Genomic DNA, 54,687 nt, shown 5'->3' with positions numbered 1-54,687 from the left:
AGGGATTTCTGGCGCAAGACCACCAACATCATCAAGCCCGATGGCAACCGGGCGGTCGGAACCCCGCTGGGTCAGAAGGGCGCGGTCTACCCGGTCCTGACCAAGGGCGAGACCTTCCGCGGCGAGGCAGTGATCCTGGGAACGCCGTACTACACCATCTATGAGCCGATCTACTCGCCGGCAGGCGACACGATCGGCATCCTTTACGCCGGTGTACGCTCGGCGGAAATCGATGCCATGGCCAGCGAAATGGCCTGGACCATCAGCATCGTTGCAATCCTGGTTCTCTTGGCTGCAGTCGCCATAGCAGCGTTTGTCACAAAGCAGGTTCTTGGTGGCATCCCGCGGCTGACCAACGTCGCCAACGCGCTCGCCGAAGGCAATCTCGATATCGACGTGCCTGGCCAGGACCAGCGCAACGAGATCGGCTCTCTCGCCCGCTCGTTGACGATCCTGCGCGACGGGGCGGTTGAAAAGATCGCGCTTGAGTCGGACTCGGTCCGCAGCCGTGAAGAGACCGAAGCCGAGCGCCAGCGCCGCGAGGCCGAGAAATCCGCTCGTGACCAGGAAACCGAAGCAGCTGTTCGCGAACTGGGCGCAGCCCTGAGCGAACTCAGCAATGGCAACCTGAAGGTCAGGCTGGATCATGCCTTCACCGGAGAGTTCGAAAAGCTGCGGACAGATTTCAACCATGCCGCCGATCGTCTCAGCCAAACCATGGCCGAGCTCAGCGGAGAAACCCACGAGATCAATGCCGGCGCATCCGAAATGCAGGCGGCAACGGACGACCTGTCGCGGCGCACCGAACAGCAGGCAGCCTCGCTCGAGGAAACCTCTGCCGCGCTTGACGAGATCACCGCAACGGTGCGCAGTGCAGCGACCCGCGCCGAGGAAGCCAGGGACATGGCCGAGAAGGCACAGAGCAGCACGGTCAATTCCCGAAGCGTCGTCTCCAACGCCGTCAACGCCATGTCGCGCATTGAATCGGCATCGGACGAAATCTCCAAGATCATCTCCGTGATCGACGAGATTGCCTTCCAGACCAACCTGCTGGCACTCAATGCCGGCGTCGAGGCCGCCCGCGCCGGCGAAGCCGGAAAGGGCTTTGCCGTCGTCGCCCAGGAAGTTCGCGAACTCGCACAGCGCTCGGCAAGCGCGGCCAAGGACATCAAGGGCCTGATCACCAAGTCCGGCGAGGAAGTGGCAAGCGGTGTGCAACTGGTCAACGAGACCGGCGATGCGCTCGGAACCATTTCCGAACAGGTTGCCGCGATCAACGATCATATCGCCTCGATCGCGACAGCCGCCCGCGAGCAGACCACAGGCCTTGGCGAGATCAACAGCGCCGTCAACCAGATGGACCAGGTCACGCAGCAGAACGCCGCCATGGTCGAGGAAGCCACCGCGGTCATGCACAAGCTGGCCGCAAGCGCCCAGAAGCTCAGCGGCATGGTCGATCAGTTCGAGGTTTCCTCAAACCGGGCCCATGCGCCACGGGCACAACGCGCCGCCTGATTGACCCCAGTCCTGGCAGGCCTAACAAGAATGAGCGGCCCGTGCTTTATAAGCACGGGCCGTTTTCTTCATGTCCGATGGCCCACAGGTTGGCTTACCCGGCGCACCGGCTGCCCGGCCTCTGAATTCTACAGCAGGCCGTCAGGCAATTTCTGCTCTCCGGCGTTGTTGATCCGGCGGAACCAGAAGGTCAGCATCGTCGATGTCATAACGATAAACAGCGAATAGAGTGCCGGTACCGCCATCACCGACTGGGCCTCGGTGCCGGAGAAGGTGAAGGCGATGATGGCAATCGCCAGCGGTCCGTTCTGAATGCCGGTTTCCAGTGCGATTGTGCGGGCATTGCGCGGATGCAGTTTGAGCAGCGTTGCAAAGCCGTAGCCGATGGCGAACCCGAACACGCCAAGCCCAATGGCGCCAAAATAGGTGGCCCAGGTCGTCGTTGTCAGAAAGTCCCAGTTCCTCGGAATCCAGGACACGATCAGAAACAGGATGAAAATGACGGCCAGCAGCGAGCCGAGGAACTCGGTCACCGCTCCGGCATTGGCATTGAGCTTGCGCAAGCCCATTCCGATGGCAACCGGCACCAGGAGCAGCACCAGCGTCACGATGATGTTCTCGCGCGGGATCTGCAGATCGAGCGCCCCCGCATAGAGCACCAGCACCAGCGGGATCAACACCACGCCGAAGACGGTCGAGTTGACCGTCATGAGCACCGACAGCGCCAGATTTCCCTTGGAGAAATAGGTAAAGATATTGGACGTGGTGCCGCCGGGCATGCAGCCCATGATCAGGATCCCGATCTTGATCGGGTCCGGTACCGGCAGGCTGATTGCCAGCAGGAAGGCAATGAACGGCATGAAACCATACTGCGAGGCCACACCGATAAACAGACCGTAGGGCCGCTTCAGCGCCAGCGCGAAATCGCGCGGGGTAAGGGACGCGCCCATGCCAAGCATGATCACGAAGATCATCAAAGCCAGAATTGCTTGTTCCAAAGGTCCGACCATGGTTCCTCCCTGAAAGCCGGTCGTTTCTACTCGATTCCCGGACCGCCACAGCGCTCCGGTCGGCCATGCTTGTCCTAGGCGCTTGCGGCTTCGGAAGTCCTGGTCTCTTGCTCCGCACGCAGATCCTTGCGCAGGATCTTGCCGACATTGGACTTGGGCAAGTCATCGCGGAACTCGACCAGCCTGGGCACCTTGTAGCCGGTCAGGTGCAGCTTGCAGTAGGCGCGGACGTCCTCGACGGTCAGCGCCGGGTCACGGCGGACGACATAGGCCTTCACCGCTTCACCCGATGCTCCGTCCGGAACACCGATCACGGCGGATTCGACAATGCCTGGATGCGCTGCAAGGCAATCCTCGATCTCGTTGGGATAGACGTTGAAGCCCGAGACCAGGACCATGTCCTTCTTGCGGTCGACGATCCGGAAATAGCCGTCCGCATCCATGGTGGCGATGTCGCCGGTCAGCAACCAGCCATCCCTGATGGCTTTTTCCGTTTCCTCAGGCCGGTTCCAGTAGCCCAGCATCACCTGCGGCCCGCGCGCAGCCAGTTCGCCCGCCTCGCCTTGCGCCACCGGCTTGCCGCCGGCATCGAGGCAGGCCACATCGGTTGAGGGCACCGGCACGCCGATCGAATTGCTGCGGGTCCGGCCAAGCGGGTTGAAGGTGATCACCGGCGAGGATTCAGTCAGCCCGTACCCCTCGAGAACCGGCTTTCCGGTGATCTCTTCCCAGCGCTCGGCCACCGCCTTTTGCAGCGCCATGCCGCCCGCGGAAGCAAATTTGAGATGCTTGGGAGGCGTGTCGAGAAACCAGACCTCGCTTGAGAGACCATTGAACAGCGTGTTGACCCCGCTCATCCAGGTGATCTTGTAGTTCTCGAATGCGCGCTTGAGATTGGACAGCGGCCGCGGATTGGGGATCAGGATGTTGCGCGCGCCAAGCCAGTAGAACCCGATCAGGTTCACGGTAAAGGCAAAGATGTGGTACATCGGCAGCGCTGTCAGCGCCACTTCCTCGCCCTTCTTCACACCGCTGATCATTTCCATGGTCTGCGCCATGTTCATGATGATGTTGCGGTGCGACAGCATGGCGCCCTTGGACACACCGGTGGTGCCGCCGGTGTATTGCAGACAGGCGATGTCATCGGGATCAACTGACGTCGTATAGGACCCGGCCCCGATCTTGCCTTCATCCCGCCGCGCCGCGCCTGCCGCAATCGCGTCTGGCAGCCGGATATGGGCGACATCCACCGGATGAATGGTCTTGTCCCAGTATTTCTGAACCGCACCGACAATCATTTTCGGCAAGGAAGGCATGAACTCGGCCACCCGGGTCACGATCACCGTTGGGATATGATGGCCCTTGAGCGCCTCGGGCAGCTTGTCGGCAAACATGTCGACGATCACCAGCGCCGAAGGTTTGGAATCGGCAAACTGCTTGGCCATCTCCTCGGCGGTGTAAAGCGGATTGACGTTGACGAGCACGCAGCCCGCCTTGAACACCCCAAAGGCGACCACCGGAAACGGCAGCCCATTGGGCGCCTGCAGGGCCACCCGGTCGCCCTGTTGAAGGCCGGCGACCTCGCGCAGATAGGCGGCGAGTGCCGTCGACATCTCGTCGACCTGACGGAAACTCAGCGTTCCATTCATGCCATTGGGAAGGCAGACCGTGAAAGCCGGAGCCTCGCCATAGACCGAGGCAGTATGGCTGACCAGATCACCGAGATTGCGAAACGGCAACTCATCGATCTCGGCGCGGACGGACGGCCCGTAAAAAGAAGTCCAAGGTCGTTCCATATCGTGATGCTCCTCCCAGAACAATTTCAGATTAGATGGGTGTATTGGCTGGCTTTGCAAGCTTTTTGCAAAGACTGTCCGAAAGAAGTTTCATAGGGTTTCAGAAGCCGTCCTGTACCACTGTGATCGAGGACGTCAGCAGAAGTTGGTCAGGTCCATCCCGGCGCTCCGTGCGAAGCCCGGCTGCACCATGACATGGAGGCGCGCTGCCGCTTGTCGCTACCCATTCCGCCTCAGCTTGTTTATAACCACCAACAATCAGCAATGACCGCGCAGGGCGGGAGGTTTGGGAGCCATGGCCAGCATCGACTCCATTCGACGGGAATATGAGCGTTATCCGCCAAGCGGCTTCCGTCGTTTCACGCGCTGGTTCACCAAACGCATTCCGACGCGGCTCTATGCGCGAGCCCTGCTGATCATCATCATCCCCATGGTGCTGCTGCAGTCGGTCATCGCCTTTGTCTTCATGGAGCGGCACTGGCAGACCGTCACCCAGCGGCTGTCCATGGCCGTCACACGCGACATCGCCGCCATCATCGACGTGCTGTCGACCTATCCGCAGGATTCAGACTACGACGAGATCATCCGTATCGCCCGCGAACGGCTTGAGCTCAACATCGCCATCGAGCCGCCAGGCGACCTGCCCGCCCCGCGCCCGAAGCCGTTCTTCTCGATTCTCGACCAGATCCTCTCCGAGGAAATAACCAGGCAGGTGCGGCTGCCGTTCTGGATCGACACCGTCGGCAATTCCAACATCGTCGAGGTCCGAATCAAGCTCGAGGACAAGATCCTCAGGGTCTTTGCCAAGCGCAGTCAGGCCTATGCCTCCAACACCCACATCTTCCTGTTGTGGATGGTCGGCACCTCGCTGGTTCTGCTGGTCATCGCCATCCTGTTCCTGCGCGGCCAGATCCGGCCGATCCTCAAGCTCACCCAGGCCGCCGAAAGCTTCGGCAAGGGCCAGCGCATGCCCGACGACTTCCGCCCCCGCGGCGCCGACGAGGTCCGCCGCGCCGGCATCGCCTTCATCAAGATGCGCGAACGCATCGAGCGCCAGCTCGAGCAGCGCACCGCCATGCTTTCCGGCGTCAGCCACGATCTGCGCACCATCCTCACCCGGTTCCGATTGCAACTGGCGCTGGTCGGCGATGGACCGGAGCTCGACGGCCTGAACAAGGATATCGACGACATGCAGTCGATGCTCGACAGCTACCTCTCCTTCGCCCGCGGCGAAGCCGAGGAGGATGTCGGCACGGTAAGCCTGAACAACGTTGTCGAGAAGGTTGCGGCAGACGGACGGCTGCGCGGCGCCACCGTGAGCGTGTCGGTGCAGGGCGACGACGAGATCAATGTCCGGCCCAACGCATTTGACCGCCTGCTGACCAATCTGGTCTCCAACGCCTGCCGGCACGCCGACGAGGTTTCCATCGAGGCCGTCAACCGCGGCAGGTGGCTCACCATCAACATCGACGATGACGGTCCGGGCATCCCCGCCGACGCGCGGGAGGATGTGTTCCGGCCGTTCTACCGTCTTGATGCGGCGCGCAACCAGGATGAAACCGGAACCGGTCTCGGACTTGCCATCGTGCGCGACATCGCCCGCAGCCATGGCGGCGACGTCACCCTGTCAGACAGCGCCATGGGCGGCCTGCGCGCAACGGTGCGTCTGCCCGCCTGAAACGGCCAGCACAAATGACTAAACAGGGACTTTTCAGAAACCCCGAGGCGCCGCGGTCACATCAGCCGGGCGCCGTTCGGAACCGTCTTGTCGACCGCCGCCAGAACGATATCGCCATTGCCGTCGGCAAATCCCAGTGTCAGCACTTCCGACATGAAAGGCCCGATCTGGCGCGGGGGGAAATTCACCACCGCCATCACCTGCCGTCCAACGAGGGCTTCGGGCGTGTAATGCACGGTGATCTGTGCCGATGATTTCTTCTCGCCGATCTCCGGCCCGAAATCGATCCGGAGCTTGAAGGCAGGCTTGCGAGCCTCCGGGAACGGTTCGGCGGCAACAATGGTGCCGGTGCGAATATCGACCTTCTCGAAATCATCCCAGGCAATCGTCGCGCTCATCATCGGCCTCGCATGTCGTGAAAAGGTGGATCTCAGGAAGCCAGTTCGCGGGACCGGTCGGCGGCAGCCTTCAGCGCCTTTTCGAACACCGGCTGAATGCCGTCCTCCGCCATCAGCACCGACAGCGCCGCCGCTGTCGTGCCGTTCGGCGAGGTCACGTTCTGCCTCAGTGTCGCAGCCTCGCTCGGGGACCGGTGCATCAACTCTCCGGCGCCGGTGACGGTTTCCCGTGCGAGCCGCATGGCGAGGTCCGCCGGCAGGCCGCATTTGCGCCCCGCCTCCGCCATGCACTCGACGAGATAGAAGACATAGGCCGGGCCGCTGCCCGACACTGCGGTGATCGCATCGATCATCGCTTCGTCTTCAACCCATTCAACCGGCCCGCAAACCGACAACAAGCGGTCGATCTCGGCTTTCGCTTCTGCACTCACGGCCGCATTTGCGACCGCGCCGGTAATGCCGCGTCCGACCATCGCCGGTGTGTTCGGAATGGTCCGGACCACCGCGCCGCCAAGCCGCTCTTCAAAATAGGAAAGCGTCTTGCCGGCAGCGACCGACAGGCTGACCGTGTCCGGACCGACGAGGCCTTTCAGGCCGGGCAGCACAGCATCCATGATCTGCGGCTTGACCGCCAGCATCAGGATGCCTGCGGTCACGCCCTCGGGCGCCGAGGCTTCGCATCTCACACCGGCATCCGCCAGCCGCTCCACCATCGCTTCCGGCGGCTTCGGGTCGATCACGACAATCGCGGCCGGATCAGTCCCTGCATCCAGCCAGCCGCTGAGCATGGCGCCGCCCATATTGCCGGCGCCGACCAGAACCAGGGGAGTGCCGGGAGAAATCATCTCATGCCTCGCCGCGCGTTTCGAACATCACGGCCGTGATCGCCGATTTGGCATCCATGCCCGACCAGACGACAAACTGGAAGGCCTGGAAATAGGCCTCGCAGGAATCAAGCGCGTTGGACAGCAGCACTTCGACCTGGCGGTTGGTCGGCTCGGCACCGCCGGCCAGAAGCAGAGACTGGCGGAAGATGATCACGTGCTCCTGCTGCCACAGGTCAAAATGCCCCATGAGCACCTGGCCGTTGACATGGGAGAGAAGCTTCATCACCTCGGTGACCCGCATGTCCGGAACCTTGATGTCGAATGCGCTGGCGATATGCAGCGCCTCGCAGTCCTCCATCCAGGAAAACGACACGTGATAATCGGTCCAGTGCCCCTCGACCGTCATCGCGATCTCGTGTTCACCGGAGCGTTCGAACGTCCAGTCGTTGGACGCCGCCACGAATTCGATCATGTCTACCGGATTGGAGTGCCGTTCGAATTCGAAATTACTGAGATTCATGCCCCACCTAGCTTCATTTCAAGCGTCCGGCGAACCGCTCCTGCGGCATCCGGACAACCAATTCTCTCACGCATGATTCACCCGCATCCCGGGGCGCACGCATTTGCGACTCCTGCCGGGGCTGTTTGCTGCCCGTTCCGAATCATCATTTAGAATCAGTGTATAAATGCAGAGTCCGAGCGCCAGTCCCCCGGCAGCATTTTGTCAGCCGAAGCCTGTGGACCGACCTGCGAAAGTGATTCCGCCGGGAGTCATAACTGACTCACGCAAAAGGCTTTTTGAGCCTCGCGGTCCGGTGGATAACCTGTGCAAAAAAAATTGGGTACAATCGACCCTCAGGCGTCCTTCGGAGGAGCCTTCTTGGATGCAGGCCGTTTGGCGGCTTGCGAAGCCGTCGCAGCCGGCTTCTTTTCAAGGGCATCAAGCCGTGCCGACAGCGCGTCATTCTCTTCACGCGCCTTGATCGCCATGTCACGAACCGCCTCGAACTCTTCGCGCTTGACCAGATCCATCGAATTGAGAAGCCGTTCGAGCTGACTGCGCATGGCGGTTTCCATTTCCCGCCGCACACCCTGGGCCGCACCCGCCGCATCGGTCATCACCTTGGCAAGTTCGTCGAGAAGTCTGTTCGATCCGCTGTTCATCATCGTCATCCCTGTTTCGGGTTCATTCGGGCGGCTTCGCCTTTGCAGTCATGATCTGAGGTAAGCATTCCGGCGCCGAGTTGCAAGCCAAACCATGCGGCGCAAGGCTTGCGCAAAGCCCGCATGCCATGCCAGAGGATCAATTCTGTACGGAACACGGGTAGAGTGGCTGCCCTGTAACAATGACGATGCTGTCCGGGAACCACATCCTCCCGCTCAGACAGGAAGGAAACCGCGTTGGAGCACACCGCAACACTGTTGTCGCTGATGGCCTTTCCGGACATTGATCCGGTGATCTTTGCCATCGGCCCGGTGCAGGTGCGCTGGTACGGGCTTGCCTATGTGGTCGGCATCCTGCTCGGCTGGCAATATGCCCGCAGGCTTGTCGCAAACGACAGCCTCTGGCCCCAGTCCGGTCCGCGCATGACACAGCTCGACATTGATGACTTCCTGATCTGGGCGACGGTCGGCATCGTCGCCGGCGGGCGCATCGGATACATTCTGTTCTATGACTTTGCGGCCATTGCAGCCAATCCGATGCGCGCGCTGGAAATCTGGAATGGCGGAATGTCCTTTCATGGCGGCCTTCTGGGTACCCTGGTCGCTATGATCCTGTTTGCCCGCAGCCGCGGCATCCCGGTCTTCAACCTGTTCGACATCGTCTGCGCCGTTGTCCCGGTGGGCCTGTTCTTCGGCCGCCTGGCGAATTTCATCAATTCCGAGCTCTGGGGCAAACTCACCGATGTGCCCTGGGCTTTCGTCTTCCCGACTGGCGGCCCATTCCCCCGCCACCCCACGCAACTCTATGAAGCCGCCCTCGAGGGCCTGCTTCTGCTCGCTGTCCTGGCCTGGCTGATCTACCGCCGCAAGGCTCTCAGCCAACCCGGGCTGGTCGCGGGCTGCTTCGTTATCGGCTATGCGCTGTCGCGGATTTTCATCGAGTTCTTTCGGGAGCCGGACGTCCAGATCGGATACCTCGCGGGCGGCTGGCTGACCATGGGCATGGTGCTGTCACTGCCGATGCTGGCGGTCGGCATCTGGGCGGTCGCGACCGCCAGATCACGCGCTTGAGCAAGTCCGGAAAGGTCCCAGGGATGACACCGCTTGCCGAGAAGATCAGGAACCTTATCCAGCAAACCGGACCGCTGAAAATCTCGGACTACTTCTCGCTTTGCCTGGCCGATCCCGACCATGGCTACTATCAGAGCCGCGAGCCCTTCGGCCAGGCCGGAGACTTCATCACCGCTCCGGAAATCTCGCAGCTTTTCGGCGAGATGATCGGTGTGTTCCTGGTCCAGGCATGGCATGTCCAGGGCGCGCCTGAAAACACCCGGATCGTCGAAATCGGACCGGGACGCGGAACGCTGATGTCGGACGCGTTGCGGGTAATCTCCCGCCTGGCGCCGGCCCTTTACGAACAAGCCACGATCCACATGGTCGAAACCAGCGAGCGGCTGCGCAATGTGCAGCGCCAGACACTGGTCCGGGTCAAGCAGAGGATCAGCTGGCACGACGCCTTCGAGGAGATCCCGGCGGGCTTTACCCTGATGGTCGCCAACGAATTGTTCGACGCCATACCAATTCGCCAGTTCATCAAGACGCGGCAGGGCTTTTCCGAGCGCATGGTCGGGCTCGATGACACAGGCGCCCTGGCTTTCGGCCTCGGCCCGGCTGGTCTCGACACTTCGCTGTTGCCCATCCCCGAAGCGGCTGTCCGCGAAGGCGAGATTTTCGAGATCTCGCCGGCACGGGCGGCTGTGATGCAGGCCGTGGCCGCGAAACTCGTGCGTGACGGGGGCACCGCCCTGATCATCGATTATGGCCATCTGGTCACTGGTTTCGGCGACACATTGCAAGCCGTCCACCAGCATGAATTCGACCCGCCGCTGGCCCGCCCGGGCGAGGCTGACCTGACCAGCCATGTCGACTTCCAGGTCCTGGCCGAGGCCGCGGGGGCCGCCGGCGCCCATGTCCACCGCCCCCTCACCCAGGGCGATTTTCTACTGGGCCTAGGCATCCTCGAGCGTGCGGGAGCTTTGGGCGCCGGACGTGACAGTTTGACTCAGGCGACCATTGGCGACGCGGTCAACCGGCTCGCCGGCGAAGGGGAAGGCCGCATGGGAGCGCTGTTCAAGGTCCTGGCGGTCAGCGGCCGGAAGGTCCGCATTGCGCCCTTTGATCCCCAACAGGCTTGAACCGGTCAATTGACAGGAGCAGCCCGGATGGCCACCATCTGCGCGCTGAGAGGCACGATCGGCGGATTCGACTCGCCCCACAGGCCCTACGGGAGGAGCAGTTCATGACGGTTGAGGGCAACGCACCAGCCCCGGTGCGAAGCGCACTGCTGGATGGCTTGTCCCCGGACAACCGCATCGCCCATGGTTTCTTCAACCGGGCCGGCGGCGTCTCCAAGGGACTTTACAACGGCCTCAACGTTGGCCTTGGCTCGAAGGACGACCGCGCAGACATCATCGAAAATCGCACCCGGGTCAGCCGCTGGTTCGGACTGGATCTCGACCGGCTGGTCACCGTGCATCAGGTGCATTCGCCGCGGGTGCATATCGCAACGTCCGGGAACCGCGCCGAGCGGCCGGAAGCCGACGCGCTGGTTACCGGCACCCCCGGACTGGTGATCGGCGTGCTGACCGCTGATTGCGGTCCGGTGCTGTTTGCCGATGCGGAAGCGGGCGTCATCGGCGCAGCCCACGCCGGCTGGCGCGGCGCCTTTGACGGTGTGCTCGAAAGCACCATTGAGGCAATGCAGCAACTGGGCGCGAAGCCCGCGCGTATCGTCGCGACCCTTGGCCCGTCGATCAGTCAGGAGAACTACGAGGTCGGGCCGGAATTCGTAGACCGCTTCCTCGCCCGCGATGCGGCTCATGACACCTATTTCAAGGCCTCGTCGAGACCGGGACACGCCCTGTTCGATCTCCGGCAGTACACGGTCGACCGGTTGCTCAAGGCCGGGCTGAGATCCGAAATGCTTCCCGATTGCACCTATGCCGATGAGCAGGCCTGGTATTCCTACCGCCGCTCCACCCACCGCAACGAACCCGATTACGGACGACAGATCTCCGCCATCGCCATCAAGGAGGACGCCCATGGCCCTGCATTTTGAACGCGAGGAATACGCCGCCCGTCTGGACAAGCTTACCGCCAGCATGCGCGAGGAAAAGCTCGACGCCATTCTGCTGTTCGCCCAGGAAAGCATGTACTGGCTGACCGGCTACGACACCTTCGGTTTCTGTTTCTTCCAGTGCCTGGTGGTCAAGGCCGATGGCAACATGACCCTGCTGACGCGTTCGGCCGACTTGCGCCAGGCCCGGCAGACATCCAACATCGAGCGGATCATGGTCTGGACCGACAGGACCAACGCCGATCCCGCGCTGGACCTGAAGAACCTGCTCTCCGACCTCGATCTGCTCGGCGCCCGCATTGGCGTCGAGTACGATACCCACGGACTGACCGGCGCAAACTGCCACAAGCTCGACAATCAGCTTCAGAGCTTTGCCGAACTGGTTGACGCCTCCCACGTCGTCAGTCGCTTGCGGTTGATCAAGAGCCCGGCGGAAATCGTCTATGCCAGGCGTGCGGCGGAATTGTCCGACGCGGCGCTCGATGCGGCCATGCCCTTGATCAAGCCCGGCGGCAGCGAGGCCGACATTCTGGCGGCGATGCAGGGCGCTGTGTTCTCCGGCGGCGGGGACTATCCTGCCAACGAGTTCATCATCGGCTCCGGCGAGGACGCGCTTTTGTGCCGCTACAAGGCCGGGCGCCGCCAACTCGAGGCCAACGACCAGCTCACGCTCGAATGGGCCGGTGTCTTCGCCCATTACCATGCCCCGATGATGCGCACCGTGATCCTGGGCGAGCCGACACCCCGCCACGTCGAACTCTACGAGGCCTGCAGGCTATCGCTGGACGCCATCACCGCCATCCTCAAGCCCGGCACCACCTTTGGAGATGTGTTCGACGCCCATTCCGAGGTCATGGACGAGCGCGGCCTGACGCGTCATCGCCTCAACGCCTGCGGCTACTCGGTCGGCGCGCGGTTTACCCCGAGCTGGATGGAGCACCAGATGTTCCACACCGGCAACCCGCTGGAGATCGCCCCGGACATGACGCTGTTCGTGCACATGATCATCATGGATTCGGAAACCGGGACCGCGATGACCCTCGGCCAGACCTATCTGACGACCCAGGATGAGCCTGAATCCCTGTCTGCCAAACCACTTGATCTGATCATCGCCGCCTGAACGATCCGGCCGGCATCCGCCTTTTTGAAGTCTTGCAGCCTGCCGCATCGACAAGGTGTAGGGCTTCACCATCCTGCCCACCCGTCTCGTCAAAGATTGACAGGCCTGCCTCCGGGATTTCATAACAGCATGGGAAACGGGCGGGAAGCATGATGCAAGGCATCAGATTTATCGGCATGATCGCCATACTGGCGACGGGACTGGCGGGCTGCAATGTCACAGAGCAGTCTCTCCAGCCGATTCCCGGTGAGCAGCAACAGGTTGCGGATACGCCATCGCCAGGCGGCTTTGATCCGTTTGCCGGCGCACCTGGAACCGCGGCTGCGCCTCCGACACAGGCAACAGTCCCGCAAGGACAGGCCCCCACACAGGCAGCCCTCCCCGCCGGCCAGGTTCGCGGGCAGATCCGTTTCATGCCGGTCATCGGCGCGCCGGTGAATGCGGTCACCCCGCTGTCACGGCAACTGGCCGTCGAGGCCCGCAATCGCGGCCTTGCGATCCTCAGCGCCTCCGATCCGGGCGGTGAGCATGTGCTCAAAGGATATTTTTCAGCCGACAGCTTCGACGGCCAGACCACCGTCTACTATGTCTGGGACATTCTCGATCCCTCAGGCACCCGTCTGACGCGCATCCAGGGGCAGGAGAGCTTCCCGGGCGGCTCCGGTGATCCGTGGGCCTCGGTGCCCGCCAGTGTGATGGAGCAGATCGCCACCCGCACCCTCTCTGACTACATTGCGTGGCGCGGCCTGTAGCAACCCTGGGGATGTGTCGTGCTGTGGCCTCACCGCGTCACGGCTCGAGAAGTTTAACAGAAAAATTACACCGCTTGGCGATGTGTGCTTGCAATCATCAAAACCCCCGCTAAAAGGCGGGCAAACGGGTTGGCGCCCCGTCCCCTTGCGTGATCCTGCGCACGGAGCGACGCGGCCGAAAAAACAGGCGGTCCCAAATGAAGGTTTTCGCAGGAAACTCGAACCGGCGTTTGGCAGAGTCCATTTGCAATTATCTCAACGTGCCTTTGGGCAAGGCCAGCGTCAGGCGTTTTGCCGATCAGGAGATCTTTGTCGAGATCCAGGAAAACGTCCGCGGCGAGGATGTCTTCATCCTTCAGTCGACGTCCTACCCGACCAATGACCACCTGATGGAACTGTTGATCATGATCGACGCCTTCCGCCGCTCGTCGGCCAGGCGGATTACTGCGGTTCTTCCCTATTTCGGCTATGCCCGGCAGGATCGCCGCGCATCCGGCCGCACACCGATCTCGGCCAAGCTGGTGGCCAACCTGATCACCGAGGCAGGCGCCGACCGCGTTCTCACGCTTGACCTTCACGCCGGCCAGATCCAGGGCTTTTTCGACATTCCCACCGACAACCTGTTCGCGATTCCCGTGATCGCGCGCGACATCAAGGCCAAGTATGAGCTGGAAAATGTCATGGTCGTCTCCCCCGATGTCGGCGGCGTGGTGCGCGCCCGTGCGCTGGGCAAGCGGCTTGGCTCGCTGCTCGCGATCGTCGACAAGCGCCGCGACCGGCCGGGTGAATCCGAAGTCATGAACATCATCGGCGAGGTAGATGGCAAGGATTGCATCCTGATCGACGATATCGTCGATTCCGGCGGCACTCTGTGCAACGCCGCTGAAGCGCTTCTCAACAATGGCGCCAAATCGGTAACCGCCTACATCACCCATGGTGTGCTTTCCGGCGGCGCAGTCGCCAGGGTTTCATCCTCGAAGCTCAAGGAACTTGTCATCACCGACTCGATTCAGCCGACCCAGGAAATCCACTCGGCGCCGAATATCCGGGTGATTTCAACGGACGCGCTGATCGGAGAGGCGATCAACCGCACCGCTGCCGAGCAATCGGTGTCGAGCCTCTTCGACTGAGATCTGTCAGGCCAGCAAGCTTACGCCAATACCGGCAAGTGTCGCTCCACCGAGCACGACAAACAGGTTGAGATGATACTGCAGCAGCGCCACGCCCGCGGTGAACGCGATGACGAGCGCAGCGGCGTTGAGGCTCGCCAGATCGGGCGTCGGCAGGGTGAATGGCCCGCGCACCACCTCCCCGACGCTTTCGAACAGGACGTGAAGCGCAAACCAGACTGCCAGGTTCAGGATCACCCCCACCACGGCGGCGGTGATCGCCGAAAGCCCCGCGCTCAGCCATTTCACTGAGCGCAGCCGCTCGATATGCGGCGCGCCGGCGAAGATCCACAGGAAACACGGCGCGAAGGTGAAGAACAGCGCCAGCGATCCGCCGATGAGACCGCCTGAGAGCGGATCCAGCCCGGCCTCGCGCGCGCCGCCGAGAAAGCCGACAAACACCAGCACCAGGATCAGCGGCCCCGGTGTCGTCTCCGCCAGTCCCAGTCCTGCAAGCATATCGCCGGGCCTGAGCCAGCCATGCACCTCGACCGCCTGCTGCCCGACATAGGCCAGCACCGCATAGGCGCCGCCGAAAGTGACGATCGCAGCCTTGGAAAAGAACGCGGCCATGGCGGAGAAGGCTTCCGGCATACCCGGCAGGACCACCAGAGCCGCCAGCGGCGCCAGCCAGATGGCACCCCAGACCAGCACCGTCCGCAGCGTCGGCCCGGCCAGTCCCGGCAATGCCACAGCCGTCGTGTTATCCGAAGAAGCGGCATCGCCCGGCTCTTCGGCCCGCATGGCAATGGAAGTCACAATGCCGATTGCTCCCGCCCCCAGCACGATCAACGGAAACGGCAGTTTGAGAAAGGCGATGGCGATGAATGCCAAAATGGCCAGTGCCCAGGCCAACCGCGACTTCAGCGCCCGCTTCGACACCTTGATCAGCGCCTCGATCACGATTGCCAGCACGGCCGCCTTCAACCCGAACAGGATGCCCGCCACCACCGGCAGATCACCGTGAAAGAAATAGAGAGCAGACAGTCCCATGATGACGGCGAAACCGGGCAGGATGAACAAGAGACCTGCCAGCAACCCGCCGGCAACGCCGCGCAGCAACCAGCCCGAATAGGTGGCCAGCTGCATGGCTTCGGGTCCGGGCAGCAGCATGCAGAAATTCAACGCATGCAGGAAGCGCGGTTCATCCAGCCATGGCCGTTCCTCGACAAGCTCCCGGTGCATCAGCGCGATCTGTCCGGCCGGCCCGCCAAATGACAGAAGACCGATATGGCCGAAGACGCGGAACAGCTCCGGCCATGAGGGAGGCGCGCCATGATGTTCAGACATCGGCGCTCTCCACCGGCGCGACAGGCAAATCAGCCGCTCTCCAGGCCTCAAACCCGCCTTCGACAATCATGGCTTCAATGCCCATATCCGCCAGAAATCCCCGCACCGCCTGGCTGACCTCATGCCCGTGCACACAATAGACCACGACCCGCCCGCCCCTGAATTCGTCAGCCCAGTTCACTGCATCGAAGGGATGCCGCCAGACCGAACCGGGGATCGCCGATCCCGACGCCAGCCGCGCCGCTGGTTTGCGGACATCGATGATTTCCCATGCTTCCGGCGAATTGACCAGAGCGACAGGCGATAGGGAAATATGATTGTGGTTTTGTGACATTGGCAAGCTCCGCAAGATTTTGCGTTGTTCGCGGAGCTTGGAGCCATTCCAGCTTGTGGCAGGCTCTCGACGGGAGGTCCGGATTTCCCCGTGCCCGGCATTTAAGCTATGTGGAACTGCAGGGTCAACACGCAGGATCATCCCGCCTCGAACTTACCTTCCTTCTAACACCGTGGCTTGAGCATCCGCTGGTCTGAAACAGTGTTCACACCATCGCCCGCTCAAGTATCTCCTTGAGCAAGGCGTCCCGATCTTCCGGCGGCTTGCAGTCCAAGGGACCCAGTCTTCCGGCAATATAGAGATCGGCAAAACCGTGCACCATGCTCCAGATCGCCATCACATCGTTCATCGCCGCCGGCGCTTCAAAAGGTGAAGTCCCCCGCAACCGGGCGACGCCATCAACCAGATGCATGAACGAGGCCTCGGCGGCCGCGGCCAGTTCCAGTGTCTTGGGTTCGGGCTTGTCGGTCGAAAACATCAGCCGGAACAGTGCCGGTGAACTGATCGCAAAATCCAGATAGCCGAGGCCGGAGGCAAGCAATTGCTGACGTGCGTCCTTGTCCGGTTCAGCCGCCTGTCGCGCCTCCATGGCCGCGAGAAAACGTCGGAAGCCTTCGGTGGCGAGCGCATCGAGCAGCCCCTTTGCATCGCCGAAATGATGCGCCGGCGCCGAATGGCTGACGCCGACGCGTTTTGCCACGGCTCTAAGCGAAAAGCCCGTGACTCCGGTCTCGGCCAGCACGGCTTCGCCCGCCTTGATCAGCGCCGCGCGCAGGTCGCCGTGATGATAGCTGTCTTTTGATTTGGGCATGACCTGACACTAGTCCCTCATCTAGACAGTGTCAAATTTATCTTGACAGCGACAAGATTGATCCGCATGCTCCATCTTGTCACTGTCAAGATGGAGGTTTCCGTGCAACCTGACGCGTTATTCGAACTTTCGGGCCCATTGGCCATTGCCGGCTGGCTGGCTCTCGCCCTTTCGCCGCTCGCACCGCGATTGACCCAGGCTGCAGCCAGCCTTGTCATTCCCGTCATCCTGTCGCTTGCCTATGCCGCCCTGATCCTCGCCAACTGGTCGGGCGCCGAAGGCGGTTTCGGCAGCCTCTCTGACGTGATGCTGCTGTTCACCGATCCGGCAATCGCACTTGCTGGCTGGTTGCACTACCTCGCCTTCGACCTGTTCGTCGGAGCCTGGGAAGTCCGCACCGCCCGGCGCGAGGCAATCCCGCATCTTCTGGTGCTGCCCTGCCTGGCTCTAACCTTCCTGTTCGGTCCGATCGGACTTCTGCTTTTTCTTGCTCTGCGGCTTGCACGCGGCCGGTTTGCAACGCCAGTTTCGGGAGGCGTGGCATGACCGACCTGACGCTGCCTAACCCCAATCTGACGGAAACCCGCCGACACCTCTTTGACGCCGAGCCGCTGTTCGCTGCAACCGGGACGCTGATCGGCCTGTCCCTCGCGGTCACGCTGACGGCGATGGCGATCGATACCCGGGAGTTCCTCGGCGAGAATGTCTGGCTCAAGCCGATAAAGTTCCAGATCGCGCTGACACTCTACCTTCTCACACTCGCCTTCTTTGCCCGCTGGCTGCCGTCCGGCATGACCGCGCGACCGGGCTATCGCCTCTATGCCGGCATGGTCGTCTTCGCTGTGATTGCCGAACTCGTCTGGATAGGCGGCGCCGCCATGTATGGCACAGCCTCGCATTTCAACGTCTCCAACCCGTTCCTCCAGTCGATCTATGGCCTGATGGGCGCTTTCGCCGTGCTGCTCACCTCCGCGACCCTGTTCCAGGGCATCGCCATCTGGCGCAATGCCCGGACCGGGCTCGTGCCGGCCCTGCACCTGTCCATCGCGCTCGGGCTCGTGCTCACCTTTGTCCTGACGGTGATCGTTGCTGGCGCACTGGCCTCCCAGTCCGGCCATCTGATCGGCACACCGGTGACCGGCGCAAGGGTACCGGTGCTCGGCTGGTCGCGCGAAGTGGGCGACCTGCGGGTGGCGCATTTCTTCGCCACCCACGCCCTGCATGTCTTGCCGGTCGCAGCAATGATTGCAGGCGTGCTGCTGCCGCAGCGATGGGGCGTGTCCGCCGTATGGGTTGCGGCGTTCCTGTTCACGGCTCTCGTCACCGTCAGTTTTGCCGGAGCTCTGGCCGGGCATCCGTTCATCCCCGAGCTCTGAACTCCGGCAACCGCGCAAAGCTTGCATTTGCGCGGTTGCTCGTCTATAGCGCCCACGTCCGTGCAGACACCCTTGGAGGCAACGCGGATGAAGCGCCGTCACTCTCATGATTGGGACGGCGTTTGATGTTTTTGGGACCGGCCCGTGCCGGTTGCTGGAAAACAGCCTTTATTAGAACCTCGAAAGGATATGCCATGAGCAATGCTGCATATGAGCTCAAGGCCGAGGCGCGCGCACAGGTTGGTAAGGGGTCCGCCCGTGAACTTCGCCGCAACGGTTTGATTCCCGCTGTCATCTACGGTGACAAGCAAGACCCTGTGTCCATCGCGCTCTCGCGCAAGGATGTGACCAAGAAGATCCACGACGGCGGTTTCCTGACCACCCTCGTCACCATCGAAGTCGACGGCAAGAAGTACAACGTCCTGCCGAAGGACTATCAGCTTGATCCGGTCCGCGACTTCCTGATGCACGTCGACTTCCTGCGCATCTCGAAGAACACCCAGGTCACCGTGGAAATTCCGGTGCACTTCGAAAACGAAGAGAAGTCGCCCGGCCTCAAGCGCGGCGGCGTTCTCAACGTCGTGCGTCACACGGTCGAGTGCAACTGCCCGGCCAACGCCATTCCGGATTCGATCACCGTCGATCTGACCGGTCTGGAACTCGGCGCCGGCATCCACATCTCGCATGTCACGTTGCCTGAGGGCGTCGAGCCGACCATCACCGATCGCGACTTCACCATTGCCACCATCGCATCTCCTGCTGGTCTGAAGAGCGACGACAACGCCGCTGGCGACGACGAAGCTGCAGAAGAAGCCGAAGGCGACAGCGAAGAATAAGCTGTCCCGGCACGTTTTTGAGGGCCAGGCTCCATGTTACTCATCGCAGGACTTGGAAATCCCGGCCCTCAATACGCCAGGAACAGGCACAATGTCGGTTTCATGGCGGTGGACGCAATTGCCCGCCGCCATTCGTTTTCCGGGTTTTCGAAAAAATTCCGGGCTGAAATTGCCGAAGGCACGCTGGCCGGCGAAAAGGCCCTGATCATCAAGCCCATGACCTTCATGAACCTGTCGGGCGACAGCGTTGGCGAAGCCATGCGGTTCTACAAGCTCTCGCCTGCCGACATCATCGTCATTCACGACGAGCTCGATCTTGCGCCCGGCAAGCTCAAGCTGAAGACCGGCGGCGGCAATGGCGGCCACAACGGTCTGAAATCCATCGACGCCCATTGCGGCAAGGATTACAAGCGTCTGAGGATCGGCATCGGCCATCCCGGTCACAAGGACCGCGTCAATCCGCATGTGCTTGGCGACTTCGCCAAGTCGGACCAAGAGTGGCTCGAGCCGCTGCTCGATGCCATCGCCGATCATGCCGACCTGATCGCCAAGGGCGACGACGCCGGGTTCCTGAACAAGATCGCGCTGGCCACTGGCGGTGCCGAGGCAAAACCCGCCAAGCCGGAAAAAAAAATTGAAACTGCAGCCGCTGGCGGAAAACCCGCACCGGCCGGTAAATCTCACATCCGCCAGGCGCGCAACTCGGCGCAACCCAAGCAGTTGCCGACATCCGGCCCGATGGCCGACATGCTGAAAAAGCTGTTTGGCAACAAGGACTGAGCTCCCGGCTCTGCGAGCTCCCGCCGATCCCGCCTGCATTCGCGTGATCAGCATCCCGCCAATGTTCACACCAACGTCATTCGCTCTTGATCGTCAGTCCGGGCAAACTGCGCATATCGGCGACTTCGCGGCGAGACTTCCGCGCTGTTCGCTGCAGCCTGGACAGAGGAGGCAAACCATGCACTCAACGCACTTCACCCGCCGAGCGCTTCTCGGCATCGGCATTGGGCTGTCGGCCCTGCTGATGACCGGTGCCGGGCCGGCCGTGGCCGGTCCAGTCAACACCAGCAACGCCGGCATCGCCATCGACGGCCATGATCCGGTCGCCTACTTTACCATGAGCAAGGCCGTGCGCGGCGACAAGGCGATCACCGCAGACCATGGCGGCGCGACCTATCAATTCGTCTCGCAGGAGCACAGGGCGCTGTTTGTGGCCAACCCGGCGAAATACGTACCGCAATATGGCGGCTACTGCGCCTATGGCGCGTCACAGGGCTACAACGCCCCGGTCGAGGCCGACAAGTTCACCGTGGTCGATGGCAAACTCTACTTGAACTACAACGGACGTGTACAAGGCACCTGGCGCAAAGACACGGCCGGCTACATCACCAAGGCCGACGCCTATTGGGCCGGGCAATAGGCGCCGGATGCAGCAGGACCTGCAGCCTCAAGCCCTAAGGTTTTCGATGCGGTACCAGAACAGCTCAACGAAAGCCGACAACCCGGTCTCGATGCCGTAGGCCACCATCTGCGCCGCCTCGGTTGAAATCAGCATCATGCCGAATCCGGCGATGAGCCAGTAGCTGATCGACAGCCTCAGGTTCTTCAGGCTGTCGAGCCGGTAGTACCCGCCGTCATCGAACTCTGTACCGATCAGGTAGTCGCCCCAACTGTAATCGCTTGAAACAAGAACATTAACCGCCGGCGTGTCCGAAAGCTTGTCCGGAAACACGTTGAAAACCGCGCGCACCACATGCGCAAGCGCGCCCAGCATGACGAACACGATGCCAGCAACGATGAAATGCCAGGTGGCAAGTTCGGTTTCCATATCCCGCTCTCCCGCATCTGAAGAAGAACTCAATGACACAAAAACCTTTCAGCCAGATTGACCGCTATGTCTGAAACCGGGGCCGGCGGTACCGCCTTCCCCGGTTTGCAGATGAGCCGAAGCCACCGCCAGCCTAGAGATACATCCCGCCCGACACCTCGATCCGCTGGCCGGTCATCCACTGGTTGTCACCGAGCAGCAAGCTGGCGATGGTGCCGCCGATGTCATCGGGCAGCCCTGCACGTCCCATCGCAGTCACGCCGGCCACGAAGGCATTCGCATCCGGATTGTCGCGGACCGCGCCGCCGCCGAAATCGGTCTCGATGGCACCGGGGGCAATGACGTTGACGGCAATGCCGCGCGGACCAAGTTCCTTCGCCATATACCGGGTCAGAGCCTCAACGGCACCCTTCATGGTGCCATAAGCCGCATATCCTGGCAGGCTGAAGCGGGCCAAGCCCGACGACACGTTGAGAATGCGCCCGCCATCGGCGATCAGTGGCAGCAGCCGCTGGGTGAGAAAGAACACCCCCTTGAGATGGACGTTTACCAGCCTGTCGAACTGGTCCTCGCTGGTCTCGGCGAAGGTCGCGTGGATGCCCATGCCGGCATTGTTGACGAGAAAATCGAAGCTGTCCCGCCCCCAAACGGTCTGCAGCGTGTCTGACAACTGGTCCTTGAAGGCCGCAAATTGCGCGGTGTCGCCGGTGTCAAGTTGCAGGGCGGCCGCCTTGCCGCCCAGCGCTTCGATCTCCGAAACAACGGCAGATGCCTCGTCGGCACGCGAAAGGTAGGTGAGGATGATCCCGGTTCCCTGACGGGCGAGGTGCAAGGCGGCATTGCGGCCGAGGCCCCGGCTGCCACCGGTGATCAGTGCGATTGCTTGGCTCATGATCTTCTCCATGGGTTTGAGGTGACCGCAAGCTAGCCGCTGCACCGCCACCCGGCCTGCCGGATCCTCCGTGAGATCTGCCCGATCCTCCGAAAGTCTGATTCCGGGCGTGACGGATCTGACCGAAGGGCATATCCCTGAAGGTCGAAAGGAAGGTCCCATGACACTGCAGGAGCTGGCCCGAAGCGTTGATCACTTCGCGGGCGAACATGCTGAAACCGTGAAGGGTTGCGAAACAGGTATCGCCGGCCTGTTCGTCCACCGCCAGACCAGGCCAAGCCCGTTCGAGGCGACGGTCTACAATCCGGTGATCTGCCTGAACCTGCAGGGCTGCAAGGAAGTGACGTGCGGTGACAGGACACTTGGCTTTGGCGCCGGGCAATCGCTGATCGTCAGTCACGACGTCCCGGTCATGGCGCGCGTCACCGAGGCCAGCGCGCAACACCCCTATCTCGCAATCATCGTGGCCCTGGACATCGCCATCATCCAGAGCCTTTGCGATGAGGTCGGCGAAACGGTGCTGGACCGGCGGCAGGCGAGCACGCTCACCGCCAACGCAACCGACGGCAGGATCATCGAGGCGATAGCGCGGTATTTCGCCCTTGCCCGGGATCCGCTGGAAGCAAAGGTGATGCAGCCCCTGATCCTCAGGGAAATCCATTTCCGGCTGCTGACGGCCAGCCACGGCGGCATGCTGCGGCAGCTGATGCAGCGTGACAGCCATGCCAGCCGGATATCGCGCGCCATAGGCCGGATCCGGTCCGGCTATCGCGCGCCACTGGCTGTCGCCAGCCTCGCCGCGGAGGCCGGCATGAGCCCGTCATCCTTTCACGAGCATTTCAGGCACGTCACCGGAACCACGCCGCTGCAGTACCAGAAAGAACTCAGACTGATGGAGGCGCGCCGGCTGCTGTCGATGGACGGGCTGTCCGTTTCCTCGGCGGCCTTCGAGGTCGGCTACGAGAGCGCCACCCAATTCAGCCGCGAGTATTCCCGCAAGTTCGGAGCGCCGCCGCGCAACGATGTCTTCCGCGCGGCGGCGGCATCTGAAAGTCGCTCCCTCTAGCGCGACGTCAAACAATCCGCTGCCCGCATACCCTGCCCGGCCGATCACCCCTTGACGCGGCACGCCACATCCATACAAAGCCCGCAAGTATCACCTTGAAGGACACCAATTCCATGGGTTTCAAATGCGGCATCGTCGGGCTGCCCAATGTCGGCAAGTCCACACTGTTCAACGCGCTGACGCGCACGGCCGCCGCGCAGGCTGCGAACTATCCGTTCTGCACCATCGAGCCCAACACCGGCGAAGTCGCCGTGCCCGATCCTCGCATGCAGAAGCTCGCCTCGATTGCCGGCTCCAAGGAGATCATCCCGACCCGCATCTCCTTCGTCGATATTGCCGGCCTGGTGCGCGGTGCCTCCAAGGGCGAAGGCCTTGGCAACAAGTTCCTCGCCAACATCCGCGAAGTCGACGCCATCGTGCACGTGCTCAGATGTTTCGAGGATGACGACATCACCCATGTCGAGGGCCGGATCAACCCCGTCGGCGACGCCGAGACCATCGAGACCGAACTGATGATCGCCGACCTGGAAAGCCTCGAGCGCCGCACGGATCAGACCCGAAAGCGCGCCTCTGCCAAGGACAAGGAGTCGCTGACCGTCCTGCCGATGATGGAAGCCTCGCTGAAGCTGCTTCAGGACGGCAAGCCAGTCCGGACCATGCTGAAGTCGCTCGCGGCCGAGGACTTGGCCATCCTGCACGGGCTCAACCTGCTGACTTCGCACCCGGTGCTCTATGTCTGCAACGTCTCCGAGGAAGATGCCGCGACCGGCAATGCGCACACCGAAGCAGTGGCAAAGATGGCTGCCGAACAGGGCGCTGAAAGCATCGTCATTTCCGCGGCCATCGAATCCGAGGTCGCGCAGCTGCCCGACGAGGAAGCCAGGGAATTCCTCTCGGCCCTCGGCCTCGACGAGGCGGGCCTCGATCGGCTGATCCGTGCCGGCTACCAGCTTCTCGACCTGATCACCTATTTTACCGTCGGTCCCAAGGAAACCCGCGCCTGGACGATTGAGCGCGGCACAAAGGCGCCTGCGGCCGCCGGCGTCATTCACACCGACTTTGAACGCGGCTTCATTCGCGCCTTTACCATCGCCTATGACGACTATGTCGCGCTCGGTGGCGAAGTCCCGGCCAAGGAAGCAGGCAAGGCCCGCGACGAGGGCAAGGAATACGTGGTCCAGGACGGCGACGTCATCCATTTCCGCTTCAACACCTGAGGGCTGATCCGCCTCGGAAGACCCCGCAAAGGCAGGACACTGGTGTGTCCCGTGCGGAATTGAACCAATGCCCCCGGATCGCCGCCTTGCGCAGTGGCGTCCGCAGGTGCAGTGTCAGGCCATGAACACCCAGACGCATCTGCTGCTCGCTTCTGCATTGTTTGCCCGGCCGGGGCGCGAAAACCGGCTGCGCAATGCGGCCGTCATCTGCGGCGCGCTGCTTCCCGACGCCGTGATTTTCGTGATGTTTGCCTGGTCCAAGCTGATCGGCACGCCGGAATCGGAAGTCTGGTCGGACTGGTATTTCAACCCGCCCTGGCTGACCGCGATAGACTGGATGAATTCCCTGCCATTGTTCGGCATGATCCTGCTGGCAGGCTGGATGCTGCCCAAGGACCCTCCCGCCTCGAACCTGCTGTCATCGGTCCTGATGCTGTTTGCGCTTGCGGCGATTACGCACCTGCTCGGTGATCTGCCTTTCCATGTCGATGACGGACACGCACATTTCGTCCCGCTCACCGAATGGCGCTTTGTCTCGCCGGTCTCCTACTGGGATCCGCGGCATTACGGGAACATCGTTGCGCTGCTCGAACTCGGTCTGGGACTGATGCTGATCATCGTCCTCTGGCGCCGTTTTACGGGCAGGCTGGTCCGCGCGCTCCTCGGCTTGGCCGTGGTCAGCTACGCGGTTCCCTATGTCTGGTTTGTGCTGCTCGGTGGACACAGCGATCACTTCGCCGCACTCGGTCAGACAGCCGCGATCTGATCAGCATATCGCGGCTGCGGACCCCGAGAACCCTCTGCCTAGGCTTTCTTGACCGGACAGGTCGACAGTCCGATGATCGAATAGAGCGGGCAGGTGCCGAACAGGCCGGTAAACAGCGGAATGACGCCGATCAGAGCGAAATAGCGCCACGAGGCATCCGGATAGATGAAAAACATGGCCAGCAACACCAGGCCGGCGATAATGCGAACCCCGCGGTCGAGACCGCCAACATTGTTCTTGAACATTTCCGAAACTCCCATTCCCATGACCGGGCACATTGCCGGAACACATGCTGAATATCATATTTGTAACCAGATGCTTTGACACCGATCAATTGTCGAATCCGGCGCCCCGAGGGCCCGCCTCCGGCTTGTCTTGCGACTGCCTTCAATTTGACCATGCCGCCGCCGCAAACCTTTCACACCTAAAAGAAATCGACTAGGTTGCCCTCGACCGACAATCAGGAAGCGATCCATTCCATGCCAGACGATAGTCTTCTCCATTTCGAGGACATGCCGCCGGGAACCACGTTCCCGCTCGGCCCCAAACATGTCACCGCCGATGAAATCATCGCCTTTGCGATGGAGTATGACGCGCAGCCCATGCATCTGGATGCCGAGGCCGGACGGCAATCCATCCTTGGCGGTCTTGCGGCCTCGGGCTGGCACAGCTGTGCGATGATGATGCGAATGATGACGGACTCCTACCTGCTCCGCACCGCCGCCGAAGGTGCACCGGGAGTGGACTACGTAAAATGGAAGAAGCCGGTTCTGGCGGGTGATGTCCTCTCAGGAGAAACCCGTGTGCTCGACAGCCGGGTTTCACAGTCCCGACCCGGTATCGGTATTGTCAGCCTCAGGCATGAACTGCGCAACCAGAAAGGCGATACAGTTCTGGAATCGGAAAATCCGGTCATGATACGCCTGAGAGATCCCGGGAGCGCCAACGCATGACAAAAGACCGGTATTTCGTGCCCGGCGACCGCCGGGAGCTGGGCAGCTATGTCTTCACCGCCGAGTCCATCATTGCGTTCGCCCGCCAATTCGATCCGCAACGCTTTCACGTCGATTCCGAGGCTGCCCGCGACAGCGTGTTTGGCGGGCTGTGCGCATCCGGTTGGCAGACTGCGGCAACATGGATGAAGCTCAACCTGGACGCAGGCCGGGAGGAAGCACGCGATGACAAGGCAGCAGGACGGGACAGGCCGGAATACGGCCCCTCGCCCGGCATCCGCAATCTCAGATGGTTCAAGCCGGTTTATGCTGGTGATGAGATCTTCTACTCAAGCACGATCCGGGGCACACGCCCGCTCAATTCGCGGCCAGGCTGGTCGATCCTCGAACTGACCGCCGAAGCACGCAATCAATCGGGGGAACTTGTGATGAGCTTCGATTCTGCCGCCCTCGTCAGGCTGCCCGAGGCCGAGCAGCCTGACGTCTAGAACTTGCGGGAGAACCTGCCGCAAACCTGCTCCGGTGCTGTGTATCCGGAGCGAACATGCATCTCAGTGGCCTTCGTAGGAAACCAGCGTGCGCACCTGGACGCCGAGATCCTCGAGTTTCTTGCGGCCGCCAAGATCGGGCAGGTCGATGACGAAGCAGGCCGCAACGATGTTGGCGCCCATCTGGCGCAACAGCTTGACCGCGCCTTCCGCCGTGCCCCCCGTGGCGATCAGGTCGTCAACCAGGATGACGCTCTCGCCCTCTGCCACCGCATCGGTGTGCATCTCCATCTCGTCGACGCCGTATTCGAGGCTGTAGGCCACCCGGACCGTGTGGTGAGGCAGTTTCCCCTTCTTGCGGATCGGCACGAACCCGGCTGACAATTGGTGTGCCATCGCACCGCCGAGAATGAAGCCTCGCGCCTCGATACCCGCGATCTTCGAGACCCTCAGCCCTGAATAGGGATGCACCAGTTCGTCTACCGACCGCCTGAACGCCCGCGGCTCCCCCAGCAGGGTGGTTATATCGCGAAACAGGATCCCTGGCTTCGGATAATCCTTGATGGTGCGGATGGAAGCGCGGAGTGCGTTTTCAAGGTCAGACATGATGGCTCCAGGGTCTGGGGGCAATGTGCATGGGGTCCGGTTGCTGTGCAAGCAGCATTTGCGGCACCCGGGGCGGAAGCGCTCCCAATGCGTGCCTGAACTCAACCGACGCGAGATTGATCCGGGTCGACTGCTGGCAAAAGCAGATTGCGGACACGAAAACGCCGCCCGCAGGCGGCGCTCTCTCAACTCAGGACCGATGGCGGTCTCAGTGTTCCTTGCTGGCAAACACCGACTTCTTGGTCAGGAACAACAGCGATGCGAAGATCGCAAGGAAGATGATGACCATGAAACCGGTCTGTTTGCGCTCTTCCATGTGCGGCTCAGCGGCCCACATCAGGAATGCGGAAACGTCCTTGGCATACTGGTCGACCGTTTCCGGCGAACCGTCATCATAGGCGACCTGTTCGTCGTAGATCGGCTGCGCCATGGCCAGTGCCGAACCGGCGATGAAGTAGGGGTTGTAATGCGCACCATCCGGAACTTCCACACCCGCAGGCGGCTCCTGATAGCCGGTCAGCAAGGAGTAGATGTAGTTCGGGCCGCTCTCGTTGTAGCCGGTGAAGATGTCGAAAACGAACTGCGGGAAACCGCGTTCGACATATCGAGCCTTGGCCAGAAGCGAGAAATCCGGAGGAGCGGCACCGTTGTTGGCATAGGCCGCCGCTTCCTGGTTGGGGAACGGTGGGGGGAAGTGATCCGACAGCACCGCGGTGCGGGTGAACATTTCACCTTCACCGTTAGGCCCGTCCTCGACCTCGTAGTTTGCGGCGAGCGCCTTGAGCTGATCTTCCGAGTAACCCAGATCCTCAAGCGTGCGGAACGCCACGAGGTTCATCGAGTGACAGGCCGAACAGGCTTCCACATAGACTTTCAGACCGCGTTGCAGCTGACCCTTGTCGAAGGTTCCGAACGGCCCGGCGAAAGACCAGTCGATCTCACGCGGCTTGTTGATCGGGTAGCCCGCGGCAAATGCAGACCCCGCGCCAATGACCAACGCCATGGCGGCCGGAACGATGCTTGCGAGAAGCTTTTTCATGTCTTCGGTTCCTTTCCGTCGCGCGCCGCTCAGCCGCGGGTTTCCGGTGATGCTGCAGCAGGAGCAGCACCGCCATTGCCGGCCTTTTTGGCGAGCACGGCTTCTGTGATCGAGTTGGGCAGACGCTTCGGCGTTTCGATAAGCCCCAGCACCGGAAGGATGACCAGGAAGAACGCGAAGTAGTAGAGCGTCGAGATCTGCGCCAGCGGGGTGTAGATGCCTTCCGCCGGTTTCGCGCCGAGCCATCCCAGGAAGATCGCGTTGGCCACGAAGAGCCAGAAGAACAGCTTGTACCAGGGACGGTAGACCGCCGAACGAACCTTTGACGTGTCCAGCCAGGGCAGCACGAACAGCACCGCGATGGAACCGAACATGGCAAGCACGCCGCCGAGCTTGGAGTCGATCGGGCCGATGTCGAAGGTGATCGCACGCAGGATCGCGTAGAACGGCAGGAAGTACCATTCCGGAACGATGTGCGCGGGAGTCTTCAGCGGGTCAGCCGGGATGTAGTTGTCGGCATGGCCGAGGAAGTTCGGCATGAAGAAGATGAAATAGGCGAAGACGAGCAGGAAGATGCTCAGCGCCAGCGCGTCCTTGACGGTCGCGTAGGGCGTGAACGGCACGGTGTCGGTCTTCGACTTCACTTCAACGCCGGTCGGGTTGGTCTGGCCGGTCACATGCAGCGCCCAGACGTGCAGGATCACAACACCAGTGATCATGAACGGCAGCAGGTAGTGCAGCGAGAAGAAGCGGTTGAGCGTCGGGTTGTCCACCGCAAAGCCGCCAAGCAGCAGCTGCTGGATCGGCTCGCCGATCCCGGGGAACGCCGTGAAGAAGCCGGTGATCACCGTAGCCCCCCAGAACGACATCTGGCCCCAGGGCAGAACGTAGCCCATGAACGCCGTTGCCATCATCAGAAGCAGGATGACGACGCCGAGGATCCAGAGCACTTCGCGGGGAGCCTTGTAGGAGCCGTAATACATGCCGCGGGCGATGTGGATGTAGACCGCAACGAAGAAGAACGACGCACCGTTGGCATGCATGTAGCGCAGCAGCCAGCCGGAGTTGACGTCACGCATGATCTTTTCGACCGACTGGAAGGCGATCGCGGTATCGGCCGCGTAGTGCATGGCCAGCACGATGCCGGTCAGAAGCTGCACCACCAGCATCACCATCAGGATGCCGCCGAACGTGTAGGCATAGTTGAGGTTCCGCGGCACCGGGTAGGAGACGAAACTGTCATGCACCATCCGCGGCAGCGGCAGGCGCGAGTCGATCCACTTTCCGAATCCGGAAGTGGGCTGGTAAGTCGAGTGATCGCTGCTCATGGTCTAAAGCCCCCTCAGCCGATTTTGATGACGCTGTCAGACACAAAGGCGAACGGCGGAACCGGAAGGTTCGTCGGGGCCGGGCCCTTGCGGATACGGCCAGCCGTGTCGTAGTGCGAACCGTGGCACGGGCAGAACCAGCCGCCGAAATCGCCGGCCTGGCCGAGCGGCACGCAACCCAGATGGGTGCAGGAGCCGATCATGACGATCCAGTTTTCCTTGCCCTCGCCCGCCGAGCGATCAATGTCGGTTGCCGCAGAACCGTCAGCAACGTTGGCATTGCGCGCGATCGGATCCTTGAGATCGTCAAGGGCGACAGCCTGGGCTTCCGCCACTTCCTCGTCGGTGCGGTTGCGGATGAACACCGGCTTGCCGCGCCATTTGACTGTCAGCGACATGCCAGGCTCGAGGGCTTCGACATTGACCTCGATCGAGGCCAGCGCCAGCGTCGAGGCGTCTGGGTTCATCTGGTCGATGAACGGCCAGGCGAAACTGCCGACGCCGACCACGCCTGCCATCCCGGTGGCGATGTAAAGAAAATCGCGGCGGGTGGGTTCGCCCGCGCCTTCGCTTTGTGTCATTGGCTCACTCACGGCTCAACGTCCTCTTCAAGCTGCGTCTGGACAAACATTCCACCCCAATGCGCCATGCATGTAAGGCTGATCCGCTATAGGCAGATTCGGCCAGTGCCGACAATGCGGCGGAATTCTGTCAATCGCGCGGTTTCTATGCGGGATAGAAGTTAAAGTCCAGACCGCACGAGGCCAGAAGGGCACAATGTCGCGGAGAAATTAGACCAACTATTCAGCAGCCTCATCCACGCCGATGAAACCACCCGACTGCCGCGCCCACAATTCGGCGTAAAGCCCGCCGCGCGCGATCAATTCCGCATGGGTCCCGGTTTCGAGAATCCGGCCATGATCCATGACTACCAGACGGTCCATCCGCGCGATCGTCGACAGCCGGTGCGCGATGGCGATCACCGTCTTGCCGTCCATCAATTCATCCAGGTTTTCCTGGATCGCCGCCTCCACCTCGGAATCGAGCGCCGATGTCGCCTCGTCGAGCACCAGGATCGGTGCATTCTTCAGCATCACCCGGGCAATCGCGATTCGCTGCCGCTGGCCGCCGGACAGTTTGACGCCGCGATCTCCCACATGGGCATCAAGCCCCTTGCGTCCGCGCTGGTCCGACAGGTCCCTGATGAAATCCAGCGCCTCTGCCCGCCGCGCAGCCTCCAGTATCTCGTCATCATCGGCGTCGGGACGACCGAATACGATGTTTTCGCGAATCGATCGGTGCAGCAGCGATGTATCCTGTGTCACCATGCCGATCGAATGGCGCAGCGATTCCTGCTTCACCGCCGCGATGTCCTGGCCGTCGATCTCGATCCGGCCCGATTGGAGATCGTAAAACCTCAACAGCAGATTGACGAAGGTCGATTTTCCGGCACCGGAACGGCCGACAATCCCGATTTTTTCGCCCGGTGCGATCGTCAGTGACAGATCGTCAATCACCGGCCGGTCGGCATGGTAGCCGAAGCTTGCCCGGTCGAACCGGATTTCCGCCTTCTCGACCACAAGCTCGCCCGCCTCGTCCCGGTCCGGCAGCCCGATCGGCCGCGCCACCATTTCCGCCGAGTTCTGCAACGTGCCGAGATTGCGCATCAGCCCGTTGAGCTGGGTCATCATCCGTCCCAGCAGCATGTTGAGCCGCAAAACCAGCGACAGGGTGAACGCCACCGAGCCCACCGAAATCGCTCCAGCCAGCCAGAGATCGATCGCGAAAGCCGCGATCACGGCGATCATGATGCCGGAAAGTGCCGCCAGCGACGCGCGGACGCCGGTCAGATGCCGTGTAAACGGCATGATCGTGGCAATGAACTGGTCGAAGCCTTCGCGGATGTAGCGGTCATTGTCCGCGTCCCGGGCATAGAGTTTGAGTGTCTGGATGTTGGAGTAGCTGTCGGTGATGCGGCCGGTCAGCATTGCAGAGGCTTCCGCGCTGGCCCTGGCATGGCGGCGGATCCTCGGCACGAAGTACCGCGCCAGCAAGCCGAAGACCACGATCCAGATCAGCACCAGCGCCGACAGCCGCCAGTCGAGCTGCGCCACCAGCGCCATGGTGGTGACGGTGTAGATCATGATGAACCAGACCACCTGCAGCAGCGACACCATGAAGTCGCCTGTCGCTTGCCCGGCAGACCACACCTTGGTGACGATGCGGCCGGCGAAATCGTTCTGGAAGAAGGCGAGGTTCTGGCGTGACACATGCGAATAGGCCTGCCAGCGCACCAGGTTGAAGAACCCGGGCACCACCGCCTGTTCCTCGACCAGCGCGGCGATTGTCACCACCGCGAACCGCGCAATGACCACCACAAACAGCATGAAGGCCAGCGTCGCGCCGTGCTCGCCGATCAGACCGTCCCAGCCGGCGGCGGGCTCTGAGACATCGAGAACATCGACCAGCTGGCCGACGAAATAGAACAGCGCCGCCTCAAGCAGCGCCACCAGGCCGCCAAGCGCCAGCATTGCAGCAAACGCACCCTTCGCCTGACCGACGTAATGCCACAGAAACTTGCGGGTCGAATTGGGAGGCCGGTAGGTCGAACGCCGGATAAACGGATCGATCCAGCCTTCGAAAAGGTCAAGCAACGGTTTGAAAATCATGGACGACAGAATAGAGCGAGTGGTGTCTTTGGCAATATGGACATCGCTTTACTCCGCCGCCGTCGCGCCGGCGTCCACATCGATGAACCCGCCCGACTGCCGTGACCACAGGTCGGCATAGATGCCGCCCGACTTGATCAGTTCGTCATGCGTCCCGGTTTCGACGATCTCGCCATGATCGAGAACCACCAGCCGGTCCATCTCGGCAATGGTCGACAGCCGGTGCGCGATGGCGATCACCGTCTTGTTCTCCATCAGCGCGAAAAGATTTTCCTGGATTGCGGCCTCGACCTCGGAATCGAGCGCCGATGTGGCCTCGTCGAGCACAAGGATCGGCGCGTCCTTGAGGAACACCCGGGCGATGGCGATGCGCTGGCGCTGACCGCCCGAGAGTTTCACCCCGCGTTCGCCGACATGGGCGTCGAGCCCGGTGCGGCCGGCAAGATCCTCGAGCCCCCCGATGAATTCATGCGCATTGGCCTTGCGCACCGCTTCAAGGATTTCCGCCTCGGTTGCGTCGGGCTTTCCATAGGCGATGTTGTCGCGCACCGACCGGTGCAGCAGCGACGTGTCCTGGCTGACCATGCCGACCTGGCCGCGCAGGCTGTCCTGGCTCACCTGCGAGATGTCGTGACCATCGATCAGCACCCGCCCGGATTCGAGATTGTAGAACCTCAGCAGCAGGTTGACGAGCGTCGTCTTGCCGGCGCCTGAGCGCCCCACGAGACCAATCTTCTCTCCGGGTGCGATCTTCAGCGACAGGCTCTCGATCACCCCACTCTGCTTGCCGTAGTGGAACCGGACATTCTCGAACTCGATCGCGCCTTTCCTGGCAACGATCTCGTTCGCGCCGGGCCGGTCCACCACCTCGTGCGGCTTGACCATCATGCCCATGCCGTCCTGGACCACGCCGATGTTCTCGAAGAAACCCGAGACCTCCCACATGATCCACTGCGACATGCCGTTGATCCTGAGCGAAAGCCCGATGACGATGGCGATCGAGCCGACCGAAACGATGCCGGTCAGCCAGAAGCCGATCGCCATTGCCGAAACCGCGAAGACCAGGATCGAATTGTTCAGATAGATCAATGTCTGGAACAGCGTCACCTGCCGCATCTGCCGGTGCACGGTCTTGAGGAACATGTCCATGCTTTCCTGCGCATAGGCCTCCTCCCGGCCCGCATGCGAGAACAGCTTGACCGTCGAGATGTTGGTGTAGCTGTCGACCACCCGGCCGGTCATCACCGAACGGGCATCGGCCTGATCGGCGGAAATCCGCTTCAGCTTCGGAACGAAATGCGCAATCAGCCCGACATAGACTGCCAGCCAGACCAGCATCGGCAGCACCAGCCGCCACTCGGCGCTGGCCACCATGCCGATCATCGCGATGAAATAGACCGAGACATAAACGAAGACGTCGAGCAGCTTCATCACCGATTCCCGGATCGACAGCGACGTCTGCATCACCTTTGTCGCCACCCGGCCGGCAAATTCGTTGGAAAAGAAGCTCAGGCTCTGGCGCAGCAGGTAGCGGTGCATCTGCCAGCGCGCAATCATCGGGTAATTGCCCAGGAGCGTCTGGTGAATGATCAGTGAATGCAAAAGCACCGTGACCGGCAGGCCGATCAGCACGATTGCTCCCATCAGCATCAGCCGCCCGGATTCGCGCTCGAGAAAGCCCTCCGGATCGGACGTGGCGAGCCAGTCGACGATCGAACCGAGAAACCCGAACAGCATCACCTCGCCGATCGAGATCAGGGCCGTCAGAATGGCCATGGCGATCAGCCACGGCGCGGCTTCGCGCGAATAATGCCAGCAGAATGCCAGCAGGCCGTGCGGCGGCGCGGAAGGCTGTGCTTCCGGATAGGGGTTCAGTCGTCTTTCAAACCATCCGAACATGGATGTCTCCTAGAGAAATGCCGCAAGCTGGCCTATGCATCGCACCGGCGAGATAAAGAGTGGGCCGGGATCACGCGATAACGCCGATTGCCCGTCAAAATGGGCGCAAAAACCGGAAAGAAGTACTGGAACCGCGAAAAACCCGTCTGATCAGTGGCCCGTAGCCGCTGGCAGAAAGCTGTTATAGATGATGCGCATTACAGCCTCCGTCAGGTTCGCGTTGAAGATGAGTTGTTTTAGGCGAGATTCGGCTGTTAAGCCAGATTGCCGCTACCGGTTTTGTCCACCATGAACCTGCCCTCGTCCGACATTGTGATAAAATGACCACAGAAACCCTTTCCACTTCAAAACCCCTGATCGCGCTTTACCAGCCCGATATTCCCGGCAACACCGGCTCCATCCTGCGGCTCGGCGCTTGCCTGGGCATCGGTGTCCACATCATCGGACCGGCAGGCTTCGACATGACCGACCGGGCGCTCAAGCGCGCTGGCATGGACTACATCGAGATGGCCACCCTGACCCGCCACGACGGGTGGGAGGAGTTCGAACAATGGCGCCAGGACGAAAGCCGCCGTCTGGTGCTGATGACCACCAGGTCCGCCACTCCCTATGTTGATGACACTGCCCACACCCTGACCGCCCAGGATGTGGTGCTGTTCGGCCGCGAAAGCGCCGGCGTGCCCGACAGGGTCCATGATGCGGCCGACGCGCGCCTGACCATTCCGATGATCGAAGGCCGCCGCAGCCTGAACCTCGCCATGAGCGTCGCCATCATCTCCGGCGAGATCAACCGTCGGTTCGGGCTGTAGCCGAGGGCGAAATCAGTCATAATTGACAACCTCGAACTCGATGCCGTTCTCGTCATCGAAATAGAAGCGGCGTCCCGGCTCGTAATCATCGTGGTTGTAGGGCACATAGCCCAGTGCCTTGACCTTGGCCTCGACCGCCTCGAGATCCTCGACCACCACGCCGACATGGTTCATGTTGCCGATCCGGTTCTTCTCGACGGTGCCGCGTGCGCGCGCCTCCTTCGGCGTATAGACCGCCAGATAGGCGTCGTCGGTTCCCACGTGGATCGACAGTCCACCGTTCTGCGCCGGCCCCTGCCAGCGAATTTTCCAGCCGAAGACGTCGCACAGCCACTTGGCCGTGGAGGACGCATCGGGAACGGTGAAATTGACATGCTCGAGGGTGGATCGGGTCATGAAGGGCTCCTGTGTTCATGGTCTTTGCGTTGATGTGGACACATGCTACTTTCTCAAGTGAACTTGAGATCAAGAGGTTTTTCAGAAAATGTCGATTTCACCCGGCAAGGGCCTGCTCAGCATCGGCGAAGTGGCCAGCCGCACCGGGCTCGCGGTTTCGGCGATCCGCTATTACGACGATGAGGGATTGGTCTCGGCACGCAGGACGCCCGGCGGCCGGCGCATGTTCATCCGCTCCGATATCAGGCGCTTGTCCTTCATCCTGATTGCCCAGAGAATGGGGTTTTCGCTTGAGGAGATCCGCGCCCAGCTCAAACAGCTGCCGCTCGAACGCACGCCCACCAAACGCGACTGGGAAAAGATCAGCCGCGGCTTCCGTGCCCGGCTCGACGCCCGCATCGGCATGCTCGAGCGGCTGCGTGACAGGCTTGACGGCTGCATCGGTTGCGGCTGCCTCTCGCTTGAAGCCTGCAAGCTTTACAATCCCGATGACCGGGCCCGCGAAACCGGAACCGGCCCGAGGTTGGTGGTGCAGAAGTCGGTGATTGGATGAGGTTCAATAGGCGGCCGCGTCATAACGCATCAAACGGCATTGACGTCCGTTAACTCGAAATCATTCCCCTTGAACAAAAGCGGCAGTTTCATGACCTTGGCGCACCCATAGGACAGACAATCGCCGAAATTCAGCGAAGCGGGGTGTCGCCCCTTGCCGAAACGGTCAAACGCATCAATGGCCGCGAAGCCGGCCTCCGGCGGAACTGGAGCAATGCTTATCTCAAACGCAGTCAGGAAATCGTTCAGTTCGGTTTGAGCCCTTTGCAGCGAAAGATTCTTTTTCTTGGCAAGGTTGATGACAACCTCCCAAACCACAGCAGCACTGACAACGCGCGTTTCCGCATTCCTCATTTGCTCTGCAAGCGGGATTGCATCAGCCTCTTTGGTCATCACAGCAATCAGAGCTGAGGAATCGACAAACATCAGTTTTCCTCATAGAGACTGTCGATAAACGCTTTCTCGTCATACTCAGTTTCGCTTTGTTGCGTTCGCGCATTGAAGTCTTTGCTCCACGCCACCATGCGATCGACATAATCCTGTTTCGTGTCAGGGTCACGAAGCGCCCGCTCCAAAGCCTGTCTGACAGCTTCGGTCTTGGTCTTGGCTTTTATGGCCGCCTGATAGCGCTCGGCGAGCGCATCGACAGTTTGATCCTTGATAAAAAGAGCCATGATGCACACTCCTGTTCGCGTGGATATATAGGGGATATCCTTACGAGAAACAAGGATATCCCTCAATCCGCAGTCGGCAGGCGGCGCATGGTGAACTCGATCTCGTCGCCTTCGCCGGGCAATGCACGCCAGCTCTCGACTTCGGTCCAGTAGGCGGCTTTCGGCCAGGCGGAGAACCACTCCCGCGCCTTTTCGCGCGCCGCACCGCGGCTCAGCCGGTAGGTCTCGCGCACAAAGCTGCCCGATTTCTGTCCATCGGATTTTTCCTTGCGCGCACGGGCGATCTCGCGTCGCAGCCCTTCCAGTGGCGGGCGTTGCTGATACCGGCTCATGGTCCTTCCTTTGCCTTCATGGCTGACCCACTCTAACCCAGAAGCGGCTTTCCGGCGAGTCCCGTCAAAACCCGGACAAGCGGGATGCAATGCTGCGGTTACATCAGGCGGGATCTGCTGCTATGAGGGATCCGAAGCCAGAACGAGGACCCCCAATGCAACGCCCAAGCCTGCCGGTCGGACTGCCCGACGACATCGAAGAAAAAAAGACCAAAGCACGCCAGTGGTTCGAGGAACTGCGCGACCAGATCTGCCTGAGCTTCGAGGCACTCGAAGACGAGGTCGACCATCCGCAGTGCACTGGAGAGCCCGGCCGCTTCGAGCGCACACCATGGCAGCGCGACGAAGGTGCCGGCGGCGGCGGAACCATGTCAATCATGAAGGGCCGGCTGTTTGAAAAGGTCGGCGTCCACACCTCCACCGTCCACGGCGAGTTCTCGCCGGAATTCCGCGCCCAGATCCCCGGCGCCGATGAAGATCCCAGGTTCTGGGCCTCCGGTATTTCGCTGATCGCCCACCCAAGCAATCCGCATGTGCCGACTGTGCACATGAACACCCGCATGGTCGTGACCACCAGCCAGTGGTTTGGTGGTGGCGCCGACCTCACCCCGGTGCTCGACAACCGCCGCACCCAGACCGACCCCGATGCAATGCTGTTCCACCGCGCCATGGAGATTGCTTGCAACCGTCACGCCGTCGCCGACTACCCGAAGTTCAAAGCCTGGTGCGATGAGTACTTCTTCCTGCCCCATCGCGACGAGCCGCGCGGCATCGGCGGCATCTTCTACGACTGGCTGCACGGCGGAGAAGACCATGGCGCGTGGGACGCCAATTTTGCCTTCACCCAGGATGTGGGGCGCGCCTTCAACGTGGTCTACCCGAAGATCGTTCGCTCCAACTTCCACAAGCCCTGGAGCGAGGCGGAGCGGACCGAGCAGCTGGTCCGCCGCGGCCGCTACGTCGAGTTCAACCTGCTCTATGACCGCGGCACCATCTTCGGGCTGAAGACCGGCGGCAATGTCGCCTCGATCCTGTCTTCGCTGCCGCCGGTGGTTATGTATCCGTAAGGGAGATCCGCAGCAGGAACTGCGTGGGGAACCTTCGCTGTTCTCCAATTGCACGCGGCCGGCTTCCGCCCCGCGTGCCGTCAGGCCCGGGCAGCGAGCTTTCCGCGCAGCGCTTCGTCGACCATGTGGTTTGCGATTTTCATGCGGATGGTCGCGGCTTCCCGCCATTCCATCGGCGTCCGGTCGGGGTGATTGAGCCGCGCGAAGCGTCGCCGCTTTGATTTCAGCTCGGCCGGTGTATCCGTGGCCAGCAAATTGATGTCCTTCGCAACGTCCTCGGGACTCAGCCGTTTGTAGAGCGACGTGTCGATGTCTGGCTTGGGCTTTGGCGGCGGCGTGGGTGCAGCGTTGTGAACGGCCGGCTTCGGCCTCGGCGCCGATGTTGATGCGTCGATGTGAACAGCCGGATCTGCGGTGCCGCGCTGTTCCCTGCTGGGCCAGGGTTGTGACCTGAGACTGGTTGCAACAAAACTGGAATTCCAGCCGCGCATGGCCGTCCAGTGCCCGGATCCATGCGACGAGGCCTCTGCCCGCTCGTTGCTCATGCGATCGAGAACGGCATCAAACGAGTCCACACCCACAACCATCCCGACATCCCGCTGCAAACAACCTTGTTGCGTCCATTGCTAGCGAAACAAGGTTAACGCTTTCACAGAATTGGCGGCGTCCCGGGCGAACGCCGCAATCATCAGCCGCACGACTGTGGTCTAGACCGAGCGCTACAGGAAAAAGTAGCTGCAGCGCGGATCTTGCTACCGCCGGTCGCAGTGTTTTTCGCGGCAAGCAACCACTTCGGGGTGCATCCGGGCCGCTTTTGGGCTATCATGGTTTCCCGTCGGCCGGTGCGCCGGCTCGGGCGGGTTTCTGGTTTTCGACATCGAAAAGGAGACAGCCATGAAGACCTTCCATTGCGGATCTCTCGTTCCCGGTTGCGACTGGCACACGCGGGCTGACAGCGAGGCGGAGATCGTGTCCCGCGCCATCGACCATCTGCGTGAGACCCACGGCGAGACCATTATACGTCCGTCGATCGTCGAGCAGATCAAGGAACGCACGCTCGAAGAGACAGACGCGGCCTGATCCGGAGAGAGCCCTCGCCTTCAAGGCAGGGCTCAATCCGTCGCGTCGAGCAGTGCTGACTTGTCGAGGGTAAAATTGCTCTCGACCCATCGCTCCTCGAGAGCGGCCAACCGTGCGCCCATCTGCGGGCCGGGGTTGATGCCCCGGGCGATCAGATCCGCGCCGGCAACAGGAAACACCGGCCGTTCCCATCCGCGCGCGCGCGCCAGGTGACGGCTGTGGCCGGCGGCTTCCGTGAGCGCTGACGGATCTGTCTCGGTGCGGCTGCGCGCCGAGACCAGCGACAGCCGGATCCGGTCGACGAGCGGACCTGCGCCATGGCGGTAAAGCAGCCGGTCGAGCGCCGTGATCGCCAGCGTTGGGGCCACGACCGGCGCCTCGGCCCATTTGACCAGCCGGTCGGCCTCGACCCGCGACATCTTCAGGCGCGCGGAAAGCCCACGCATGCGGTCCGCATCCGGCGGCACCATCGCCATCAGCCGCAGCATCGGATCGGGCTCCCAGTCGAGCGCAGTCTCCGTGGCGATCAGCGGTCCGATCGAATCGATCCCCCATTTCTCGCTCTCCGGCAGCACCTTGGACAGAACCCCGGATTGGCGCATCCACAACAGCGCCCTTCCGGGATCCTGCGCCTTGAGCAGCGTCTTGAGTTCTTTCCAGACCCGTTCCGACGACAATGTGCCGAGCTTGTCGCGCGCCCGGGCGCAAGCCTTCAGCGCCGCGGCGTCGGGCCGGCCGGCACCGTAATGCCCGTAGAAGCGGAAATAGCGCAGCACCCTGAGATAGTCCTCGGCGATCCGCGCGTCGGCGTCGCCGATGAACCGGACTGTCCGGCTTTCGATATCTTCCAGTCCGCCGACAAGATCGATGACGCTGCCGTCCTGGCCGGCATAGAGCGCATTGATGGTGAAATCGCGCCGCTCGGCATCGATCTGCCAGTCACTGCCAAACACCACCTTGGCCCGCCTGCCATCGGTCTCGGCATCGTGCCGGAGCGTGGTGATCTCGAAACCGCGGCCGTCGATGACCAGCGTCACCGTGCCGTGATCGATCCCGGTCGGCACCGCGCGGATGCCTGCGGCCTCGGCCCGCGCCACCACCTGCTCGGGCGCCCAGCTTGTCGCCAGGTCGGTATCGGTGACCGGCAGTCCCATCAGCGAATTGCGGACCGCCCCGCCGACCACCCGGACCTCTTCGCCGTCCTGGTTCAGAAGCGCGAAGATCCGGGCAAGCGCTTCCTGCTGGAACCAATCCTCATGGGCAACGCTCGCATCTGAGCTCATGCATAGAGCCTTTCATACATTGTCCGGATGATCCCGGCGGTGACACCCCAGATGTGATGCTCACCATAGGGCATGACGTAATAGTGCCGTTCGATGCCTTCCCAGACCCGGCTTTCGCGCCGGTGGTTGTCGGGGTTCATCAGGAAGGCCAGCGGCGTTTCGAACACCTCGTCGACCTCGACCGGGTTGGCCGTGAGCGCATAGCCCGGCCTGACCACGGCAAGCACCGGCGTGATCCGGAATCCGGTTGTGGTCATGTAGACCGGCAGCCGGCCAACCGGCTCGACGAACCGGCGGTCCAGTCCGATTTCCTCTTCCGCCTCCCGCATGGCGGCGATCTCCACGCTGCCGTCTTCCGGATCGACCGAGCCGCCCGGAAACGCAACCTGGCCCGAGTGCTTGCGCAGTGCCGTGGCGCGCCGTGTCAGGATCACGCGCGCGTCGGGGCCGTCATCGGTGACCGGAACCAGCACGGCGGCGTCCCGCAGCTTGGCATCGACCAGGCCCGAGACCAGGCCCGGATTGAGCACATGGTCGCCATGGCCGAGATGCGCCGGCTCCGACCCGAACGCATGGTCGGGATCGTGCTTCTGGGCGCGCAGTCGGAACCCCTCGGCGTCAAAACCCGGCGGCACCAGGGAACCCGTATCGGTCAAACGCCCGCCTCCAGCCTGTGCATCGGCATGACAGGGAACACCGATCCGGCAGAGCGGATGGCGTAGGTCGCTTCGCCATCGATCTCGATTTCTTCGCCAAGCGCCAGGAGATCATAGGTCACCGCCCGATTGACCAGGGCTTCCAGCCGGCCGCGCACAAGGATGTAGGGCTTGAGTTGATCGGCCTCTCCGGTGACGACGAAGCGCAGCTGGTTGTCCGGACCGGCGCGAACCACATCACCGACATTGGTCCGGAAGGTCAGCACCTGTTCGTTACTTTCTTCGCTCACCGTCATCTCGACAGCCAGGAAGGGCGCGTCCACGACGCGGATCCCGATCTTTTCCACAGGCGTGACGAGATAGGTCTTTTCGTCCTCGTCACGGCGCAGAACTGTGGAAAAAAGCCGCACCAGCGCCGGCCGCCCGATCGGTGTACCCATGTAGAACCAGGTGCCATCTGCACGGATTTCCATGTCGATATCGCCGCAATAGGGCGGATTCCAGCGCTCGACCGGCGGCAAACCATCCTTGCCGGCATTCCTGTCGGCCTGGGCGCGCGAAATCAGCGCGGCAAGATCGCCTGCATCTGTTTTCGTGTTGGTCCTTGTTTTTGCCATTGTCCTGTCCAGCTATGATTACAGGTAACCAGATAGTCATCTGAACTGCTCTTGTCAGCCTTTCAGCGTAGAATAAGCTGTTTGAGAGTGACGAACCAGAACGCGCGGAGACACCCATGGGACGCATCGACACTGGCGCAAAGCCGATCGACGAAAAAGCAGTCATCGCAGCCGCGGAGCAGGCCCTGGCCGACATCTCCGGTATAAAGCAGGCCGTGTCCGATGTCATTTTTGGTCAGGAAAGCGTCGTCGAGCAGACACTTCTCGCCGTCCTCTCCGGCGGCCATGCGCTGCTTGTCGGCGTCCCCGGTCTCGCCAAGACCAAGCTGGTCACCACGCTCGGCACCGTTCTCGGCCTCAATTCCAACCGGATCCAGTTCACGCCCGACCTGATGCCGTCCGACATTCTCGGCTCCGAGGTCATGGATCAGGACGAGAACGGCCGCCGCTCGTTCCGCTTCGTCCCCGGCCCGGTATTCACCCAGCTGCTGATGGCCGACGAAATCAACCGCGCTTCTCCGCGCACCCAGTCGGCACTGCTGCAAGCCATGCAGGAGTATCATGTCACCGTTGCCGGTGCGCAGCATGACCTGCCAAGGCCGTTCCATGTTCTGGCAACCCAGAATCCGCTCGAGCAGGAAGGCACCTATCCCTTGCCCGAAGCCCAGCTCGACCGTTTCCTGATGCAGGTCGACGTGCCCTATCCGGAAATGGCCGCCGAACGCCGCATCCTGCTTGATACCACTGGCGCAAAGGAAGCCGTTGCCCGGCCCGCCATCACCATGGAGCGGCTGACCGCCATCCAGGCACTGATCCGCCAGATGCCTGTGCCTGAATCGGTGGTTGACGCCATTCTTGAACTCGTGCGGGCCGCCCGTCCCGGCCACGGCAATGCCAGGGTTGACGAAACCATCTCCTGGGGCCCGGGCCCGCGTGCCGGCCAGGCAATGATGCTCTGCGCCCGCGCCCGCGCACTCTATGATGGCAGGCTCGCCCCGTCGATTGATGATGTCCGCGCCCTTGCCGAACCGATCCTGCAGCACCGCATGGCGCTGACCTTCACCGCGCGCGCCGAAGGCATTGGCATCCGCGATGTGATTGCCGGCCTCGTCACCCCGAAAGCCGGGTGAGACGATGGCGTCGATCGGCCAGCTGACCCGACCGACTGCGCGGCTTGATGCGCTTGCCCGCGCCCGCCAGCGCGCGGCGCTGCTGCCCGATTGCCTCGCCGAGGCCCGGCGCGTTGCCAACACGGTCATTGCCGGCTGGCACGGCCGCCGCAAGCGCGGCATCGGCGAAACATTCTGGCAGTTCCGCCCCTATGTCGAAGGTGAATCCCTGTCCCGGATCGACTGGCGCCGCTCCGCACGTGATGACAGTCTTTATGTCCGCGACCGCGAATGGGAAGCAGCCCACACCATCTGGCTTTGGGCCGACCAGTCCCCCTCCATGCTCTACAAGTCCGATGTCGCGATCGTCAGCAAGGAAAGCCGCGCCCTGGTGCTGATGCTGGCGCTGGCCGAAATCCTCTCCCGCTCGGGCGAGCGCATCGGCTGTCCGGGCGTGATGGAACCCGTCGCCTCGCGAAATGCCGCCGAGCGGCTGGCACTGGCGCTGTCACACGCACCGGTCCAGGACACCCTGCCGGAACTCGGCCAGATCGGCCGCATGAGCGACATCGTCCTGATCGGGGACTTCCTCGATACCGAGGAGACGCTCGACAACTGCATCGGCCCCGCCGCCCGGCGCGGCATCCGCGGACACGTCATTGAGGTCGCCGATCCGGCCGAGGAAATGTTTCCCTATTCCGGCCGCACCGAGTTCCGTGACCCCGAAACCGGCCAGAAGCTTGTCGCCGGCCGCGCCGAGACGGTTGCCGCCGATTATCGTCAGGCGTGGCTTGCCCGCCGTGAGACCCTGGCGCAGGGCGTACGCCGCATGGGCTGGAGCTTTCTCGCCCACCGCACCGACCGCCTGGCGTCCGAGGCGCTTGCCGCAGCCCATGGTCATCTCTCGGGCATTCCAACAGCCAAGAAGGCGGCATTCTCATGATTGCAGGCCTTCCCTTCGCTTTCGGCGCACCGGCGATACTGTTCGGATTGCTCGCCCTGCCGGTAATCTGGTGGCTGCTGCGGCTCACGCCCCCTCGCCCGCAGGCCGAACCCTTTGCGCCGCTGGCTATTCTAGCCCGTGTCCTCAAGCCCGAGGAAACCCCGTCGCGCAGCCCCTGGTGGCTGACTGCCTTGCGTTTGTTGATAGCTGCCCTGGTGATCCTGGCGCTGGCCGAACCCGTCCTCAACCCGCGCGACCGGGCGCTGTCGTCGAACGGGCCTCTGGCTCTCGTCATCGACAATGGCTGGGCCAGCGCACCCGATTGGGATGCACGGGTGGAGGCGGCAGAGGTGCTCATCAATGAGGCCGAGGACTTGGACATTCCGGTGGCGATCGTTTTCACCGCCAACCGACGCCATGACGCCACGCCAACCGGCTTCGAGCGCGCGCGCGACCAATTGCGCGCAGCCAGGCCGCAACCCCTGCGCCCGGAACGGGCCGCGGCCGCGACCGCACTCATTGCCGCCCTCGGAGAAACCCGCCCGGGAACCATCGCCTATATCAGCGACGGGGTCGAAACTTCGGATGCCGCCGATGCGCTGAACCGCCTCGCCGGGCTGGAAGCCTCCGCAATCCGCATCATCGGCGCTTCGGAAGCCCGGGCCCTGGCGCTCACCGGTGCCGACAACGGCGCCGACAGGCTGAGCGTTACCGCAAGCCGCCTCGACAGCGGACAGGCGGAAAACTTCGCACTGACTGCAAGCGACAGCAAGGGCCGCGAGATCGCATCCGGCGAAATCCGTTTTGCGGTCGGGGACGCCGAGGCCACCGGGACCATCTCGGCCCCCTTCGAAATCCGCAACGACATCGCCCGTCTCGATGTCACCGGCGTCGACACCGCGGCGTCGGCCCGCTTGCTTGATGACAGCTTCCGGCGCCGCAGGGTGGCGCTCATTTCGGGAGAGGCCGCTGACATCGCCCAGCCGTTGCTCTCGCCGCTCTACTATATCAACCGCGCACTCTCCCCCTATGCCGACCTGATCGAAGCCGGCAACGAGGAGATGTCCGCATCCATTCCGAAACTGCTGGCCCAGTCTCCGGCGGTGATCGTCATGTCGGATATCGGCACCCTGCCCGAGGATGTCAGCACATCGCTTGACGAATGGGTCGAGCGCGGCGGCACACTGATCCGCTTTGCCGGACCACGGCTGGCTGCGGCCCCCTCCGACAGCCAGTTGCTGCCGGTCCTGCTCCGCAAGGGCGAACGCGAGCTTGGTGGCGCGCTCTCCTGGATCGAGCCGCAACCGCTGGCCGCCTATCCGTCGACCGGACCCTTTGCCGGATTGCCGACGCCCCGCGACATTGCCATTCGCCGCCAGGTTCTGGCCGAGCCATCGGCGGATCTTGCCGCGCGCACCTGGGCCAGCCTTGCTGACGGCACTCCGCTGGTGACAGCCAGCGAGCGCGGCTCCGGCCGGATCGTGCTGTTCCATGTCACCGCCGAGGCCAGCTGGTCCAACCTGCCGATTTCCGGCCATTTCGTCGACATGCTGCGCCGCGTGGTGCAGCTCTCCCGCGCAGTTTCGGGCGGTGGCGAAGCCGGCTCCGGCATCCTGCCGCCCTGGCGGCTGCTTGATGCCAATGCGGCCCTGTTGCCGGCGAGCGGCGATGCCAAGCCGCTCGCCCTGACCGGCAACAGCGTGGTTCGGGCAGGCCCCGACAATCCACCGGGCCTGTATGGAGGCGAGGACGGCTTCGTGGCGCTCAACCTGTTTGAGCCCGGAGAAACCCTTGCTCCGATAGCGATCCCGGAATTCGAGGTCCCGGTGACCCGTTCCGCGATCGCCGGCGACAGCGCGGTCGATTTCAGGCCCTGGCTGTTTTCCGCCGCCCTCATCGCCCTGCTGGCCGATACTCTGATCGTTCTGGTGCTCAACGGCGCCTTCCGTCGCCGTGGTTTGAAGCCCGCAACACGGGCTTCGGCAGCCGCAGCGATATTGCTCATCTCCGGCCTGTCGGTCGCGCTGACAGTCGCCCCATCGACAGTTCATGCCCAGGACGCCCAGCCCGGCGATGTCGATCTTCTTGAGAGTCTCGACCGGACCCGGCTTGCCTATGTCATCACCGGAGATGACGAGACCGACAATGTCAGCAAGCTCGGCCTCGACAGCCTGTCTCGCTATCTCTTCAGCCGCACGGCGCTGGAGCCCGGAACGGCGATGGGCGTTGACATAGAGACCGACCAACTGGCGCTCTATCCGTTGATCTACTGGCCGATGAGCGAGGACGCAGACATGCCCTCGCCCGCCGCCATCAGCCGCATCGACGCTTACATGAAGAGCGGTGGAACGGTGCTGTTCGACACCCGCGACCGGATTGTCGATCTCGGCGGCGGTTCGAGCGCCTTGACGCTGAGATTGCAGCAGATCCTGGCCAGTCTCGACATTCCGCCGCTGGAGCCGGTTCCCGACGACCACGTGCTGACCAAGTCCTTTTTCCTGCTCGAGACATTTCCGGGCCGGTATTCCGACGGGCCGCTCTGGGTCGAGGCCATTCCGGACACGAACAATCCCGCCGAGCGACCGGCGCGCACCGGCGACGGGGTCTCCTCGATCCTGATCACCGGCAACGACATGGCGGCGGCCTGGGCCGTGGACGAGCAGGGCTTTCCGATGTTTTCGACCATCCCGGCCGACCCCTGGCAGCGCGAATATGCCTTCCGTGCCGGGGTCAACATCGTCATGTACATGCTGACCGGCAACTACAAGGCCGATCAGGTCCACATCCCCGCACTTCTCGAACGATTGGGGCAGTGAGATGAGCTTGGCATTTGATCCGTTCCTGCCGATTCCGGCGCTCCTGGCAATTGCCGTCATAGCCCTTCTGCTGATCGGCTGGGCCGTTGCCAAGCGCATGCGGGGAGCGGTGATACGTGCGCTGGCGCTCGCTGCGCTGGTGCTTGCGCTTGCCAATCCGGTCGCCAATTTCGAGGACCGCGAAGCCGTGACCAGCGTGGTCGCCATCGTCGTTGACCGCAGCCCCAGCCAGATGAGCGGCGACCGCACCGCCCGCACCGACGCGGCGCTGAAGGCGCTGACCGAGCGGATCGCGCGCTACCCGGCCTTCGAAACCCGCATTATCGAGGCCGTCACCGATCCGGATGCGCAGTCACCCTCGACCCGCCTGTTCGAGGCGCTGGCGTCCGGCATCCGCGATGTTCCGAGCTCGCGCCTTGCCGGCGCTGTGATGATCACCGACGGGCAGGTCCATGACGTTCCCGGATCGCTCTCCGCTCTCGGTCTGGACGCACCGCTGCACGGCCTGATCGTCGGCGAACCAGACGAGAGAGATCGCCGGGTCGACATCGTCCGCAGCCCGCGCTTCGGCATCGTCGGTGAAGACCAGGAAATCGTCTACCGCGTCAGCGAGGATGGCGCCGCATCAGTAGGCGGGCCGGTGAATGTCACCGTCCGGGTCAATGGCGACGAGATCGCAACCGAAACCGCCGTCGCCGGTGAGGAAACACCGTTTTATCTCAATCTGCCCCGGGGCGGCGAGAACATCGTCGAGTTCTCCGTCGACGAGCTCGACGGCGAGGTCACCACCGCCAACAACCACACGGTCACGCTGATCGAGGGGATTCGCGAGAACCTGCGCGTGCTGCTGGTCTCCGGCGCGCCGCATTCGGGCGAACGTGCCTGGCGAAACCTGCTGAAGTCCGATGCCTCCGTCGATCTGGTGCATTTCACCATCCTGCGCCCGCCCGAAAAACAGGACGGCACTCCGATCTCCGAACTCTCTCTGATCGCCTTCCCGACCCGTGAGCTGTTTGTCGAGAAGATCGACGAGTTCGACCTGATCATCTTTGACCGCTACCAGAACCGCGGCGTTCTGCCGGTGCTCTACTATGACTACATCGCCCGCTATGTCGAAGACGGCGGCGCCCTGCTCGTGGCCGCAGGTCCGGAGCTGGCCGGTGTGGAATCGATTGCCGAAACGCCGCTGGCGCCCGCGCTTCCGGCAGTGCCGACCGGCGCGGTCACCGAGGCAGGTTATTATCCGCGGCTGTCGGATAATGGCCGTCGTCATCCGGTCACCCGAACCCTGCCCGGAGCCTTGAGCGAGCCGCCGGATTGGGGCCGCTGGTTCCGTACGGTTAGCGTCGGCGACACAGCCGGCGATGTGGTCATGCGCGGCGCTGCCAACGAGCCGCTGTTGGTCCTCAACCGCTACGGTGAAGGCCGGGTGGCGATGCTCCTGTCCGATCACGGCTGGCTTTGGGCCCGAGGCTTTGAAGGCGGCGGCCCGCATGTCGCTCTTTATCGCCGCATTGCCCACTGGCTGATGAAGGAACCCTCGCTTGAGGAAGAGGCACTGCGCGCCACCGCCAATGGCCGCACCTTGGTCATCGAGCGCCAGACCATGAGCGACACGACGGACCCCGCCACCATCGAACTGCCCTCAGGCGAAACCCGCGAGGTCATTCTGGCGCCCGCAGGGGACGGACTGTTCCGCTCGGAGCTGGCGCTCGACCAGCCGGGTCTTGTCGAAGTCACCTCCGGAGATCTGCGTGCGCTCGCCCATGTCGGGGCGGTCGACGCACCCGAGTTCCGTGCAACCGTCTCGACCACTGACGTCATCGCTCCTGTCTCGGCAGAAACCGGCGGCCTGACGACACGCGTCAATGCCACCGCCAGCAACTTGCCGCAGATCCTGCCAACGCGATCAGCGCGGATCGACGCCGGCGAACGCATGGGCTTGCGCGCCAGCAACGAAAGCGTGCTCAAGGGCGTGCGCTCGGTGCCGCTGTTCGGTGGTTTCCTGGGACTTGCGCTGATGATCCTGGCGCTTGGCGCGACCTGGTTCCGCGAGGGCCGCTGAGCCGCGCGATGACCCCTGCTCCCGGGCTTCCCGTGTCTGTGACTTGCTCGGATTATTCCGCGGCGGGGAGCGTCTCGTCTTCGGTGAAATAGCTCATCTGGTCTTCGGCCCAGGCCTTGATACCGTAGCGCTTGACGGTTTCGCGCATCATTGCCATGCGCTGCCGGCGTTCTTCCTCAGGCATCGCAAGTGCCTGTTCGATCGCCATGTCCATCGATCGGTGCGAGAACGGATTGGTGATCACCGCCGAAGACAGTTCAACCGCCGCTCCGGCAAACTCCGAGAGCACCAGAACACCGTCCCCGTCCGTGCGCGCTGCCGCATACTCCTTGCAGACCAGGTTCATGCCGTCGGCCAGCGGCGTGATCCAGCAGACATCGGCGGTCTGATAGTAGGCAATCAGGTCCTTGAACGGAACGGCTGAGGATATCAGCGCCACCGGCTGCCATTCGAAGGAACCGAAGGTGCCGTTGATGCGGCCCGCCATCTGCTCGATCTCGCTCTGGATTTCCTCGTAGGCCGCCATGTTGCGGTTGGCGCCGACCGAGACATGCATCAGCCGGACCTTGCCATGCAGTTCCGGATGGGTCTGCAGCAGCCTCTCGTAACTCTCCAGTTGCTGGACGCCACCCTTGGTGTAATCGGTTCGCCCGACCGAGAGGATCAGCTTGCAATCTCCCAGTTCCGAGCGGATGGCGCTGGCGTCCTCGCGGGTCGGCTCGGAGGCTGCAAGGTCCTGGATAAAGTCCCAGTCGATCCCCACCGGCGCGCAGGAAATCCTGATCCTGCGGCCCTGGTAGAGCACGGATTCGGGAACCCGCCGGTCCGACAACGCGGTTCCTTCCCAGATGAAATCCGGGTTGACGTCCTTGCGGACGACCGAGCCGACCTCGAGCAGGCTTTGCGCCACATGGACAAAATTCACCGCATAGCGCGGGATGTGGAAGCCGATCACGTCGCAGGCCAGCAGGCTTTCGACGATCTCGCGCCGCCACGGCAGCACGTTGAACATGTCGGCCGCCGGGAACGGCGTGTGATGGAAGAACGAGATCTTCACGTCAGGCCGCAGCGTGCGCAGATAACCCGGAACCAGCCAGAGATTGTAGTCGTGCACCCAGACAGCGGCACCGGGCGCTGCTTCCGCGGCTGCAGCCTCGGCAAAGGCCCAGTTCACTTCGCGGAAGGTCGGCCAGTCCACCGGGTCGTAATTGTAGCGTTCCTTGAAAGAGTGCAGGATCGGCCAGAACGCTTCCTTCGAGGTGATGTGATAGAAACTTGATACCTGGTCAGGCGTCAGCGGCAACCGGGTAACGGAGTATTTTCCGTAGCTGTCCTCGATCTCGATGACCCGTTCGAAATCCGGATTGGCGGCGTCTTCGGCCAGTTTCCAGGCAACCCAGGCGCCCTTGTCGACCCGCCCGAAAAACCCTTTCAGGGTCGGGACGATGCCGTTCGGGCTCTTGTTTTCCTTGAAAACGATCTTTCCGTTTTCTTCGACTTCCTCGTAGGGTTGACGGTGATAAACGATGACAAGATCGCTGGCCATGGAGTCAGTATCCTTTTGGTAGATCGTGCATGTCGAACGCACGAATAGCCTCCAGTATGCCCGCCGCGCCGTGCGCCTGCGCCATATGAAGGTGCTCAAGGTGAGCAACGCGCTCGACCAGAGAAGGTTCCGAATTTCCTACAGCGACCGCCGGAAGACCGCATTCGAGCATCGAAAGATCGTTGAGCGTATCACCGGCACACAGGACCCGGACGGGATCGATCTCCAGATAATCCACCAGCCTGCGCAGCGACGGCCCCTTGCTCACGCCATCGGGCAGGACATCGAAAAACCGGTTGTCGGAGATCAGCCACTGATGCCCCATCTCCTCGATGATCGAGCAGGCGGAGCGATCGAATGCAGCGTGATCAAGGTCATAACTGACCCGGTAACGGAAACCGGTCGGCTGCAGCTTCAGCCCCGGGTGGTTATCGAGCCGCGAACGCACCGCGTCACCCGCGTCGCCCCAGCGCGCCGCGATCTCCTCTTCGAGATGCAGGATCGGCGACACCCCGTCCGACGGTGAAACCGTGGCGATCGTCGTGCCCACGTCCCCCACCGCATATTCGGGCCAGGGCACTCCCTGTGTGGAGCACAGCTCGCCGATGAATTCGGGATCGCGGCCGGTCACAAAAATCAGGCCGATGGTCTCGCGATTGGCCTCGATCCAGTCATAGAGCTTGCGGCGGTCTGCATCGCTGCCGCCAAGAAATGTGCCGTCGAGATCGGTGGCCAGCACGAATTGCCGGTCCTTGAGGGCGCCGGCCTTCGGGGAAATGAGGTTCATTGGGTGGTCCCTGTTGCAATGGCGATAGGATGATCCAGGGAAATCGCAAGGCCGCGCCGCTCTCCCTCGATCGGGCGCGACCAGTACTCGGCGAAGGTCTCCCGGACATCCGAACCCTGGTGCAAAATCCGGTATACGCATTCGCAGATCGGCATGTGGATGTTCATCCGGCGCGCAAGGTCCATCACCGACACCGAATTGACTTCACCTTCCACCACCACCGGCTTGCCGTCGAAGCACCGGTCGCGCGCAATGCCTTTTCCGAGCTGCACGCCAAGCGACATGTTGCGCGAGGTCTGCGACGAGCAGGTCAGGGTCAGGTCGCCCGCGCCGGCAAGCCCGGTCACCGTCTCGCGGCGCCCGCCGAACACATCGGCAAGCGTCTTGATCTCGTCCATACCGCGCACGATCAGCGCCGCCCTGGTGTTCTCCGCATAGCCTGCGCCTGTCATCATGCCGCAAGCAATGGCGATGACGTTCTTGACCGCGCCGCTCACTTCCACGCCAACAAGATCATCCGATATGTAGGGTCGGAAATACTCGGACCCCATCGATAGCGCCAGCCTCGCTGCCGGGCTGGAAGCCATGTCGAGCCGATCCGCGTAGGAAAACTGAAACGCAATCGTCGCCGCGGTCAGGTGACCAAGCGCGGTCTCGGTCGCAAAGGTCGGTCCGGAGAGCGCCCCGATCCGGTGACCGGGCAGCATTTCGGACGCAACTTCGCTGAGCAGGTAGCCGGTTCCCGCCTCGATCCCCTTGGCACAAAGCGCGATCGGCACGCCATCCGCCAGATGCGGACGCATCTGTGTGCAGATGTCGCGCAAGGTCCGAGAAGGCGTCACCAGCAGCACCGCCTCCGCACCCGCCAGCGCTTCGGCAATGTTGGTGGTCGCGCGCAAGCCTTCGGGCAGCGCGATACCGGGCAGGTAGCGCGGATTTTCGTTTCGGCTGTTGATTGCATCGATCGTCGCCCGGTCTCGTCCCCAGATGGAAGTCGTGCGGCCGGCGCGGCGCGCCACGGAGGCCAGTGCGGTCCCCCAGGCCCCTGCACCGATGACGCAGATTTTGGCGTAGGGACGTGCGGGAGAAGACAGGTCGTCGGCTTTTTGGCCTAGATAAGTCATGTGGTGTACTTAGGGCGCTTCTTGCTGCAGTGCAACCTTTGCGACCCGGCGACAGGCGAACCGTCGGCTTCAAAACGCCCAACGGCCGGCATCAAAACAGCGACCACGTCATGATTGCCCGATGCTAGCCCCCTGTTGGCGGCAGCGTCCGGAAGGCTGTGGAAAAGCAGGATGGGCTGCCGCCGGGCCTCAGGCCAGGTCGCGGTGACGGATCTCGCCTTCAAGCGCCGTGGCGTCGTTTTCGCCGTAGCAGGCCGCCAGCAGCCGCCGCGGGTCGAACGGTCCCGGCATGCTCAGCGCACCGGGCCTGGTCGGCTTGAAGCCGAGCGGCGCGTAATAAGGCGGATCGCCAACCAGAAGCACGACGTTGCTTCCAACCCTCTCGGCGGCGGCAAGGGCAATGCGCACCAGCTCCCGGCCGATGCCGAGGTTCTTGTGCGATGGACGGACCGCCAGCGGCCCGAGCAGATGACCGGACGTGCAGCCTGCATGAATTGGCGTCATCCGCACAGAGGCGATGACCTCGCCGCGGTCGCTGCCGACAAAAGACAGCCGCCGGTCATGCGGCCCCTGTTCCCTCACCCGTTCGGACGAGCGCACGAACCGGCCGGGACCGAAGGCTTCTTCGTTGATGAGATCGATGGCCGCGTCATGAGACGCGTCTTCGGTGAGAAAGACAAGATCGTGGAGGGACATTGAAAAAACCCGGAAGAGACGACAAGACATGATGGATCGCGCGGCAAGCGCGTTGGCAGTCTGTTCAGCGTCGTCGCAAGGCCGTGGCAGGCATCCGGTTTTCCTCTTCGCTCTTCGCCCATAGCAAAGCAAATTGCCGTCGTCCAATGCAAAACGCACCGTTCACCCCTCGATGCTTCGCTTTTGCAGCCCGACGGCCTATGTCACTGGGCAAAGGAGTACACGATATGGGTATGCTGGTAGATGGCGTCTGGAAGGACGTCTGGTACGACACGAAATCAACAGGTGGACACTTCAAACGCTCGGAATCGGCGTTTCGCAACTGGGTCACCGCCGATGGTTCGCCCGGACCGTCCGGGACAGGCGGCTATATGGCCGAAGCCGGCCGCTACCATCTGTATGTCTCGCTGGCATGTCCCTGGGCGCACCGGACGCTGATCTTCCGCAAGCTCAAGGGTCTCGAAGACGCGATCACCGTCTCGATCGTCGATCCCTACATGGGCAAGAACGGCTGGGAGTTTCACGAGCGCGACGGCGGCACAAGCGATCACCTCGGCAATGCCGACTATCTCTGGCAGGTCTATGTTGCCGCCAAGCCGGACTATTCGGGCAGGGTCACGGTGCCTGTGCTGTGGGACAAGAAGACCGGCACGGTCGTTTCCAACGAATCCGCTGAAATCATCCGGATGTTCAACTCGGCTTTCAATGCAATTGCAAAGCCGGCGCCCGACTACTACCCCGTGGCTCTGCGCGGGGAAATCGACGACATCAACGAGGTTGTTTATCACAAGGTCAACAACGGAGTTTACAAGGCAGGCTTTGCCACCACCCAGGACGCCTACAAGGAGCACGTCACCGAACTCTTCGATGCGCTCGACATGCTGGACAAACGCCTCAGGCACAACCGCTACCTGACCGGCGACTCGGTGACCGAAGCCGATTGGCGTCTGTTCACAACGCTGGTCCGCTTCGACCCGGTCTATGTCGGCCACTTCAAGTGCAACATCCGCCGCATCGCCGATTATCCGGCGCTTTCGGGCTATCTGCGCGAACTCTACCAGATGCCGGGCATCGCCGGGACCGTGAACATGGATCACATCAAGAACCATTATTACGGCAGCCACGAGACCATCAATCCGACCGGAATCGTGCCTGTCGGGCCGGCGCTTGATCTCGATGCGCCGCATGGCCGGGAGACGCTGCCGAAGGCTGCCTGACACTCTCCTGCATCCTGCCGTCAGGGCCGGACGTTGATATGTCGTATATGAAATACCATATCAATTGAAACCCTGACGACAGGCACCAAAGGAGAAGTCTCGTGGCTTACACAATCGACCGGGCAATCAGTGACGCTTCATTCGAGGACGTCACCGAGCGCACCCGCAAGGCACTAGCGGATCACGGCTTCGGGGTGCTGACCGAAATCGATGTGGCAGCGACCATGAAGAAGAAGCTCGACGTCTACATGCCCAGCTACCTCATTCTCGGCGCATGCAATCCATCGATGGCGCACCTGGCGATCGGCATCGAGCCGCGCATCGGCGCCATGCTTCCCTGCAATGTCATCATCCGCGACACCGGCAATGGCGATATCGGCATAAGCGCCGTCGATCCGGTCGCGTCGATGCAGGCCGTCGCCAACGACAGGCTGACATCGGTTGCCAGTGAAGTTCGCAAAATGCTCGAGACCGTCGTCCGCGACATCTGAGCCGTCGCGGACGTGACCGGGTACCCGATCAGGTCTTGATCTTGTACCCGGTCTTGAAGGTCCAGCCGATGATGCCGAGGCAGATCAGCATGAACACGGCGATCATCATCAGGCTGATTCCGATATTGATGTCGGAAGTGCCGTAAAACGCCCAGCGGAAGCCAGAGATCAGGTAGACCACCGGGTTGAACAGCGTCACGGTCTGCCAGAACGGCGGAAGCATCGAAATCGAGTAGAAGCTGCCGCCCAGGAACACCAGCGGTGTGATCACCAGCAGCGGCACCATCTGCAACTGTTCAAAGTTCTTCGACCAGATGCCGATGATGAAGCCGAACAGGCTGAACGAGATGCAGGTCAGCGCCAGGAACGCCAGCATCGCGCCCCAGTGCAGGATCTCGAAATCGACAAAGAATTCCGCTGTCGCCAGGATAACCAGCCCGATCAGGGCGGATTTTGTCGCAGCC

59 protein-coding genes (2 of these 59 running past the window's edge) are annotated in these 54,687 nt (G+C 62.3%); 28 read left to right on the top strand and 31 right to left on the bottom strand.

Annotated features, from left to right (window positions below; translation table 11 throughout):
- Positions 1-1,515, top strand: the 3' portion of a protein-coding gene (locus tag SPHINGO391_RS04750) for a methyl-accepting chemotaxis protein (RefSeq protein ID WP_152007751.1). 342 nt of this gene lie to the left of the window's left edge; only the last 1,515 of its 1,857 coding nucleotides appear in the window; the start codon falls outside the window, past its left edge; it ends in the stop codon at positions 1,513-1,515.
- Between the two features lie 128 nt (positions 1,516-1,643).
- Here the strand turns inward: SPHINGO391_RS04750 and SPHINGO391_RS04745 are convergent, their stop codons facing one another.
- Positions 1,644-2,525 carry a bile acid:sodium symporter family protein gene (locus SPHINGO391_RS04745; RefSeq protein ID WP_152007750.1) on the bottom strand — a complete coding sequence of 294 codons (882 nt, stop codon included), beginning with the start codon at positions 2,523-2,525 and terminating at the stop codon, positions 1,644-1,646.
- 74 nt (positions 2,526-2,599) lie between these two features.
- Positions 2,600-4,321: an AMP-binding protein gene (locus tag SPHINGO391_RS04740; RefSeq protein WP_152007749.1), complete on the bottom strand. Its 1,722-nt coding sequence runs from the start codon at positions 4,319-4,321 to the stop codon at positions 2,600-2,602.
- Positions 4,322-4,616: 295 nt separating this feature from the next.
- Between SPHINGO391_RS04740 and SPHINGO391_RS04735 the strand changes: the two genes are divergently transcribed.
- Positions 4,617-5,999, top strand: coding sequence for an ATP-binding protein (locus tag SPHINGO391_RS04735; RefSeq protein WP_152007748.1), 1,383 nt, complete (start codon positions 4,617-4,619; stop codon positions 5,997-5,999).
- A 56-nt stretch (positions 6,000-6,055) separates the two neighbouring features.
- Here the strand turns inward: SPHINGO391_RS04735 and SPHINGO391_RS04730 are convergent, their stop codons facing one another.
- From SPHINGO391_RS04730 to SPHINGO391_RS04715, 4 genes are all read right to left on the bottom strand, one after another.
- The gene (locus SPHINGO391_RS04730; RefSeq protein ID WP_152007747.1) at positions 6,056-6,397 is read right to left on the bottom strand and encodes a tRNA-binding protein; all 342 of its coding nucleotides are present in this window, start codon (positions 6,395-6,397) and stop codon (positions 6,056-6,058) included.
- A 32-nt stretch (positions 6,398-6,429) separates the two neighbouring features.
- Entirely contained in the window at positions 6,430-7,242 is an 813-nt protein-coding gene (gene proC, locus SPHINGO391_RS04725; RefSeq protein WP_152007746.1) for a pyrroline-5-carboxylate reductase, read from the bottom strand.
- A gap of 1 nt (position 7,243) precedes the next feature.
- Positions 7,244-7,744: a YbjN domain-containing protein gene (locus tag SPHINGO391_RS04720; RefSeq protein WP_152007745.1), complete on the bottom strand. Its 501-nt coding sequence runs from the start codon at positions 7,742-7,744 to the stop codon at positions 7,244-7,246.
- A gap of 335 nt (positions 7,745-8,079) precedes the next feature.
- Entirely contained in the window at positions 8,080-8,388 is a 309-nt protein-coding gene (locus tag SPHINGO391_RS04715) for an accessory factor UbiK family protein (RefSeq protein ID WP_152007744.1), read from the bottom strand.
- 237 nt (positions 8,389-8,625) lie between these two features.
- On the opposite strand from SPHINGO391_RS04715, the gene lgt reads away from it, so the two are divergent.
- The 6 genes from lgt to SPHINGO391_RS04685 all read left to right on the top strand — a co-directional run bounded on the left by lgt (position 8,626) and on the right by SPHINGO391_RS04685 (position 14,526).
- On the top strand, positions 8,626-9,459 hold the full coding sequence (gene lgt / locus SPHINGO391_RS04710) for a prolipoprotein diacylglyceryl transferase (RefSeq protein ID WP_152007743.1): 834 nt from the start codon (positions 8,626-8,628) through the stop codon (positions 9,457-9,459).
- Between the two features lie 23 nt (positions 9,460-9,482).
- Positions 9,483-10,583: a class I SAM-dependent methyltransferase gene (locus SPHINGO391_RS04705; protein WP_152007742.1), complete on the top strand. Its 1,101-nt coding sequence runs from the start codon at positions 9,483-9,485 to the stop codon at positions 10,581-10,583.
- 104 nt (positions 10,584-10,687) lie between these two features.
- A complete protein-coding gene (pgeF, locus tag SPHINGO391_RS04700) occupies positions 10,688-11,506 on the top strand; it encodes a peptidoglycan editing factor PgeF (protein WP_152007741.1) in 819 nt (272 codons plus the stop codon).
- Positions 11,490-12,644 carry a Xaa-Pro peptidase family protein gene (locus tag SPHINGO391_RS04695; RefSeq protein WP_152007740.1) on the top strand — a complete coding sequence of 385 codons (1,155 nt, stop codon included), beginning with the start codon at positions 11,490-11,492 and terminating at the stop codon, positions 12,642-12,644. Before pgeF ends, SPHINGO391_RS04695 begins: the two co-directional genes overlap by 17 nt.
- 152 nt (positions 12,645-12,796) lie before the next feature.
- Positions 12,797-13,396 (top strand): hypothetical protein, encoded by a 600-nt coding sequence (locus tag SPHINGO391_RS04690; protein ID WP_152007739.1) that lies wholly within the window; start codon positions 12,797-12,799, stop codon positions 13,394-13,396.
- 197 nt (positions 13,397-13,593) lie between these two features.
- Positions 13,594-14,526, top strand: a complete 933-nt coding sequence (locus SPHINGO391_RS04685; protein WP_152007738.1) for a ribose-phosphate pyrophosphokinase — start codon at positions 13,594-13,596, stop codon at positions 14,524-14,526.
- A 6-nt stretch (positions 14,527-14,532) separates the two neighbouring features.
- On the opposite strand, the gene chrA is transcribed toward SPHINGO391_RS04685, so the two are convergent.
- From chrA to SPHINGO391_RS04670, 3 genes are all read right to left on the bottom strand, one after another.
- A complete protein-coding gene (gene chrA / locus SPHINGO391_RS04680; protein WP_152007737.1) occupies positions 14,533-15,855 on the bottom strand; it encodes a chromate efflux transporter in 1,323 nt (440 codons plus the stop codon).
- Positions 15,848-16,189 (bottom strand): rhodanese-like domain-containing protein, encoded by a 342-nt coding sequence (locus SPHINGO391_RS04675; RefSeq protein ID WP_193217186.1) that lies wholly within the window; start codon positions 16,187-16,189, stop codon positions 15,848-15,850. The genes chrA and SPHINGO391_RS04675 overlap by 8 nt, the downstream gene beginning before the upstream one ends.
- 205 nt (positions 16,190-16,394) lie before the next feature.
- Complete coding sequence (locus SPHINGO391_RS04670) at positions 16,395-17,000, bottom strand: TetR/AcrR family transcriptional regulator (protein ID WP_152007735.1); 606 nt, start codon at positions 16,998-17,000, stop codon at positions 16,395-16,397.
- 102 nt (positions 17,001-17,102) lie between these two features.
- Between SPHINGO391_RS04670 and SPHINGO391_RS04665 the strand changes: the two genes are divergently transcribed.
- The 5 genes from SPHINGO391_RS04665 to SPHINGO391_RS04645 all read left to right on the top strand — a co-directional run bounded on the left by SPHINGO391_RS04665 (position 17,103) and on the right by SPHINGO391_RS04645 (position 20,632).
- Positions 17,103-17,546: an ABA4-like family protein gene (locus SPHINGO391_RS04665; protein WP_152007734.1), complete on the top strand. Its 444-nt coding sequence runs from the start codon at positions 17,103-17,105 to the stop codon at positions 17,544-17,546.
- Positions 17,543-18,376: a hypothetical protein gene (locus SPHINGO391_RS04660; RefSeq protein WP_152007733.1), complete on the top strand. Its 834-nt coding sequence runs from the start codon at positions 17,543-17,545 to the stop codon at positions 18,374-18,376. Before SPHINGO391_RS04665 ends, SPHINGO391_RS04660 begins: the two co-directional genes overlap by 4 nt.
- 194 nt (positions 18,377-18,570) lie before the next feature.
- Positions 18,571-19,212, top strand: a complete 642-nt coding sequence (locus tag SPHINGO391_RS04655) for a 50S ribosomal protein L25/general stress protein Ctc (RefSeq protein WP_152007732.1) — start codon at positions 18,571-18,573, stop codon at positions 19,210-19,212.
- A gap of 33 nt (positions 19,213-19,245) precedes the next feature.
- Complete coding sequence (gene pth, locus SPHINGO391_RS04650) at positions 19,246-19,992, top strand: aminoacyl-tRNA hydrolase (protein WP_152007731.1); 747 nt, start codon at positions 19,246-19,248, stop codon at positions 19,990-19,992.
- 178 nt (positions 19,993-20,170) lie between these two features.
- Complete coding sequence (locus tag SPHINGO391_RS04645; RefSeq protein ID WP_152007730.1) at positions 20,171-20,632, top strand: YHS domain-containing (seleno)protein; 462 nt, start codon at positions 20,171-20,173, stop codon at positions 20,630-20,632.
- A 27-nt stretch (positions 20,633-20,659) separates the two neighbouring features.
- Here SPHINGO391_RS04645 and SPHINGO391_RS04640 read toward each other — a convergent pair whose 3' ends face one another.
- Positions 20,660-21,040 carry a hypothetical protein gene (locus SPHINGO391_RS04640; RefSeq protein WP_152007729.1) on the bottom strand — a complete coding sequence of 127 codons (381 nt, stop codon included), beginning with the start codon at positions 21,038-21,040 and terminating at the stop codon, positions 20,660-20,662.
- A gap of 133 nt (positions 21,041-21,173) precedes the next feature.
- Entirely contained in the window at positions 21,174-21,932 is a 759-nt protein-coding gene (locus tag SPHINGO391_RS04635) for an SDR family oxidoreductase (protein WP_152007728.1), read from the bottom strand.
- Between the two features lie 160 nt (positions 21,933-22,092).
- On the opposite strand from SPHINGO391_RS04635, the gene SPHINGO391_RS04630 reads away from it, so the two are divergent.
- The 3 genes from SPHINGO391_RS04630 to SPHINGO391_RS04620 all read left to right on the top strand — a co-directional run bounded on the left by SPHINGO391_RS04630 (position 22,093) and on the right by SPHINGO391_RS04620 (position 24,981).
- Positions 22,093-22,998, top strand: a complete 906-nt coding sequence (locus SPHINGO391_RS04630; protein ID WP_152007727.1) for an AraC family transcriptional regulator — start codon at positions 22,093-22,095, stop codon at positions 22,996-22,998.
- Between the two features lie 113 nt (positions 22,999-23,111).
- Positions 23,112-24,215 carry a redox-regulated ATPase YchF gene (ychF, locus tag SPHINGO391_RS04625; protein WP_152007726.1) on the top strand — a complete coding sequence of 368 codons (1,104 nt, stop codon included), beginning with the start codon at positions 23,112-23,114 and terminating at the stop codon, positions 24,213-24,215.
- A 121-nt stretch (positions 24,216-24,336) separates the two neighbouring features.
- A complete protein-coding gene (locus tag SPHINGO391_RS04620; protein ID WP_152007725.1) occupies positions 24,337-24,981 on the top strand; it encodes a zinc dependent phospholipase C family protein in 645 nt (214 codons plus the stop codon).
- 38 nt (positions 24,982-25,019) lie between these two features.
- On the opposite strand, the gene SPHINGO391_RS04615 is transcribed toward SPHINGO391_RS04620, so the two are convergent.
- On the bottom strand, positions 25,020-25,226 hold the full coding sequence (locus SPHINGO391_RS04615; RefSeq protein WP_152007724.1) for a DUF2892 domain-containing protein: 207 nt from the start codon (positions 25,224-25,226) through the stop codon (positions 25,020-25,022).
- Between the two features lie 234 nt (positions 25,227-25,460).
- Here SPHINGO391_RS04615 and SPHINGO391_RS04610 point away from each other — a divergent pair, with 234 nt between their 5' ends.
- The gene (locus SPHINGO391_RS04610) at positions 25,461-25,934 is read left to right on the top strand and encodes a MaoC family dehydratase (protein ID WP_152007723.1); all 474 of its coding nucleotides are present in this window, start codon (positions 25,461-25,463) and stop codon (positions 25,932-25,934) included.
- Positions 25,931-26,422, top strand: a complete 492-nt coding sequence (locus SPHINGO391_RS04605; RefSeq protein ID WP_152007722.1) for a MaoC family dehydratase — start codon at positions 25,931-25,933, stop codon at positions 26,420-26,422. The genes SPHINGO391_RS04610 and SPHINGO391_RS04605 overlap by 4 nt, the downstream gene beginning before the upstream one ends.
- A gap of 63 nt (positions 26,423-26,485) precedes the next feature.
- Here the strand turns inward: SPHINGO391_RS04605 and SPHINGO391_RS04600 are convergent, their stop codons facing one another.
- The 6 genes from SPHINGO391_RS04600 to SPHINGO391_RS04575 form a co-directional block, all read right to left on the bottom strand.
- Positions 26,486-27,028 (bottom strand): adenine phosphoribosyltransferase, encoded by a 543-nt coding sequence (locus SPHINGO391_RS04600; RefSeq protein WP_152007721.1) that lies wholly within the window; start codon positions 27,026-27,028, stop codon positions 26,486-26,488.
- Between the two features lie 208 nt (positions 27,029-27,236).
- Positions 27,237-28,067, bottom strand: coding sequence for a cytochrome c1 (locus SPHINGO391_RS04595; RefSeq protein ID WP_152007720.1), 831 nt, complete (start codon positions 28,065-28,067; stop codon positions 27,237-27,239).
- A 29-nt stretch (positions 28,068-28,096) separates the two neighbouring features.
- On the bottom strand, positions 28,097-29,395 hold the full coding sequence (locus tag SPHINGO391_RS04590; protein ID WP_152007719.1) for a cytochrome b N-terminal domain-containing protein: 1,299 nt from the start codon (positions 29,393-29,395) through the stop codon (positions 28,097-28,099).
- Positions 29,396-29,409: 14 nt separating this feature from the next.
- Entirely contained in the window at positions 29,410-29,988 is a 579-nt protein-coding gene (gene petA, locus SPHINGO391_RS04585; RefSeq protein WP_152007718.1) for a ubiquinol-cytochrome c reductase iron-sulfur subunit, read from the bottom strand.
- A 207-nt stretch (positions 29,989-30,195) separates the two neighbouring features.
- Positions 30,196-32,064, bottom strand: coding sequence for an ABC transporter ATP-binding protein (locus tag SPHINGO391_RS04580; protein ID WP_152007717.1), 1,869 nt, complete (start codon positions 32,062-32,064; stop codon positions 30,196-30,198).
- 48 nt (positions 32,065-32,112) lie between these two features.
- Positions 32,113-33,963 carry an ABC transporter ATP-binding protein gene (locus tag SPHINGO391_RS04575; protein ID WP_152007716.1) on the bottom strand — a complete coding sequence of 617 codons (1,851 nt, stop codon included), beginning with the start codon at positions 33,961-33,963 and terminating at the stop codon, positions 32,113-32,115.
- Positions 33,964-34,283: 320 nt separating this feature from the next.
- On the opposite strand from SPHINGO391_RS04575, the gene SPHINGO391_RS04570 reads away from it, so the two are divergent.
- Positions 34,284-34,772: a tRNA (cytidine(34)-2'-O)-methyltransferase gene (locus tag SPHINGO391_RS04570; RefSeq protein ID WP_152007715.1), complete on the top strand. Its 489-nt coding sequence runs from the start codon at positions 34,284-34,286 to the stop codon at positions 34,770-34,772.
- Between the two features lie 12 nt (positions 34,773-34,784).
- Here the strand turns inward: SPHINGO391_RS04570 and SPHINGO391_RS04565 are convergent, their stop codons facing one another.
- A complete protein-coding gene (locus SPHINGO391_RS04565; RefSeq protein ID WP_152007714.1) occupies positions 34,785-35,168 on the bottom strand; it encodes a VOC family protein in 384 nt (127 codons plus the stop codon).
- A gap of 88 nt (positions 35,169-35,256) precedes the next feature.
- Here SPHINGO391_RS04565 and soxR point away from each other — a divergent pair, with 88 nt between their 5' ends.
- Positions 35,257-35,721, top strand: a complete 465-nt coding sequence (gene soxR, locus SPHINGO391_RS04560; RefSeq protein WP_152007713.1) for a redox-sensitive transcriptional activator SoxR — start codon at positions 35,257-35,259, stop codon at positions 35,719-35,721.
- 29 nt (positions 35,722-35,750) lie between these two features.
- Here soxR and SPHINGO391_RS04555 read toward each other — a convergent pair whose 3' ends face one another.
- The 3 genes from SPHINGO391_RS04555 to SPHINGO391_RS04545 all read right to left on the bottom strand — a co-directional run bounded on the left by SPHINGO391_RS04555 (position 35,751) and on the right by SPHINGO391_RS04545 (position 36,726).
- Positions 35,751-36,146 (bottom strand): type II toxin-antitoxin system VapC family toxin, encoded by a 396-nt coding sequence (locus tag SPHINGO391_RS04555; RefSeq protein WP_152007712.1) that lies wholly within the window; start codon positions 36,144-36,146, stop codon positions 35,751-35,753.
- Positions 36,146-36,394, bottom strand: a complete 249-nt coding sequence (locus SPHINGO391_RS04550) for a type II toxin-antitoxin system VapB family antitoxin (protein WP_152007711.1) — start codon at positions 36,392-36,394, stop codon at positions 36,146-36,148. Before SPHINGO391_RS04550 ends, SPHINGO391_RS04555 begins: the two co-directional genes overlap by 1 nt.
- A gap of 62 nt (positions 36,395-36,456) precedes the next feature.
- Positions 36,457-36,726, bottom strand: a complete 270-nt coding sequence (locus SPHINGO391_RS04545) for a hypothetical protein (protein WP_152007710.1) — start codon at positions 36,724-36,726, stop codon at positions 36,457-36,459.
- Positions 36,727-36,881: 155 nt separating this feature from the next.
- On the opposite strand from SPHINGO391_RS04545, the gene hemF reads away from it, so the two are divergent.
- The gene (hemF, locus tag SPHINGO391_RS04540; RefSeq protein WP_152007709.1) at positions 36,882-37,793 is read left to right on the top strand and encodes an oxygen-dependent coproporphyrinogen oxidase; all 912 of its coding nucleotides are present in this window, start codon (positions 36,882-36,884) and stop codon (positions 37,791-37,793) included.
- Between the two features lie 80 nt (positions 37,794-37,873).
- On the opposite strand, the gene SPHINGO391_RS04535 is transcribed toward hemF, so the two are convergent.
- Complete coding sequence (locus SPHINGO391_RS04535) at positions 37,874-38,380, bottom strand: hypothetical protein (protein WP_152007708.1); 507 nt, start codon at positions 38,378-38,380, stop codon at positions 37,874-37,876.
- A gap of 307 nt (positions 38,381-38,687) precedes the next feature.
- On the opposite strand from SPHINGO391_RS04535, the gene SPHINGO391_RS04530 reads away from it, so the two are divergent.
- Positions 38,688-38,873, top strand: a complete 186-nt coding sequence (locus SPHINGO391_RS04530; RefSeq protein WP_152007707.1) for a DUF1059 domain-containing protein — start codon at positions 38,688-38,690, stop codon at positions 38,871-38,873.
- A 32-nt stretch (positions 38,874-38,905) separates the two neighbouring features.
- Here SPHINGO391_RS04530 and SPHINGO391_RS04525 read toward each other — a convergent pair whose 3' ends face one another.
- From SPHINGO391_RS04525 to SPHINGO391_RS04515, 3 genes are read right to left on the bottom strand one after another with little or no spacing between them, the layout of a single operon-like run.
- Positions 38,906-40,156, bottom strand: a complete 1,251-nt coding sequence (locus SPHINGO391_RS04525; RefSeq protein WP_152007706.1) for a CCA tRNA nucleotidyltransferase — start codon at positions 40,154-40,156, stop codon at positions 38,906-38,908.
- Positions 40,153-40,758 carry a CoA pyrophosphatase gene (locus SPHINGO391_RS04520; protein ID WP_244615370.1) on the bottom strand — a complete coding sequence of 202 codons (606 nt, stop codon included), beginning with the start codon at positions 40,756-40,758 and terminating at the stop codon, positions 40,153-40,155. The genes SPHINGO391_RS04525 and SPHINGO391_RS04520 overlap by 4 nt, the downstream gene beginning before the upstream one ends.
- Positions 40,759-40,808: 50 nt before the next feature.
- Positions 40,809-41,429, bottom strand: coding sequence for a DUF1285 domain-containing protein (locus SPHINGO391_RS04515; RefSeq protein WP_152007705.1), 621 nt, complete (start codon positions 41,427-41,429; stop codon positions 40,809-40,811).
- A 116-nt stretch (positions 41,430-41,545) separates the two neighbouring features.
- Here SPHINGO391_RS04515 and SPHINGO391_RS04510 point away from each other — a divergent pair, with 116 nt between their 5' ends.
- From SPHINGO391_RS04510 to SPHINGO391_RS04495, 4 genes are read left to right on the top strand one after another with little or no spacing between them, the layout of a single operon-like run.
- On the top strand, positions 41,546-42,559 hold the full coding sequence (locus SPHINGO391_RS04510) for a MoxR family ATPase (protein ID WP_152007704.1): 1,014 nt from the start codon (positions 41,546-41,548) through the stop codon (positions 42,557-42,559).
- Positions 42,560-42,563: 4 nt separating this feature from the next.
- Positions 42,564-43,481 carry a DUF58 domain-containing protein gene (locus SPHINGO391_RS04505; RefSeq protein WP_152007703.1) on the top strand — a complete coding sequence of 306 codons (918 nt, stop codon included), beginning with the start codon at positions 42,564-42,566 and terminating at the stop codon, positions 43,479-43,481.
- Positions 43,478-46,297: a DUF4159 domain-containing protein gene (locus SPHINGO391_RS04500; protein ID WP_152007702.1), complete on the top strand. Its 2,820-nt coding sequence runs from the start codon at positions 43,478-43,480 to the stop codon at positions 46,295-46,297. The genes SPHINGO391_RS04505 and SPHINGO391_RS04500 overlap by 4 nt, the downstream gene beginning before the upstream one ends.
- Position 46,298: 1 nt before the next feature.
- Positions 46,299-48,362 (top strand): hypothetical protein, encoded by a 2,064-nt coding sequence (locus tag SPHINGO391_RS04495; protein WP_152007701.1) that lies wholly within the window; start codon positions 46,299-46,301, stop codon positions 48,360-48,362.
- Positions 48,363-48,414: 52 nt separating this feature from the next.
- On the opposite strand, the gene ggpS is transcribed toward SPHINGO391_RS04495, so the two are convergent.
- The 4 genes from ggpS to SPHINGO391_RS04475 form a co-directional block, all read right to left on the bottom strand.
- Complete coding sequence (gene ggpS / locus SPHINGO391_RS04490) at positions 48,415-49,908, bottom strand: glucosylglycerol-phosphate synthase (protein WP_152007700.1); 1,494 nt, start codon at positions 49,906-49,908, stop codon at positions 48,415-48,417.
- Between the two features lie 4 nt (positions 49,909-49,912).
- On the bottom strand, positions 49,913-50,695 hold the full coding sequence (locus tag SPHINGO391_RS04485; RefSeq protein WP_152007699.1) for an HAD family hydrolase: 783 nt from the start codon (positions 50,693-50,695) through the stop codon (positions 49,913-49,915).
- A complete protein-coding gene (locus tag SPHINGO391_RS04480; RefSeq protein WP_152007698.1) occupies positions 50,692-51,819 on the bottom strand; it encodes an NAD(P)H-dependent glycerol-3-phosphate dehydrogenase in 1,128 nt (375 codons plus the stop codon). The genes SPHINGO391_RS04485 and SPHINGO391_RS04480 overlap by 4 nt, the downstream gene beginning before the upstream one ends.
- A 189-nt stretch (positions 51,820-52,008) precedes the next feature.
- Entirely contained in the window at positions 52,009-52,515 is a 507-nt protein-coding gene (locus SPHINGO391_RS04475; protein WP_152007697.1) for an N-acetyltransferase, read from the bottom strand.
- A gap of 227 nt (positions 52,516-52,742) precedes the next feature.
- Between SPHINGO391_RS04475 and SPHINGO391_RS04470 the strand changes: the two genes are divergently transcribed.
- Positions 52,743-53,732, top strand: coding sequence for a glutathione S-transferase family protein (locus SPHINGO391_RS04470; protein WP_152007696.1), 990 nt, complete (start codon positions 52,743-52,745; stop codon positions 53,730-53,732).
- A gap of 101 nt (positions 53,733-53,833) precedes the next feature.
- Positions 53,834-54,223: a DUF302 domain-containing protein gene (locus tag SPHINGO391_RS04465; protein WP_152007695.1), complete on the top strand. Its 390-nt coding sequence runs from the start codon at positions 53,834-53,836 to the stop codon at positions 54,221-54,223.
- Positions 54,224-54,251: 28 nt separating this feature from the next.
- On the opposite strand, the gene SPHINGO391_RS04460 is transcribed toward SPHINGO391_RS04465, so the two are convergent.
- A protein-coding gene (locus SPHINGO391_RS04460) for an ABC transporter permease (protein ID WP_152007694.1) crosses the window boundary here: on the bottom strand, positions 54,252-54,687 show its 3' portion. Its footprint extends 326 nt past the window's final position; 436 of the gene's 762 nt are visible here — the last part of the coding sequence; its start codon lies beyond the right edge, outside the window; its stop codon occupies positions 54,252-54,254.

The sequence above is a fragment of the Hoeflea sp. EC-HK425 genome, from assembly GCF_902498795.1.
Taxonomy (GTDB): Bacteria; Pseudomonadota; Alphaproteobacteria; order Rhizobiales; family Rhizobiaceae; genus Hoeflea; species Hoeflea alexandrii.
This window is presented reverse-complemented; position numbering and strand designations above follow the sequence as displayed.

Coding starts and splice junctions, on each gene's coding strand:
- SPHINGO391_RS04685 (WP_152007738.1), top strand. CDS start 13,594: ATGAAGGTTTTCGCAGGAAACTCGAACCGGCGTTTGGCAGAGTCCATT.
- SPHINGO391_RS04515 (WP_152007705.1), bottom strand. CDS start 41,429: ATGGCAAAAACAAGGACCAACACGAAAACAGATGCAGGCGATCTTGCC.
- SPHINGO391_RS04660 (WP_152007733.1), top strand. CDS start 17,543: ATGACCGACCTGACGCTGCCTAACCCCAATCTGACGGAAACCCGCCGA.
- SPHINGO391_RS04740 (WP_152007749.1), bottom strand. CDS start 4,321: ATGGAACGACCTTGGACTTCTTTTTACGGGCCGTCCGTCCGCGCCGAG.
- SPHINGO391_RS04480 (WP_152007698.1), bottom strand. CDS start 51,819: ATGACTTATCTAGGCCAAAAAGCCGACGACCTGTCTTCTCCCGCACGT.
- SPHINGO391_RS04690 (WP_152007739.1), top strand. CDS start 12,797: ATGCAAGGCATCAGATTTATCGGCATGATCGCCATACTGGCGACGGGA.
- SPHINGO391_RS04485 (WP_152007699.1), bottom strand. CDS start 50,695: ATGAACCTCATTTCCCCGAAGGCCGGCGCCCTCAAGGACCGGCAATTC.
- SPHINGO391_RS04670 (WP_152007735.1), bottom strand. CDS start 17,000: ATGCCCAAATCAAAAGACAGCTATCATCACGGCGACCTGCGCGCGGCG.
- SPHINGO391_RS04715 (WP_152007744.1), bottom strand. CDS start 8,388: ATGAACAGCGGATCGAACAGACTTCTCGACGAACTTGCCAAGGTGATG.
- SPHINGO391_RS04470 (WP_152007696.1), top strand. CDS start 52,743: ATGGGTATGCTGGTAGATGGCGTCTGGAAGGACGTCTGGTACGACACG.
- SPHINGO391_RS04575 (WP_152007716.1), bottom strand. CDS start 33,963: ATGTTCGGATGGTTTGAAAGACGACTGAACCCCTATCCGGAAGCACAG.
- SPHINGO391_RS04535 (WP_152007708.1), bottom strand. CDS start 38,380: ATGGTTGTGGGTGTGGACTCGTTTGATGCCGTTCTCGATCGCATGAGC.
- SPHINGO391_RS04635 (WP_152007728.1), bottom strand. CDS start 21,932: ATGAGCCAAGCAATCGCACTGATCACCGGTGGCAGCCGGGGCCTCGGC.
- chrA (WP_152007737.1), bottom strand. CDS start 15,855: ATGTCTGAACATCATGGCGCGCCTCCCTCATGGCCGGAGCTGTTCCGC.
- SPHINGO391_RS04475 (WP_152007697.1), bottom strand. CDS start 52,515: ATGTCCCTCCACGATCTTGTCTTTCTCACCGAAGACGCGTCTCATGAC.
- SPHINGO391_RS04640 (WP_152007729.1), bottom strand. CDS start 21,040: ATGGAAACCGAACTTGCCACCTGGCATTTCATCGTTGCTGGCATCGTG.
- SPHINGO391_RS04510 (WP_152007704.1), top strand. CDS start 41,546: ATGGGACGCATCGACACTGGCGCAAAGCCGATCGACGAAAAAGCAGTC.
- soxR (WP_152007713.1), top strand. CDS start 35,257: ATGTCGATTTCACCCGGCAAGGGCCTGCTCAGCATCGGCGAAGTGGCC.
- SPHINGO391_RS04500 (WP_152007702.1), top strand. CDS start 43,478: ATGATTGCAGGCCTTCCCTTCGCTTTCGGCGCACCGGCGATACTGTTC.
- SPHINGO391_RS04505 (WP_152007703.1), top strand. CDS start 42,564: ATGGCGTCGATCGGCCAGCTGACCCGACCGACTGCGCGGCTTGATGCG.
- SPHINGO391_RS04580 (WP_152007717.1), bottom strand. CDS start 32,064: ATGATTTTCAAACCGTTGCTTGACCTTTTCGAAGGCTGGATCGATCCG.
- SPHINGO391_RS04595 (WP_152007720.1), bottom strand. CDS start 28,067: ATGAAAAAGCTTCTCGCAAGCATCGTTCCGGCCGCCATGGCGTTGGTC.
- SPHINGO391_RS04735 (WP_152007748.1), top strand. CDS start 4,617: ATGGCCAGCATCGACTCCATTCGACGGGAATATGAGCGTTATCCGCCA.
- SPHINGO391_RS04530 (WP_152007707.1), top strand. CDS start 38,688: ATGAAGACCTTCCATTGCGGATCTCTCGTTCCCGGTTGCGACTGGCAC.
- SPHINGO391_RS04565 (WP_152007714.1), bottom strand. CDS start 35,168: ATGACCCGATCCACCCTCGAGCATGTCAATTTCACCGTTCCCGATGCG.
- SPHINGO391_RS04590 (WP_152007719.1), bottom strand. CDS start 29,395: ATGAGCAGCGATCACTCGACTTACCAGCCCACTTCCGGATTCGGAAAG.
- SPHINGO391_RS04525 (WP_152007706.1), bottom strand. CDS start 40,156: ATGAGCTCAGATGCGAGCGTTGCCCATGAGGATTGGTTCCAGCAGGAA.
- SPHINGO391_RS04495 (WP_152007701.1), top strand. CDS start 46,299: ATGAGCTTGGCATTTGATCCGTTCCTGCCGATTCCGGCGCTCCTGGCA.
- SPHINGO391_RS04570 (WP_152007715.1), top strand. CDS start 34,284: ATGACCACAGAAACCCTTTCCACTTCAAAACCCCTGATCGCGCTTTAC.
- ychF (WP_152007726.1), top strand. CDS start 23,112: ATGGGTTTCAAATGCGGCATCGTCGGGCTGCCCAATGTCGGCAAGTCC.
- SPHINGO391_RS04615 (WP_152007724.1), bottom strand. CDS start 25,226: ATGTTCAAGAACAATGTTGGCGGTCTCGACCGCGGGGTTCGCATTATC.
- SPHINGO391_RS04730 (WP_152007747.1), bottom strand. CDS start 6,397: ATGAGCGCGACGATTGCCTGGGATGATTTCGAGAAGGTCGATATTCGC.
- SPHINGO391_RS04620 (WP_152007725.1), top strand. CDS start 24,337: ATGAACACCCAGACGCATCTGCTGCTCGCTTCTGCATTGTTTGCCCGG.
- SPHINGO391_RS04705 (WP_152007742.1), top strand. CDS start 9,483: ATGACACCGCTTGCCGAGAAGATCAGGAACCTTATCCAGCAAACCGGA.
- SPHINGO391_RS04605 (WP_152007722.1), top strand. CDS start 25,931: ATGACAAAAGACCGGTATTTCGTGCCCGGCGACCGCCGGGAGCTGGGC.
- proC (WP_152007746.1), bottom strand. CDS start 7,242: ATGATTTCTCCCGGCACTCCCCTGGTTCTGGTCGGCGCCGGCAATATG.
- SPHINGO391_RS04550 (WP_152007711.1), bottom strand. CDS start 36,394: ATGGCTCTTTTTATCAAGGATCAAACTGTCGATGCGCTCGCCGAGCGC.
- SPHINGO391_RS04545 (WP_152007710.1), bottom strand. CDS start 36,726: ATGAGCCGGTATCAGCAACGCCCGCCACTGGAAGGGCTGCGACGCGAG.
- ggpS (WP_152007700.1), bottom strand. CDS start 49,908: ATGGCCAGCGATCTTGTCATCGTTTATCACCGTCAACCCTACGAGGAA.
- pgeF (WP_152007741.1), top strand. CDS start 10,688: ATGACGGTTGAGGGCAACGCACCAGCCCCGGTGCGAAGCGCACTGCTG.
- SPHINGO391_RS04600 (WP_152007721.1), bottom strand. CDS start 27,028: ATGTCTGACCTTGAAAACGCACTCCGCGCTTCCATCCGCACCATCAAG.
- SPHINGO391_RS04745 (WP_152007750.1), bottom strand. CDS start 2,525: ATGGTCGGACCTTTGGAACAAGCAATTCTGGCTTTGATGATCTTCGTG.
- SPHINGO391_RS04645 (WP_152007730.1), top strand. CDS start 20,171: ATGCACTCAACGCACTTCACCCGCCGAGCGCTTCTCGGCATCGGCATT.
- SPHINGO391_RS04555 (WP_152007712.1), bottom strand. CDS start 36,146: ATGTTTGTCGATTCCTCAGCTCTGATTGCTGTGATGACCAAAGAGGCT.
- SPHINGO391_RS04655 (WP_152007732.1), top strand. CDS start 18,571: ATGAGCAATGCTGCATATGAGCTCAAGGCCGAGGCGCGCGCACAGGTT.
- SPHINGO391_RS04675 (WP_193217186.1), bottom strand. CDS start 16,189: ATGTCACAAAACCACAATCATATTTCCCTATCGCCTGTCGCTCTGGTC.
- hemF (WP_152007709.1), top strand. CDS start 36,882: ATGCAACGCCCAAGCCTGCCGGTCGGACTGCCCGACGACATCGAAGAA.
- pth (WP_152007731.1), top strand. CDS start 19,246: ATGTTACTCATCGCAGGACTTGGAAATCCCGGCCCTCAATACGCCAGG.
- SPHINGO391_RS04630 (WP_152007727.1), top strand. CDS start 22,093: ATGACACTGCAGGAGCTGGCCCGAAGCGTTGATCACTTCGCGGGCGAA.
- SPHINGO391_RS04695 (WP_152007740.1), top strand. CDS start 11,490: ATGGCCCTGCATTTTGAACGCGAGGAATACGCCGCCCGTCTGGACAAG.
- SPHINGO391_RS04610 (WP_152007723.1), top strand. CDS start 25,461: ATGCCAGACGATAGTCTTCTCCATTTCGAGGACATGCCGCCGGGAACC.
- SPHINGO391_RS04720 (WP_152007745.1), bottom strand. CDS start 7,744: ATGAATCTCAGTAATTTCGAATTCGAACGGCACTCCAATCCGGTAGAC.